We start from the raw sequence: 54132 nt of genomic DNA on the forward strand, positions 1-54132 counted from the left end.
CGTTGACGACCGCATCCGGGTGCTGGGCCTCAAGCACCCCGATACCCTGACCAGCCGCCACAACCTCGCCAGCGCCCTGGCCAGGATGGGCGAGCAAGAAGAGGCGGTACGCCTGCTGCGACAGACCCTCGCTGACCGCGTCCGTGTGCTGGGCGCTGAGCACCCGCACACCGTGCGCACCCTCGACGACCTGGAGACAGCTTCGGCTGCCTGGCGTGCCGCACGACGGCGACAGACCTGGTTGCGCCCCCCGCGACGCTAGTACTCCAGTGCGGTTTCGTGATCTATCCAGCGGGTTCGCTGGCGGTTCGTCGTCGGTAGTGGCTGCGGCGCTGTTGCCTGGTGGCCTCGGCGCCAGGTGGACCAGTGCAGCAGCCTGGCCGCGGTCACGGCTGGTGGGGTAAAGACAGCGACGAGTAGGTGGCGGATCTCCGGGACGGTCAGCGTGATCGGATCGCGGCTGCGGACGAAGTGGCGCGTATCTGCAGGCGGTTTGGGGGCGGCGTCTGCGGCGAGGGCGGTCAGGAAGGCCAGGGCGAGCATGGCGAGCGTGATGTGCCGGTGCCATGGGTCCAGTTGCGGACCTGGTAGTGGTCCAGTCCGACCTGACTCTTGGCGGCCTGGAAGCACTCCTCGACGCTCCAGCGGGCACCGGCGACGCGGACCAGCTCGGACAGGGGCACTTCGGTGGGTGACCAGCACAGGTAGAAGGCGAGTTCGCCGGTGGACCGGTTGCGTCGGATGAGCAGGTGGCGGTGGCTGCCGGCGCCGATATGGATCCAGGCCCAGTCGTAGTACCGCGGTCCTTTCGCGCCGTTTCCGGCGCTCTGGCGGTGCCAGGCCGTGGCGGGCAGGCGGCCGGCGAGGGTATCGGCGCGGGCGGGAGTGCGGCCGTGGTTGATCCTCACCCGCGTCGAGCAGGCGACGGCCAAGACATAGCCGATGCCGCGCGCCTTGAGGGCGGCGTGGAGCTGGTGGTCCTGGCCGTAGGCTTCGTCGCCGGTCACCCAGGAGGCGGTGATCCCGGCGTCCAGCGCGTCTGCGATCATCTGCTCGGCCAGGCGGGGCTTGGTGGCGAACTGCACCATCGCGGGTATCCCGGCCGCGGTGCGGCGTTCGGGATCATTGGACCAGGAGTGCTCAGGAAGATAGAGCCGTCGGTCGATCAGGGCCTGTCCCCGGTTGGTGGCCAGGGCGAGGAACACGCCGACCTGAGCGTTCTCGATGCGTCCCGCGGTGCCGGTGTACTGCCTCTGCACTCCTGCCGATGACCGGCCCTTCTTCAGAAAGCCGGTCTCGTCGACAACGAGAACGCTGCCGTCAGCGCCGAGGTGTTCGGCGGCGTAGGCGCGCAGGTCGTCGCGGACGGCATCGGCGTCCCAGCGGGCGGAGCGCAGGAGACGTTGCATTGGCCCGGGCCGCGTATGGCCCGCCTGTTCGGCCAACTGCCAGCAGTTCTTCCGTTCGACGTTCGACAGCAGCCCGAGCAGGTAGGCGCGGGCCGCGGCCCGGGGCTCAACTCGCCCGAACCGGCCCGCGATCCGGGCCATAACCTGGTCGAACATCGCCCGCCAGCGGGCAGGGTCCACGCTATGGCCTGCGGCCACCGCCCGATCTTCAGGAGTCCACACAACCCTCGATGATCACGCGGTGGCCGTACCGGTTCTCGGTCGGGCCCACCACGAGATCGCGAAGTCAGAACGGAAGGCGCCTGTAGAGACGCTCGAGTGTGCGAGACCGGTCCAGCGCCGTCAGCCGAGGGCGTCGAGCAACTCGCGCTCGCGCTGCGCGCTGAGGCCTGCGCGCCTTTCCCGGTCCAGCCCCTGCTCGCGTTCCCAGCGCAGCGTGTCGGCCAGCATCTCCGCCGGGGGCCGGTGACGCAGCCCCGCGGCACGCGCCGCAGAGCCGTTCCGGGCCGACCATCCTTCCCAGCCCGGCTCGACCAGCCACATCGGCAGCGACTCCGGCCCCATGTACTGGGCCACACCGTTGGCGAGCAGCCACGCCGATTCGGCGGTGACAACCGGACCGGTGTGCCCGCCGGCGGCGCGGGACAGCTCGATCCACTCTTCGAACGGAACGACCGGGCCGACGGCGTTGTATGGGCCGGTGGTTCCCGTCTCCGCGGCCTCGAGCAGCCAGGAGGTGAGGTCCCGCACGTCGACCACCTGGGTGGGTATGGCCGGTGTGTCGGGGACCAGCATCGGGCCTCGCGGATCGCGGGCGGCGCGGGCGACCCAGTAGCCGGAGCGCCCGCTGTGATCGCCCGGGCCGCCGATGAGCCCGGCTCGTGCGATGAGGAGGCGGTCGCCCACAGCGGCCGTCGCCGCCTGTTCGCAGGCTACCTTCGCCTCGCCGTACAACTCGCGGTCGACCTCGCTCCGGTCGGTCGGGGCGAGCAGGGCCGCGGACTCGTCCGCCCCCAGCGTGGCGTGGGAGGCATAGGCGTTGCCGGACGAGACATACACCCAGTGCCCGGCCTTGCTGCCCAGCACGTCGAGTGCTCCACGAACGAAGCCCGGCTGCCATGACACCTCGACGACCGCGTCCCATACGCGGTCGTGCAGGGGCTCGTACGCCGACGGATCGCGCCGGTCGGCGGCGACCAGTGTCGCTCCGGCCGCGACTTCTCCGCTCTCGCCACGCGCGAGGCAGGTCACCCGATGGCCGCGTTGGATCGCCTGCCGCGACAGCTCCCGAGCCACCCATGCCGTTCCGCCCAGAACCAGGATCTCCATACCGACACACAAGCACCGGGTTCACCGCTCGGCCAGGCGGATTCGCTGACAGCAGATGGCCAGCCGCCGAATTGATCTAAACCCTCGGGCAGTGGTGGCCACTTGGTGAGCGCATATCCTTGGAAGGCGCGGACGTGCCCCCGCTACAAGTAGCGGTAGCAGACCCGCGCTGGGGCGCCAGCTCCACGCCGAAGCTGAACTTGGGTTGCGCCGCCCCTCCAGGGCCACGTCGACGTCGATGTCCCGGCGCGCTGGGGTGCCGCCGTCCTCCCGACTACCCACGACCGCACGTCCAGCACGATGCCGTTCGAACCGCGCACCCTCATGGGCGAACGCCCTCGTTGCCCGACTGAAGCCGCCGTTCGGCGAGTTGAAGTCGATGTCAGCTTGTCGCCGCCCCACTCGCTTCCGCTCCCGCCCGGGCGGCCGTCCCCATGACCGATGGCGCGACAGCAGCAGCCGGGCTCGCCGGACCGGCCTCCCACGTGACCCTGGCGGCCCTGGACGCCTCCTACTTCACCCGCATCACACTCGCCTCCCCGCTCACCACGACCGTGATGCCGGGCAGCCCCGCCCGGACCGAGGTCGCCTCCGGCGGCCGTCGTATCGCGCTGCTCACCCACGGCGCCCGCACGGTCCTCGTGAGCGGCCCGCGACGGACGTTCAGCGAGGACAAGCAGCCCTTCACCGAGGACTTCGACCGCACTCTGCCCAACCCCGGCCTTCCCGTGGACAGACGCGTGTACTGGGGTGCATCGCCCGGCGGTGGTGTCTGGGACACCGACGGGCCCGTCACCGCAGACTTCTCGGTGAACCCCGGCCGGGGCGTCATTGCCCTCACCACCGACGGCGTGAGCCGCTACGCGACCCTCAAGGACGACGAGGTCACGGACGTCGACGTGCAGGTGGTGGCAGGCTTCGACAAGGTGCCGACGGGGGACGCCTGCTCGTACGCGTTGGTCTTCGGGTATGCCTCGCCGGACCGGCACCACCGGGCCCGACTCTCCTTCCTCACCACGGGCGCCGTCGAACTCAAGGTGGAGAGGGTGAACGCCGGTCAAGTCGCCCAGCTGGCCCCGACGGTGACCCTCGCCACCGGTGTGCCGGCCGGCAGCGCCTGGGGCATACGGGTGCTCCGCGAAGGATCTGCCGTCCGGGTCAAGGCCTGGCGCGCGTCCAGCGGGCAGCCGGCGGGCTGGAACTTCGAACTGACCGACGCCACCGTCGCCAAGGGCCGCGTAGGTCTGCGGGCCCTCGCCAACCAGGGTTGCGCCAATCTGCCCGTCACGCTGTCCGCGACCGGCTTCAAGGTCACCGGAGCGACGTGGCAGAACCCGCCGAGCGTGACCCACGGCGACTGGGTGCGGGTGTTGCCCGAGCCGTTCGACGGGGCCTGGACCCCGGCCGTGGAGCAGACCGTACGCGGCTGGATCGGTTCCCTGGCCCCCGACGCCCTCGCCTACGCGGCCATGTTCCTGCCCGGCGCCCCCTCGGTGATCGCCGGAGCCGGCCCGGCCGCGGGGAAGCAGGTCCTCGGCGAGGCCGAGTACAGCCCCGCCGACGCCCACGGGTACCGCTTCGTCGGCGCCGACTTCCACGAGTACGCGGGAGTCGACTGGACCTTCCCGGACGGCGCCCGCAAGGCGGCGGACGCCAACTTCAAGGGCATGCTCGACTGCTCCGGCTACACGCGCATGGTGTACGGCTACCACTTGGGTGTGCCGCTGGCCGACTTCCACGACGCCTCGCCTGCCCGGCTGCCGCGCACCTCCGAGCAGATGGCCGACCACGCTTCCGGCGTCCGGCTCGCCCGTACCGACGGCACCGGCCCGGCCCACACCCCGCTGCTCCAGCCCGGCGACCTGGTGCTGTTCAGCGCCGACGGCGACGGGACGGTGGACCACGTCGGCATCCACCTCGGCACCGACACGACGGGCAAGCGCCGCTTCCTGTCCAGCCGTAAGACGGTCAACGGCCCCACCATGGCCGACCTGGGGGGCGCTTCGGTCCTCGACGGCACCGGCACCTACGCCACCACACTCCACACTGTGCACCGCCTCTGAGTAACGGGGGGGGCGTCCGGTGAGCAGCCGCTGGCATCGGGCGATCGCCGAGCTGAGCGCCCAGGGCAACGCGGCCCGGGCCGCCGCGCAGCGCGTGCAGGACGTTCCGAGCGGGCAGCGCACGACCCGACCGCCGCCGCGATCTCCTACGCGTCCTAGACCGACTATCTGCGCAGCGCGAGCACGCTGCTGCGCGCGCACCTCACCGGCCGGTATTCGCCCAGACGGCTGCCCGTCGCCGGCGTCTGGGCAGGCCTGCGCGATGTCTGGAAGGACTGGGCGTTGGACCGGCTCGGGGGGTGTGGCGGGCCGTCCCCCGGGACGCCGCCCTCGCACGGATGCGCAGCGCCTCGTCCGACCCTCTTCTCGTCGCGGTCATCGACCAGGCCGAGGCACTGCAGGCCAGCCTCCGCGGCGACCGGAGGGTGAACCGGCTTGCGTCCCCGTCGGCCCCGGCCGGGCACGGGGGCCACTGACGGCGCGGAGGGCGCGCACCAGCGGTGCGGTGAGCAGGGGCTCGCCGCACCGCTGACTCGTTCGTTCAGTCCTCGATGGTCTCAGCGGACGCCAGACCAGTTCCCGTCGGAGTACCCGCTGTACACCGCGCCCGTGGACGCGACATGCAGGCAACTGTAGTCGCCGTTGCTCTTCTTGATGTTCACGCACAGGTCGCCGCCGCCGCCGGACCGGTAGTCGTAGCGGAAGCGCATGCCCGAGCGCCATTCGCACTTGCTGGTCCAGACGGTGTTGATGTCGCTGATGTTGTCCGTGGCCAGGCACAGGCCGGTGGCCCTGTTCTGCAACTGCACGAATTTCGGGTCCGTGGAATCCGTGCCCCGCCAGTCCCATTGCTGGTATTGGCTGTCGCTGCACGAGGACATGAAAGCCCTGCCGCTGCCGTTGTCGTTAACCCTGCCGCCGGTCAGGCACTGGTTCTCGTGATGGAAGTTGTTCAGGAACTTCCAGTACGTGGAGGCCTGGGGGGCGGCCTGCGCGGAGGTCGGCTGGAGAACTCCGAAACCCGCCGCCATGCCGACGAGCGCGACCGCGGAGCCGGTGAACTTCCTGACCCTGGTGAGATTCATGCGGCCAAAAGGTAGCCCGGAGCCCCGTCCCCCGCCAGGGCCGTTTGACCGGCGCGGGCGGAGGAAAAGGGAAAGAGACGCCGAAAGGGTTGCCCCGGCCCCGAAGATTGAAGATCCGCGTCACCGGGTGTTCACCGGCCGGTGGCAGGCCGTCCGGGAGGCGCGGCCCCATTCAGCAGGCGACCCGCGACGTGGACGCTCCCTCCCCGGTCACGGGGTCGCCGACGCCTCCGGCCCGGCCGGGTGAACAACGCGCCAACCCCCGCCGCACACCTGCTTTACCGTGCCCGCCCCCCAGGGAAAAGGTGGCGCCCGTTCACCACCCCTTGCCCCTTTTTCTCCGGCCGTCCCCGGCATAAGACCCTGGCGTGGCACCGGTTCTCCCGGCTACGTTCTCGGCCATGCTGATCAACAGGTTAAAGAAACGCATGAGCGCCGCGTCCGTGGTCGTCGCACTCGCCGCCGGATTCTCCCTCCTCCAGCCCACGTCGGCGGAAGCGGCCCCGGTCTACTGGACGTTCCGCAACCTCACGGTGGGCAACGACGACCAGTGCTTGACCGGCGGGAAGATCAACGACAGGGGAACGTCCAGCGTATTCCTGACGACGTGCAACGGGAGCAACTACCAGCAGTGGGACTGGCGCGGCACCGACACCGTGGATCCGAGCTACCTCCAGCTCCAGAACAAGGCCACGGGGCTGTGCCTGGCCACCGACAACAAGAGCTTCCACAACAACGCCGTCTGGGCGAGCACCTGCGACTGGCGGGACGGCATGCGGTTCCACTACGAAGCCTCAACGCACCTGAACTTGATCTGCTCGCTGCTGCCCAGCCCCAGCGTCTGCCTCACCGGCCGCGAGAGCGGCGCGGTCTACAGCGACGTCGACACCGACATCTACGCGCAGTGGAGAGGCAGCCACAACTGACCCGGGGCGGCCCCGCCCTGGGTCAGGGCGCGGCGGCCGGTCAGCGGAAGTCGACGTCGGCGGTGAACGCCTCGGGGGCGAAGGTGAGCGCCGGGCCTTCGGGGCCCTTGGAATCGCGCACCGCCACGACCTTGGTGTCGGTCGTCGTGCAGGGGTGGATCTAGCGCTCCGTGTACGCCAGATCCGGATGGTCATCGAAACGCAGAACGATGAACGAGCCGGGCAGGCCAGCGTGAACTCCCGCCGCAAACAGGAGGATTCACGGCTCGGGGTTAGCGGCGATGGGGGCCGCGACCCCGAGGCGGGCCGGGTTGGCCAACCGCCCGGCGGTCGAACACCGTGACAGGGGCAGGCCGTTGCGGTCGGTGAGCAGGTGGATTTTCGATCCGTTCGTGCCGCGATCGGTCGGCGTCGGTCCGGTCAGTGGCCCTCCTAGGGCTGCTGTGGCGCCAGCCAGATCTCCGGCCGATCCACGCGAGATTGCCGCGAAGCCGCGGAAGTTGAGGGTGCTGGCGTGGTCGGGCCCGGATGCTCGCGTGCAGTCCGCTACCAGTCCCGCCAGGGTGGCCACGGCGCCGATCGAGTCTCCGGCCGCGCCTTGCCATCGTGGCGCCGAACCTTGACCGCCTGGCCCGCGAACTGGTGGTGCAGGAGGCAGCCTGGTCCAGTGCTGGAAGCACGGCGGCCGCGCGTTCATTGGCCGATCAGGGCGAGATCCTGCCCGACGACCCTGAGGACCCGATGCGCACCACCATGCGCCAGATGATGGGCGTCTTCGCACAGCTGGACCGCGGCATGACCGTGGCCAAGCTCCGCCGCGGCCGCCGCATCAAGGGGGAGAAGGGCCAGTACGCCTACGGCGCTCCGCCGTACGGATGGCAGGCCCACAAGAAGGAGCTGACCGAGGAGGAGATGGAGCAGGCCGGCCGCGCCCGCGCCCGACAACGCCGGGACGCGACCCGCCTCTTCGACGCCCACGACGCCGGCGCCAGCGAACAGCAGCTGCGCCCGGGACAGAGCTCGCCGTCCAGGCCATCGCCGGTGACGTTCCAGAAGCCCGCATCCGGGCCCTGGTTCCCGCCTATTTGCGGTTCGACCCCTCGGCCGTCGAGCGCATCCGCTGTGCCGCCGACGCGACGGACGGACCGCGGGTCTGCCGGTGCTTCCCGTCGGTGGCAACCCCGGACGCCGGCCGGCCGTAGTCCCCGTGAGACAGCCGGAGACCTCGTGAAAGAGGTCTCCGGCTGTCTGCTGCTCGCGGGCTGCACACGGTCAGCACTGCCACAGGAAGGAACCTTCCCCGCAGGGCGAGCAGGCGAAGGCGTACCCTTGGCCGCCTCCACCGAAGTTCATCGACGTCCGATGGCCGTCTCCCTCTTCCAGCTGAGCCACGAAACCCATCGGGGCGGCACACGAGGGACACGCGGGAGTCTCGTCGCCTTGCAGCCACGACGGAGTTCCGGCCAACTGGCCGAGGACATCCCGCGCAAGTCGGCCGTGAGCCTGGGACCACTGGCTTCGCGCCCCGCCATAGTCGTCCTCGCTCAGCACCGCGCAGTCGATACCGCAGGTCTCGAGAGCGAGGGCCTCGCCATCCGTCGGCACCGCGGCGGCTGCTAGGCCGGATCCATCGAAGAGGAACGCCTCGTTGCCACCGGCGAAGGGATCCCACTCCTCACACGCCCCCGGATCGTTCTGGCACATGAAGACGGACAGGACATGCCGTGCGTCCGCAACAGAACCCGAAGTGTGAGCTCCGGGGCCGTCGACCGGCAACTGCGCGAGAAACATCATCGGTCCGGAGCAGGTCGCGCACAGCGGCCACGTGAAGACGGCGGGCACCAAAGGAATCCCGCCCGTGCGCATCACCGGAGCTCGCTCGTCGACCGGACCGGCGTACGTCATTAGCGTGGTCATGGCAGCAAGCCTAGGTCGTGTCCGCAAAGTCAGGGGAGCAAGAGTCGTAGGCAGGCGAGGGTGACCATGGCTTCGTAGTGGCGGGTGCGTTTGTCGTAGCGGGTGGCCAGGGCTTTGTTGTGCTTGAGCTTGTTGAAGCAGCGCTCGACGAGGTTGCGGCGCCGGTAGGCGGTGCGATCGAGCGTCCATGACCCAACGGCCACGGTGGACTCCACCGCGCACCGTGCACGGTGAAACCACGGTGGCGCGGATCGGGCGGTCCACTCGGTGCGCTTCACCCGGTGGGGGAGTGCGAACATCCCAGCATCCGGTGCGTTCGGTGCGGTGCATCGGGCGCACCGGTGCGTCCGCCGACGATGTGGTGCACTCCCACGAGCCTCCGCCAACTTGAAGTCGCTGGTCAAAAGGCCGGTGTGTTCGGCGCTCGGGGTGCTAACGCTGGTCGTGGGCGGGAGTCTGCGGAGAAGATCGTTCGGCAGGAGTCGGGAGGCCTCGCCAGCGGGGTAAAGCAGTCCGTCCTGAGGCACCCGTGCCGGTACGGTGGCGCGATGGTTCAGGTGCAGGAGATGAATGAGGCCGACATCGAGGCTGTTTCGAGGATCCGAGTCCGAGGATGGCAGGCGGCGTACGCCGGCATCGTTCCTCAGTCGTATTTGGATGCCGTGACGGTGGAAGGTGATGCCGGTCAACGGCGGCAGCGGTTTTCTCAACCCGGGCGAACGTCACGAGACCTTGTGGCGCTCGGTGACCGTGGCCCGGAGTGAGATGCCCGGCCTGGAACGGGTCGGTGAGGTCTACGCCCTGTACATCTCGTCGGTTCTGATCGGCCAGGGCATCTGCCGGACTCTCCTGAGCGAGGCTCATGCTCAGATGAAGGCCCAGGGCTTCGAGGCATCGGCTTTGTGGGTGTCGTGTGACAACCAACGAGCTCGGCACTTCTACGAGCGGGCCGGCTACCAGACTGACGGTGCGGCTCAGGACGATGTCTACGACGGGATCACGCTCACTGAACTCCGCTACCAGCGCGTGCTCTGACATGGGCCGATCTGGCGGTTCCCGCTCACCGCGGGACCGGGCGGCCTTCTACCATCCGGTCCACGTGGATCCCGAGCTGCTGGAACGGATCACCGCGCGTCGCGCGGAACTGGACGGACTCGAAGAACAGTTGGCCAAACAGCTGACGGAAGTGCGCACCGAGCGGGATGAACTCGCCGTCGCCGAACGCGTCCTCGAACGGATGACCGGGCAGCTTGCCGAGGAACGTGCCTCGGCCGCCCCTGTGCCTGGGCAGGTGGCCGGACGAGCAGTGATGCTGATCCCGCATCGCACACCAGGCGTGGAGGAGGACTCGCTCCCGTGGGACTACCAGCGCATCATCGCCGCCGTGCGGCAGGCAGCTGGACCGGTCATAGCCCACGAGGTGGGAGAGGTGGTGGGGGTGGACGTCAGCGTGCGGTCCAAGCTGGAACCGCTGCGCAGCAAGCTGGTCAGACTTGTCGACCGCGGCTGGCTTCGCAAACTGCCCGACGGCCGGTTCACCACCCGTCCGTGACCAGCAGTACCGCCACTCCGAGCGGCTCGGAACGGGCGTAACCGGGGTGTCCCCGGCAGCCGTTGAAATTTGTGACGAATGCCAAAGAGCGCACCGAGGACACCTGCCCGCTTGTCTACCAGTGCCGTCTGCCGCTGTCCACGCGCACCGTCAACCACCTCGCCAACCTGCTACGGCGTCATCTGAAGACGATCCGTTCCCGGTGGCGGATCCTGCCGCCTGGGAAGATCGCGGTGATTGTCCTGGCCGTATTGCACCACGACCAGCGTCTGGCCGATATGGCCGGCGGAAACGACGTGTCCGAGTCCACGGTCCGCCGCTGGCGCGACGAGTTGATCGGACTGCTCGCGGCCCTGGCCCCGCGCCTGGACCGCGTCCTGAAGAAGGTCGCCACGCAGGGCGGGGAGCTGGTTCTGATCGACGGCACCCTCATCCGCACCCAGCGCCGCACTGGCAAGGCTGACCGGCGGAACTACTCCGGCAAACACCGAACTCATGGCCTGCACTTCCTCGCCCTGACCGACGAGAACGGGCGCCTGATCTGGATATTCGCCGCCCGGCCCGGCCGCACCCACGACAACACTGCCGCCCGTCACGACCACATCCTGGCCCACCTGCGCGCCGCCGGCCGGAGCTTTGGCCGACCTCGGCTTCCGCGGCCTGGACAACAACATCCTCGACCCCGTGATCGTCACCGGCTACACCGCCAGCCGCACCCACAAGGTCACCCCGGGCCAGAAGGAAGCCAACCGCGTGCTCGCCGTCGGACGGGCACCGGTCGAGCACGGCTTCGCCCACCTCAAGAACTGGCGGATCCTCACTAAGCTCCGCACCAACCCCGCACGTGCCACCCAACTCCTGTGCGCTCTGCTCGTTCTGACGAACATTGAGGTCAATCGCTGATCAGTGACCAATCACGGGCACATTTGCTTCGCGCCGACGGGCAGACGCCTGCTTCGTATTCCCTCACAAAGAGTGGTTTAAGCATCCTGCTCCACTGTTCTGACGCAGCACCCTCGCCCCCTCCACGATGATCACCCAAGGTAAGTATCCGGATACCTTGAGTTCTTAGGGGAACGTGTGTTTCAGCTGAAGAGGCATCGCCTGGCCGTCGGCGCCACCGCTGCGGCACTGATCGGTGCCGCCACGATCGGTGCCGTGAACATCGCGCAGGCGAACACCAAGGCCGCGGCACCCGTGTCGCAGGTGCAGATCGTCGTCGGCCCGGAGAGCGCGCCTGGGCAGCCGTCCAACGCACAGTGTCCGGACGGCATGGGCGTCCTCAACGGCGGCTTCCAGTCGGTCACCTTCAGCCGCTCGGGCGGCGGAGACCCCTACGACGGTGTCACCGTCAACGCTCCGTTCGCCAACGGCAAGGGGTGGGTGGCACTGCTGATGACCGGGAAGGTCCGCGCCCGCGCGGTGTGCGTACCTGCCGCACAGGCGCCGCAGGCTGTCGTCGGTCCGGTCAGTGCCGAGGAAGGCGACTCTGTCGCGCTTTGCCCCGCGGGCACCAAGGCCATCGCGGGCGGCTACGTCAGGGACAGCTGGTACCGCAACGGCTACGGCGAGTCCACTGACGACGTCATCGCGAACGCCCCCACCCAGGACGGTAGCGGCTGGTACGCCAGGCAGTTCCACGGCAAGACCGTGGCACGCGCCCTCTGCAGCTGACACGCCCCGTCACATCAAGGCCACTGGCACGGAGGGCCGGACGCGACCATGCGTCCGGCCCGCCGCCGTATGGTCGCGACACAGCCGAAGCGCCCGTGGCGACAAGATCATGCGCCTCGGTGCCGCTCAGACGGTCGGCCAGATCGCAGCCGGGTGCGCACACCCTCGGTATCCTGTTGAGTGGTACATACCACTTCCCGACGGGTCGTCCGGTGGTGAGCATGGTGTTGGTGTTGGCTCCGGCTCGAACGCCCACCGTCGGTGGACGGCCCCGATGTCACCATCGGTCAGGGCAGCCACAAGGAAGCGGACGCACCGAATCGAACTCCGTGCCTCCACGCGCTGGCTGACCCAACAGACGATCTACTCCTCATGCATGTATCCACGACCAGCGTGAGCACCCCGAAAGCTGGTCCGCGCTCTGCTCGTCCTGACGAACATTGAAGTGGACCGTTGTCGGATGATCTTCTCAATGGGCTTCCGCCCGCGACCAGCGGCACGCTGAGAACTGGTCACACCAGCCCTTTGACCTGCGTCTTCAAGTTGGCAGAGGCTCACCGCACCGGGCGCACCCACCCGGTGCGGTGGTGCGGTCAGCGGTGCAGAGCCACCACGTTCTCCATCACCGCACGGGCCCGCGCCACCTGTTCATCGCGCAGCGCCCGTAGAGCCGGGACGACGTCCTTCGGTGCGTCTGCGAGGACCTGGCGGACGAAGTGCGCGATGGTGCGGGCGATCCCCGGCGCGGCAGTCGCGGGGGCGTGCGTGGCCCACTCGCGGATCGCCATCAGGTAGATGACGCCGACCTCGTCCAGGACGAAGGAGTCGGCGCAGGGCTCGGTGTCGTCGGACAGCGCGGTCACGGGGAAGACGATGAGACTTCGGACGGCCGCAGAACCAGACACTCCTGGAGGCGATCGGCAATCCCCGCCGCGAAGCCCACGACGCCCGCCAGCAGACCGAGTACGAAGCCCGCGAGCGCGCATACAAGGAGCAGCTGTGCCGCGCGGCCGAGCGGGAGGCCCGCCGTCCCGTGTGCGCCGACTGTGGCACCAGGTTCACCGACGAGCGGTGGAAGGCCATCGAGCCCGCCGGGTGGGATACCCCACGGGAGACCCACCCGCACCTCTGCGACGGCTGCAAGCAGCGCGCCGTCACCGTCGAACGACAGGCTGAGCAGACTCCGCCCGTGCGGCAGGTGCAGGACCAGGCCGTGCCCGAGCGGAAGGCTGGCGCCATCTGGCTCTCGCGCTTCCGCACCTGACCCGGTCAAGCCTCCCCGTCGGCGATGCGGGCAAGCCCAAGGCGTCCCTGGCAAGCCCGCGTTGCCGGTCGTGGGCCGCGATGGGTACCCACGGCGGGCAGCTCGGCGGCCGCGGGCCCGGCAGGAAGATCCGCCGCACGTCCATACCCCGCCCGCGCAGCACGTCCAGCGCGTCGGCGAGCCCGCAGAGCATGCCCTCGAACGCGGCCCGCGCCAGATGCTCGGGCTTCATCGACTCGCGCCTGAGACCGGTATGTACCGCTATGGCGCGTGAGCGGGTGCGGTGGCCCGCCGTGGTGGACCGGGCGCGGGAGATCGTGGAGAGCTACGAGGGCGGGGTCATGCTGCGCCAGGTGTTCTCTGCATGGTTTGAGGGTGTCTCACCGCTCGGGCGAGTGCGAGTCCCGTCAGTCCATCGACGGACGGGACTCCCTTCTCAGGCGGCACCGGCTTTCGCGGCCTCTGCGACGTTGGCCGCCTTGGCGGCGGCCGGTCGCGGCTTGCGGACGAGCGGGACCGTCGCGCACGCGGCGAGCAGGGACGCTGCGGCGACCGCGTACCAACCGTGCTGGAACGCGGCGACAACGTGTCCGGGGACCGGGGTACCGAGGATGCCGACCAGAATCGCGACGCCGAGGACCGCGCCGATCTGGCGGCCCATCGAGGTGATGGCCGAGCCGGTGGCGAAGCGGGCCGGCGGCAGGGCGGCCGCCGACGCCCCGGTTAGGACCGGGAGCGTCATGCCGACGCCGAGGCCGGTCAGCATCATGCCGGGCAGGAGCGAGGCCGCGTAGGCCGAGCCGGTGTCGAGCGTGGCGGCCCACCACAGGATGCCGGCCGCGAACAGGACGGTTCCCGCCAGCGCGATGCGGCCCGCACCGAATCTGGCGACGGCGGGCCCGATCCGCAACGCGACCGGCGGCACCAGCAATGGTCCCGGCGCGATGGCGAGGCCGGTGCGCAGAGCTGAGTAACCCCACACGCCTTGGCACCACAGCACCGCGCCGAGCAGCATTCCGGCGAACGCGACGGTGAACAGCGTCAGGGCTGCCGCGGCGGATGCGAACGCCGGAACCCGGAGCAGCGGCAGTTCGACGATCGGCACGGGGTGGCGGGCCGAGCGCAGGACGAACCAGACGCCGAGCAGCGCCGCGGCAGCCAGGCTGCCGAGGGTCCCGGCGCTCGTCCAACCCCAGTCAGGAGCCTTGACCAGGCCGAGCGCGAGCGTTGCGATCGATCCGGTGAGCAGGGCGGCGCCGAACAGGTCTGGCAGCGGACTCTTCTCCGCCCCAGCGCGACCGGGCGACGGCAGCACCTTGACCCCGAGCGCGAACGCCGCGATCCCCACTGGCACGTTGACGAGGAACACCCAGCGCCATCCGGCCTCGGCCAGCAGCCCGCCTGCCACCGGCCCGAGTCCGGCGGCGATCCCGCCGATCGACGCCCAGGCCCGCACCGCCCCGGCGCGCTTCTCGGGCGCCGTCGTGTCGAGCAGCATCGCAAGCGACGTCGGCATCAGCAGCGCAGCGCCGGCGGCCTGCACCAGCCGTGCCGCTATCAGCGTCCCGACGTCGGTAGCGAGTGCGCAGCCGGCCGAGGCGAGGGTGAACACCGCCAGTCCGGTCAGGAATACCGGCTTGTGGCCGGAGCGGTCGGCGACGCGACCGGCGACTATGAGGAGCGCCGCGAAGACGATCGCGTAGCCGTTGAGGACCCAGGAGAGGGAGCCGAGACCGCTGCCCCCGAACGAGCGGCCGATCGCCGGGAGGGCCACGTTGACGATGAAGAGATCGAGGTTCGACATGAAGACCGCGGCCGTGACCGTCGCGAACACGGCTCGGGACACCCTTTGTGGGTTTGAAATTCCAACTACCATGGCCCGGAGGCTATCCGTGTGGGTTTGAAAACGCAACGGACTCGGGAGAGAATGGGGACGTGACCTCGAACGCGAAGCAGGGCAAGAACTCCGTTCCGCACCCCGAAGTGCCCGGTCGGCCATGCTCCATGGCCGCCGCGCTGCAACTCGTCGGCGAACGCTGGGCCCTCTTGGCGATCCGCGAGATCTTCTACGGCAACAAGCGCTTCGACCAGATCGTCCGCAACACCGGCGCACCCCGCGACCGCCTCGCCGCCAGACTGCGCGCACTGGGAGAGGCGGGCGTAGTCGAGCGCCGCGCCTACAGCGAGCGCCCATTGCGCTTCGAATACCACCTCACCGAGGCCGGCCGCGATCTCGCACCGGTGATGCGCGCACTGCTGGCTTGGGGCGACCGCTGGGCGGTGGACACGCCGCCGGTCGCCTTCCGCCATCGCGGCGGGCCCGGCTCGGAGCACGACACCGAGCACGACCTCGATCTGACGTCGACGTGCCGGACCTGCGGTGAGGAGGTCAGGTCGGGAGGTCTCACGATCGACGTGCGGGCGCCTGGATGGGATCGGGCCGGGCCGATCGAAGGCTCCTGAACCGAGCGGCGATCAGGAGCGTCAGGGGTGGGCCAAGCCTCACCGACTTCTCAGCGACCATTCGGGACTGGCCACCGGTCCTCACACTGGCACCCGCGCCCTCCGCGCCCTGACCGCTTCCCGGGCCGACGCCCGCCGGCCACACCACCAGTGGAAGCAGGTGATGTCCACCTACCAGCGCGCCTACGGCACCGGCCGCCGGACGGTATGGGCCAACGCGCCCCCGCCCGCGTCTGGCACCTGCAACAGGCCCTCGTCGACGCCGACCGCTCCAAGCAGTCCGCCGGGGCCGTGAACGCCCTCTCCGGCATCCTCGCCCATCTCCCACCGACCGCTTCCTACAAGGTGGTGGCCGCCGCGGTCCTCGCTGAGTCGATCCTCCTGGTCGGCGCCTTCATCCCGACCCCCACCTTGCTTCTGACCGCCGGGGCGCTCGCCCGCACCGGCCACATCAGCCTGCCGCTGGTCATCGCGACCGCAGCCGGCGCTGTCGTGGCCGGTGACCTCCTCGCCCACCGCGCCGGCAGGTTCCTCGGCGACCGGCTCCGCACGGGACCGGCGGGCCGCCGCGTCCCGGACGCTGCCTGGCACCAGGCCGAGACACTGATGCTTCGCCACGGCGGCCGGGCTGTCCTCCTTCCTGCCCGTGGTCCGCACACTCGCCCCCCACTTCGCAGGCGCCACGCGACTGCCCTACCACCGCATCGCTCCCTACAGCGCAACCGCAGCCTGCCTGTGGGCCAGAGCCGAAGCCGGCGTGGGGTACGCCGCCGCAACGTCTCTTCAGCGGGTCGGCCCTGCCGTTGCCCTGGCCGCTCTGATCACCAGCGGGGTATCACCATCGGGGTCACACTTCTGTGGCGTCGTTCCCGCCACTCAGCACGACAGGCCGACGCGGCCTCGACAGACCGACCTGCCTGGCATGGCCGTGTACACGTTCTTTCAGTGTCCGTTTCCTCTACTTGGCGACAGTACAGAGCCCTGGCAGACCAACGCTGCGACAGAACACCGGAGTTGTGTGATAGGGGACAGTGGGGCTGCTGCTGCGGGTAGCCCCGCGCGCTCCAAGCCGCCGTGGCCGCGTGAGCCGCGCGCGGGATGGCGGGAGGGGAGACCATGCGGGGCCGGGAGCGCCCCGGCCGGCCCGCGTCGCCCGGCTGGACGAACAAGAGGCCCGCCGAGTTCGACCGCTCATGGCGGAGCTGCGCGAGGCCACCGCCACAGGGCGGGGCGCGCCCCCGCTCGAGAGGGCCCAGACCATGGCGCTCCCCGTCCGCACCTATTGAGGTGTACGCGCGGCGGCCCACCGCGTAACAGTCCGCACGATCTGTTCGGGGAACGGGGGCGTCGTGCCCGACGGCCGGCGGGGAGATCTGACACATCATGAGTGGACCGGCTGGCGCCCGTGCTGCCCTGCAGCGGCCGACCAGGCGGTCGGTGGAGCGACCACCGCATGGTGGTCAGCGGGATCCTCTACAGATTGCGGACGGGCGTCCCCTGGCGGGATCTCCCCCCTCATCACGGGCTGTGGAAGACCGTCTACGAACGGCATCGACGCTGGTCAGCAGACGGCACCTGAGACAAGATCCTCCGCTCCCTTCTGGCCCATGCCGACGCTGAAGGGCGCATCGACTGGACCTGGGTCAGCGTTGACTCGACTTCCTGCCGAGCCCACCAGCACGCGGCAGGAGCACGCACAGCCCCGCCACGCATCCCAGGGCGCCGTGCCGTTCGCCGCCAGCACCGCCGCGACGAAGGACTCGGGCGATCCCGGGGCGGCCTGACGAGCAAGATTCATCTGGTCGGTGAGGGTGGGCGCCGACCTTCTGGCATCACTGATCACCCCGGGCCAGTGGGGCGATGCCCCGCAGCTGATTCCCGTCCTGGAACGCCTCAGCGTCCCCCGGCTCGCAGTCGGCCGCCCCCGCACCCGACCAGACCATCTCAGCGGCGACAAGGCATACAGCTCCCGCCGTAACCGCCGTTACCCGCGCAGGCGCCAGATCAAGCACACCATCCCCGAACCGAGCAGCCAACGCGCCAACCGGCAGCGGCGCGGATCAACGGAGGACGCCCGTCGGCTTCGACAAGGCGATCTACAAGCGTCGCAACGAAGTCGAACGCACCATCAACCGACTCAAGGATTTCCGGGCCGTGGCCACGCGGTACGACAAACGTGCCTACGTCTTCCACGGCACCGTCACCGTTGCCACGATCCGTTTATGGCTCCAACCTTGAGAGGACAACCGCGCCGCAGCTACGAGGCGCGCACCAGGTGCAGGCGGTGGTGCCAGTCACTTCCCATACGTGCCGCCAGGCGCTTACGGCATCAGGTGGGCTGCAGAGCGGGCCCGCTCCCACATGCCGGGGACCTGCTCGCTCGGCCGCTGCTGCTCGCCGTGCAGGGCGTTGAGCACCACCAGGCATCCGGTCAGGGCCGGCACCGCCCACTGCGCCAGGTGCAGCTGCCGCCGCGCCTTCTCCAAGTCCACCGGGTGCTTGGCCGCCTTCTCGGCGTCATCCGGGTCGGCGGAGGAGGCCAGCTCGACCTTCTTGCCCAGGACGCGAGCGTAGGCGGTGGCGGCCAGAGCCGCGGCGGTGACGACGGTCTTGGCCGTGGTGGAGGCGGCCACGCCCTGCTGGGTGGCGACACGGTGCGCGTTCACGGCGAGCAGCCCGCCACCGCCGAACAGGTGCGCGCCGATCGCGGCGGCGTTGACCGGCACCCACTTGGCCCATCCTGACGAGGAGATCCGGTCCCGGGTCGCCTCCGTGCCGCCCTCGTCCTCGGCCGCACCGTTGAGGCCGACCGCCCCCATCAGCGAGCCACCGAACCAGGCCGCCAGACCCAGATCGTGCAGGCTGCGGATGACGGTGTTGCGTTCAGACATGGCGGAGCTCCTTCAAGGCGGGGGGAGAGGGCTTGACCGACGCAGACAGCACTTCCCACCCTCGCCATCTGTCGAAGGCCCCGCCATTACAGCGGATCAGATGGGTGAACAGAGGAGCCGGCAGCAAGGCCCGACCTGGCCAGCGTCCACGCCCTCCCCTACGTCACGGCCCGGCCCCCGAGACCCACGCCAGCAGCCTGGTGCGGACGCGCTCCCCTCGGTGCCCGCTTCGCGTCGACCTCTCCGCTGGGTGCCCACCCGATGCGGAGCTGTCAGGCTCGTTTCACCAGATGGTCCTCCACGATGGACGCGTCGTGGATCGGCACGAAGGACTCGCTGGTGCCGAACATGCCGATCTTGACGCTGACCCACTAGGGGCTGTCCTGGCGATCACGAGCGGAGCCAGATGACGAGTGCGGCTGCGGTGACGGTGCCGAGGTAGACGTAGCCGCGCTTGTCGAACCTGGTCGCAACCGCGCGGAAGGTCTTCAGCCTGTTGATCGCCCGTTCAACGGTGTTGCGCTTCTTGCAGCGGTCCCTGTCGAAACCGGGCGGCCGACCCCCGGCGCTGCCGCGGCGGACCCGGTTGGCGGCCTGGTCGGCCTTCTCCGGGATGACGTGCCGGATTCCTCGTCTGCGCAGGTAACGGCGGGTTCGGCGGTTGCTGTAACCCTTGTCGGCGCTGACACTGTCCGGCTTGGTGCGCGGCCTGCCGCAGGTCAGCCGCGGCACGCGGATCCTGTCCATGACCGACTCGAACTGGGTGCAGTCGGCGTATTGCCCGGGTGTGATGACCAGCGAGAGCACCCGGCAGCGGCCGTCCGCACTCAGGTGGATCTTGGTAGTGAACCCGCCACGCGAGCGGCCGAGCGCCTCACCTCCCGCGCCACCTCCGCCACCCGGTCGATCAGTTCCGACCGAATCTGAGCGACTTTGACCGTCTGGACAGAGCCCCCTTTGAAGGATGGCGGCGGAGCATGCCGGGCGCCGGCGGCGTGGTGGTGCGCGCGCACGGACGTCGAGTCGACCGAGACGTCCCAGTCGATCTCGCCGGCCGCGTCCGTCTCGGCCTGGATCCGCCGCAGGAGCATCTCCCACGTTCCGTCCACCGACCACCGGCGATGGCGCTCGTGCACCGTCTTCCACGGTCCGTACCGCTCCGGCAGATCGCGCCACTGCACGCCCGTGCGTATCCGGTACAGCACCCCGTTCACGACCTGACGATGGTCCCGCCACCTGCCGCAACGCCCGTTGCTCACCGGCAGAAGCGGCACCAGCCGCTCCCACTGGGCATCTGTCAGATCACTCCTGCTCTCCATAGTCGTCTCAACGACTGACTGATCGTCGGAACGTCGTCCAGCCCCCAGCGATGCTCGGTCCTGACCGCTGAATACGGTGGAGGGGCCCGGTTGAATGAGAGGACGCTAAGACGTGGATGTGTATGAGGCCGTCGACAGCCGCCGGGCCGTACGGGCGTTCAGTGATGAGCCGGTGCCCAAGGGGGTACTCGAACGAGTGCTGACCGCAGCAACGCGGGCTCCGTCCAGCGGGAACCTCCAGCCGTGGCACATGTATGTCGTGAGCGGCGAGCCCTTGGCCGAACTGAAGAGGCGCGCCACGGCCAGGGCGCAGGCGGGAGACCCGGGTGATGAGCGGGAGTATCCGATGTACCCGGACGATCTGACCTCGCCGTATCTGGACCGCTTCTCCGCTGCGGCGGCTCAGCGATACGAGGCGCTGGGGATTGAGCGCGACGACCCCGACCGGCCCCGGAAGATCGCTACCTTGAACTCGGAAGGGTTCGGAGCGCCGGTCGTCTTGTTCTGCTACCTCGACCGGACGATGGGGCCCGGCCAGTGGGGTGATGCGGGGATGTACTTACAGACGCTCATGCTGTTGCTGAGGGCGGAAGGGTTGCACAGCTGCCCCCAGGTGATGTGGACCATGTACCGCAAGACCGTCAGTCGAACAGTCGGAGCCGATGACGAGCTTGTGCTGTACTGCGGCATCTCAGTGGGATTTGAGAAGGAAGGCGTGCCAAGGCTGCGTACCGGGCGGGCGGACATGACGGAAACGGTGAGCTTCATCGGAGTGTGACCGCTGACGGCCGAGATCGACAGGACAGGGCCCAGCTAGGACTGGCCGTTGGCGTCGTCGAGGAAAACGTGCTTGGCATCGCCGATCTTGTTGCCGTCCGTGTCGAAGACCGGGTGGTCGAGCGCAGTCGGGCTCTGCTCGTGGGTAATCCCCGTCTGCTCACCCTCTCTCTTCTCGCGTGCGGCTCGCTTCATGTCCGGCTCACCACCACAAAGGTGTGAAACCAGCACAAGCATGTTGAATCGGGAAGCGACAAGTGCGTCCCGGAGGCTGCTCTCACTTCGGGCCGGACCAGGTGGCGTCCATCTCGCCAAGCTCGTATGCGCGTTTGGTGATGGGTGGCGGGGTTACTCGCAGCTGCAAGCCTGCGTCGCAGCGAGGAACAGCGCCGACGGGACCGCGCAAAGACAGATGGCAAGGGGTTGGTCGCGATGACCGTCGCGACACAGCAGGGCGGCGGGGGCGGCTCCAGCGGCCTCTACGACGTTCTGGAACTCATTCTCGACCGCGGGCTGGTGATCGACGCCTACGTGCGGGTCTCCCTGATCGGTATCGAGCTACTCACGATCGACATACGCATCGTGGTCGCCAGCGTCGACACCTACCTTCGCTTCGCCGAGGCGTGCAACCGCCTCGACCTGGAAGCAGGCCCGCGCAAGCCGGCCGGGCTTACCGAGCTCACGGGGCAAGCGACTGAGTCCGGCGCGCGCGGCAAGACCAAGGGAGCCCTGTCCGGCGCCGCCGAGACAATCTCCGACGCCTTCCAGCAGACACGCGACGACGGCCGGGAACGTCAGGCCGAGCGGCCCGCCGCGCGCGGCAGAGCGGGATGAGAGATGAGCACCTACGTCTCCGGGATCATCCGCGCCTCCCACCCCTCCCTCCGGAGGATCTGGACGGCATCGGCGACCCTCCGCGGCCGGTACGCGTGCAGCGCCAGGGCGAGCTAGCCGCGGTCGTCAGCGACGCTCCCGACAAGCTGCGGCCCAAGCGCCGTGATCTGCTCGCCCACCAGCGGTACTGGCCGAAGCCGGAGCAGGCGGCGTCGTACTGCGCATGCGGTTCGGCAGCGCCGCTGCGGACGACGACACGGTGACCGCGGTGCTGGCCGAGCGTGCAGAGCACTTCCTCGAGCGGCTGCGGGCACTGGAGGGCACAGCGGAGTACAACAAGGTGGCCGTCGCCAAGTACGCCTGGTCAGGCCGCGAGCGACTGGGTCTGCTGCGGGTGCGGGAGGATGCGATCGTGCTGCACTCGATGCGCTGGCCCGACGAGATCCGCGACCCCTCTGAGCTGCTCCCACCGCCGGTCGAGGTGGCGGAAGAGGAGATCGAGGGCGCGCTCGCCCTGATGGACACGATGAGTCGCGACGACCTCGAAGGCGAAGAGTTCCAGGACGCCTACACCGACGCCATCGCCAACCTCATCGAGGCCAAGCGCGAAGACAAGCCCATGCCCCAGGCGCCCGAGCGGGAGCAGCCGAGCCAGGTCCTCGACCTCATGGCCGCCTTCCAGCAGTCCGTCGCCCAGGTGAAGGCCTCCCGCGGCGAGGACGCCGACGTGCACGAGTTGCCGGAACGGAAGAAGGCCCCGGCGAAGACGGCGGCCGCGAAGAAGCAGCCGGCCAAGAAGGCCGCGAAGAAGACGGCCGCCCGCAAGCCGCGCAGCGCCTGACGTCATCTGTCCAGGAAGCCGAGCTCGGTGTCCGGCCGGCAGTGCCCGCACGCGGGAAAACCCTCGGCGAGCCACCGCAGCGCCTCCTCCCGGGCGACGCCGCGCGGCCGCTGGTCCGCCATGTGGCCGCCACCGACGTGCACCTGCACCGGATGCCGGCCACCGAGGCTCAGCTCCAGCAGCCAGTCCGGGCCGGCGGGCGGGCCTCGATGCCGCACCGCCACTCGGCCGCCTTCCGCTCTTCTTCGGCGATCCAGTCGTCGACCTGCGTGATCTGGTGCTGGAGGAATGCGCGGACGATGCGGAGCCTCTCCAGGTAGGTCGGCGGGCGCGACTGCTGACCGAGCTGCGCCTGCGGATGGAAGACCAGGCCGTGTTCATCCCACTGCTGGAGCTGGCTGCGCGAAGGAGTCCCCTTCGGCCGGCTGCACGCCTGGCGCACGCCGAGGTCCGCCAAGGGCTCCGCCACCCGGCCCGGCACAGCTTTGGCGGTCCGCCCCTCCCGCTCGGTGAGCGCGGTATCAACCACCGACAGTTGCCATTTGACAACTATGCTCACAGGGCAACAAAGTAGCCCTGTCAGATTTGTGCGGAGAGGATCTGGAAGTGTTCCGGTGGGCCGGGCCATGCCGTGCATCGAGCCCGTGGCGCCGGGGCGGGGTGAGGAGTCGGTATCGCGCAGATCCGCTCAGGCGGACCGGCTGTCGGGCTGCTCGGCCTCGTCGTGCATCTGTGTCGCAGCTACTTGACAGAAGGCTTCCAGCCCTTCCAGCAGCGCGGCCCGCTTGGCGGCGGGCATCTGGGCGAGGACCGCTTGCAGCACCTTCTCCCGCCTCGCGCGCAGGTCGGCCAGGAAGGCGTGCCCCCGGCTGCTGAGGTAGAGGCGCACTTCGCGCCTGTCGGCCGGACTGATGTCGCGCTCGACGAAGCCGGCGGCCTGCAGGCGGTCGCACAGGCGGCTGGTCGACGGAGGGGTGGAGGCGAGGCGGTCGGCGAGAGTGCGCAGGTTGATGCCCTCGTTGTGCTCGAGGACGAGCAGTACACGCAGTTGGGACGCGGAGGCGGGTGCGGTCGCGGCCTGACCCCACAGCACTTCCAGCAACTCCCCGGCCGTGGACGTCACACGGGCGATCTCACGTGGCTCTGGGCGGGGGCTGAAGGAAGTCACAGTCACACTCTCGCAGGCACCGGGATGCCCGTCAGCGTACTAGGTGCCCGAGCCGGTAATCAGGTGGGTGGGCGGACCGACTTTGTCGACAGAATCCGCACTGCGTGCGGGACATGTCAGCATCCGGTGAAAGATTGGTGATTTACCATCGTGAACAGATTCGTGGCCGTTGAGCGTGCCCTGCGCACAGCGGCGCCCCATGAGTTGCTCGACGCCGTTCGTCGCGCGCTCCGCGAGCAGTACGCGGCGTCAGCGGTCGAGCTGTTCATGGCCGACTACGGCCTGACGGTGCTGCAGCCGGTGTCCGTGCTCCCGCACACCCTGGAGCCGGTGTCGGTGCACAACAGCCCGGCCGGCCGGGCCTTCGGGTCCCAGCAACCCTTCGTGGAGCGTCTCGCCGGCCGCGAGGCGCGAGTGCATCTGCCCGTCAGTGTGCGCGGAGACCGCCTCGGCGTGCTCTCAGTCACGTTGCCGAGCGCGGAGAGCGCCGACGGCTGTGTGACGGCGCTGGCCGAGGTCGCCGAGGTTCTGGGGCACGAGGTGGCCGTGGCCGAGCGGGACACGGACCTGTACCTGCAAGCGCGACGCAAGGACCGCCTCACCCTGGCCGCGGAGATGCAGTGGCAGCTGCTCCCGGGCCGCGCCTGCGCCCGCCCTGAGTATGAGCTGGGCGCCCAGCTGGAGCCCGCGTACGCGATCTTCGGCGACAACTTCGACTGGTCCGCTACCGCTGACCGGCTCATGCTGTACGTCACCAACGGCATGGGCGAGGGCATCGAGGCCTCCCTGCTGACGAACCTGGCCATCAACGCCCTGCGCAACGCGCGGCGGGCCGACATCCCGCTCGCCGACCAGGCGGCCCTGGCCGACCAGGCCGTCTACGCCCACTACCAGGGCCGCTGCTACCTGTCCGTCCTCATGTTCGACTTCGATCTGGCCACCGGGCACGCCCGGGTGGTGGACGCCGGCTCCCCGCAGACGCTGCGGCTGCGGGGCGGTGCGGTGGAGCGGATCACCTTCGACGCCCAGCTGCCGCTGGGCATGTTCGAGGAGACCGACTACGTGACGCAGGAGTTCAAGGTCGAACCCGGAGACCGGCTCATCTTCGTCAGCGACGGCGTCCACGCCGTCGCCTCTCCGCTCGGAGAAGCCTACGGGGAGGCCGCGCTTGCCCGGGCGATCATGTCGACCCGGCTGCTGCCCGCCGCGGAGGTCCCGCGCGCCATCCTGCGCGAGCTGACAGGCCACCGCGGCCAACAGCTCCCCGCCGACGACGCCGTCGTCGTCTGCCTGGACTGGATCGGCCGGTAACCGGACCGGGGTGGGGTGTTCACGCCGCCCGGACAACATTCACCGATCACGTGTTGTTTGCTCAGAGCCGCCAGCGCTAATGTTTGTCGCAGGGCAACAATTGGCGACCGGATGTCGACCGGTGGCCACACGGCCCTGAAACAAAGGGGCAGCATGCAGGTGAGTCACGAAGCGGCCGGCGACTCCGCAGCACTACGGGTGAGCGCCTTTTTGGACCGGCGCCGAGAGCAGGTGGCCCAACGGTGGGCGGACGCCGCGCTGTTCCGCACCGTGTTCACCGTCTCCCGCGATGAGGCGGTGGAGGCATGCAAGGCGGTGGTGGACGCCCTGTCCGCGGTGGCCGCCTCCGGCCGGCTGGAGTACATCGCGGCACCCGGCTTCGGGTCGGTGCGCGAGCAGCTGGGGCGGATGGCCGCCTCCCGCGGCCGCAGCGGTTTCACTCCAGCCCAGGTCGCAGACGAGGTCTCCGCCCTGCGCCCACCCGTGACCGAGCTGCTGCGCGGCGAGTTCTCCGACCCCGCCGCAGAGCAGGCACAGGACTGTGTTCTGGCCCTGACGGTGTTGATGGGCACGCTGCGCACGGTGGTGATGGAGACGACGCTCAACGCGGGCGAAGAACTGATGCAGCGCCAGCACCAGCAGCTCCTCGAGAGTGCCACTCCGGTGATCAAGCTGTGGGACGGTGTTGTCGCCGTCCCTTTGATCGGCACTCTGGACAGTGCTCGCAGCCAGGTCGTCATGGAGAGTCTGCTGGACGCCGTCGTCGCGGAACGTGCCCGATACGCCATCCTCGACATCACCGGCGTGCCCACGGTCGACACGCTGGTGGCCCAGCATTTGATGAAGACGGTGGCCGCTGCTCGGCTGATGGGCGCCGAATGCCTCGTCTCCGGAATCCGCCCCGCGATCGCGCAGACCATCGTCCACCTCGGCATCGAGCTCGGGTCCGTGCGCACCCATGCCGCTCTGGCCGACGCTCTTGCTTACGCCCTGGGACAGCAGGGTGCCGAGATCTCCGCCCGGGCACCGGCCAGCTCGGCCATGCGATGACCATCTCGGCTCTCGGCCGTGCGACGCCGGTGCCGGTCCTGGTACTGGGGGACGTCCTGCTGGTCACCCTGCAGGGCGAGTTGCACGATGCCACGGCGGAACAGCTGCGTCACGACATCGCCGCACACGTCGTGGGTGGGACCGCCGGCGGTGTGGTGATCGACATTTCCGGGCTCGACATCGTCGACTCGTATCTGGGCCGGGTCCTGGCGGAGATCGCCGCTACATCCCGGCTGCTGGCCGCACGGACGGTGGTGGCCGGGATGAGACCTGCGGTGGCGATCACTCTGATTGAGCTGGGGCTCACCCTGCCCGGGCTGGTCACGGCCCTTGACGTCGACCTTGCGATGGGTTTGCTCAAATCGGCCACCTCAGCGGAGGGCACCTGATGCAGGCCTTCCCCGACGCCGTCACCAGGACCCTGCCGATCGCCTCGGACGTGGACCTGGGGTGGACCAGGCACGAGGTGCGGCAGATCGCCGCGGAACTCGGGTTCAGTCTCGTGCAACAGACCAAGCTGGTCACCGCGGCGAGCGAGCTGGCCCGCAACACCCTCGTCCACGGCGAGGGCGGGCATATGGAGATCACGGTCCTGGGCAGCGGGCCGACCGCCGGGTTGAGGCTGTCCTTCGTCGACGCCGGCCCGGGCATTTGCGACATCGAGCGAGCGATGACCGACGGCTACACCACCGGCAACGGCATGGGCCTCGGGCTGAGCGGGGCGAAACGGCTGGTGCACGAATTCGCCATAGACAGCCGTCCGGGCCGAGGCACGACCGTGACCGTCGTCGCCTGGGTGTCGGGTGTGCCCTCGCCTCGCGCGGAACCGGCATGAGCAGGCTCTGGCGCGTCCCGGTGCACGACTCGACCCGGGTCCGGGATGTCAACGCGTCCATATGGGAGGCCGAACGACCCACGCCGACCCACGCCGGGCTCGACCCGCACCGCACAGCCGTCGCCGCTTTGGCGGCCACGCCACCGGCGACCAAACTCCTCGAACACGCCGACGGCGGACGCATCCTGATCAATCTCGTCGGCCCCAGCGACGGCACCGGACCATCGGTGCAGCTCACTGCCACGGACACCGGACCGGACATCGGCGACATCGCCATGGGCCCTGCGCGACGGCCACACCACTGCCGACGCGCCCTGAGCACGCTCAGCACGACGCAACCGAAACACGATCTCGACGGCCGCGCCGAGGCACTGCTCGTGCCCTTGCTTCACGGATCGGAACGGGACGACGCCTGCCTCCTGCCGCGCCATACGGGCCGCACAGCTTCCAGTACAGGCGCCCCCACGAACGCCGACGCTGATCCCGCCAAGCATCCCAACAACGAGCGACAGCGCGATAGCGTGGAAGCCGCAAGGGGAGAGGGTGGACGCCGTGAGCATCACTGAACCGCCGGTCCCGTCAGCGGAGAGCCAGCTACGCGCCGCCCCACCCCACGCGCTCGTCGCCACCGCGTACCGCATCCTGGCCGACCGCTTCGCCGCCCAGGAGATGACCCTGCTCCTGGCCGACTACGCACTGAGCGTCCTGCAACCGGTCACCCACCTGCCGCACACCGGCGAACCGGTCCCCGCCAATGACGGGCCCGCAGGCCAGGCCTTCGTCACCCAGAGCCCGGTCATCGAAGTCACCGGCCCACTGACGACGACCCAACCGGTGCACCTGCCCATCACCGTCCGCGGCGACCGGCTCGGTGTACTGACCGTCCACATGCCCGGCAGCGCGATCGACCCCGACGCCGTGCTCCAGCTCGCCGAGTTCGCCACCGCCCTCGGCCACGAGGTCGCCACCGCCGGCCGCGACACCGACCTGTACCTGCAAGCACGGCGTACCCGGCGCCTCACCCTCGCCGCCGAGATGCAATGGCAACTCCTGCCGGGCCGCGGCTGCGCCCGCACCGAGTACGTCATCGGCGCTCACCTGGAACCCGCCTACACCATCGGCGGCGACAACTTCGACTGGTCGACGAGCACCGACCACCTCACTCTCACCGTCACCGACGGCATGGGCCAGGGCATCGACGCCTCCCTCCTGACCAACCTCGCCGTCGGCGCCCTGCGCAACGCACGGCGCGCCGGCATCGGCCTCGCCGACCAGGCCTGCCTCGCCGACCAGGCCCTCTACGCCCAATACGGCGGCAAGGCATACGCCTCAACCCTGCTGCTCAGTTTCGACCTCGACACCGGCACCGTGCACGCCGTCGATGCGGGTTCCCCCCAGCTCTACCGCCGACGCGGCGACACGCTCGAGCTGATCGACCTGGAAGCGCAACTCCCGCTCGGGATGTTCGAAGAGACCCCCTACGAAGAGCAGATTTTCCAGGTCGAACCAGGCGACCGGCTCATCGCGGTCAGCACCGGAGTCCACGGCACCCGCTCCTCCGACGGAGGACTCTTCGGTGAACGCGCACTGCGCCAGACCCTGAGCGCGACCAGCCCCATGCCCCCGCACGAGACTGCCCGCGCCGTCGTCGCCGCCCTGATCGAACACTTCGGCAGCAAGGACCTCACCGCCGACGCCGCCGTCGTCTGCCTGGACTGGAAGGGCCGCACCGTCGACGCCGCACAAGCAGCACGCCCACGCTGACACTCGCCGCTATCGGCGGCCGGGCCCCCCATCCCGCGGCAACCCATCATCCCGAGCGGCGAGAAAGGCCTTCATACCGCGCCTGAGCTGCGCCCGACCCGCCGCGTCCATGGACCGCAGCGCCTCGGCGAGAGCCCGCGTGCGCCGCTCCGCCACGTCACCGAGCACACGCCGACCGTGCGCGGTGAGACGCAACTGCACCTCCCGCCTCTTGTGCGGGTGCAGCCCGCGCTCGAGCAGGCCGGCTGCTTCCAACCGGTCACACAGCCGGCTCGCCGTGGGCATTCCTGTGTCCAGCCGTTCCGCCAGAGCCGTGAGGTTCAACTCCGGTGTGGTCTCCAACGTACGCAGCGCCCGAAGCTGGTGAAGGGACAACCGCAAGGAGGTCTCCTGTACGGCGAGCGACCACAGCTCCGTCAGAATCTCCACGGCATCAGCGATCTCCGAGGCGACGGCCTCCGCGCCATCGCCGGCTCCCCTGGCCTGGCCATCGCCTGAGCTACCTTGGTCGGTCACCAACACATCACTTTCAGTAAACCCAAGGCCAGTCGGATATCGCGCCCATTCCAACGCAGTACCCGAAGAACCGCTGCACAAGCAGCAGGCGCATGTGCCTGCACCGTTGTGCGCGACACCCGGGCGAAGCCGAGCGCGGTCAGCTCCTCGGCCTCGGCCTGCGCCGCTCGGACAGCATGTGCCGCTCGGGGTCGTACTGCTCGCGCACCACCCCGCCGCTATCCGGCCCGCCGGGCAGACCGCATTCGACTTCCCTCACGTGCCGCTGCTAGGCCAGCGCCTTCTCCCGCGCCGCGGCCGGAGCAGTCTCGAACAACTCCCACCGCGGCACCGCCTGAGGCTGCTCCACTTCCGCCTGCGCTCCCAGCACGGCGAAGCCCGAATCGGCGAAGAGAGACCCCGCCAGCACCGTCTTGCGGGCCGGGCGGCCGTCGCCGACAACGGTCCGGCGCAGGTAGTAGCGGTGCATCTGGTGTGCATCAGGGCCGACCCGAGCGCGCCTCATAGTGACGGAAGCGCGCGGCGACCAGACCGCCGGGCGGCCGCACCCGGTAGACGCCGTCCTGCCGTACCGGATCACCACGACCTCGTCCTCGATCCACTCCAGCACCCGCTCGATCACCCGCTCGTGCGCGGCCTCGATCAGCCGCCGGGTCTCCTCATCCCCCAGCGCCCACTGGAGGTAGATCGTCGACTGGACGAGACAGCGCCCCCGCATGTGACATCTCCGAACATCCGAGTTCGGGGAGACGTGGATCACACGCGTCAGTGTCACAGGGCGTCGGGCTGTCTCGTCCCAGGGGATGTAGCCACCGACGAGCACGCAGGAGCACACCATGGACGCGCGACTGAACTACTTCGCCAGCCCGACCGCCGCAAAAGCCCTCAAGCACCTCATGTCGGCGGGCAAGACGCTCAAGGACTCGCCGCTGGCGGCCGCGACACAGGAACTCGTGGCCCTGCGCGTGAGCCAGATCAACGGCTGCGCCGTCTGTATCGACATGCACACCAAGGAGGCCGCCGCGGCCGGCGAGAACTCGGTGCGGCTGAACCTGGTGACGGCGTGGCGAGAGGCCACGGTTTTCACAGAGGCCGAGCGTGCCGCGCTGGAGCTGGCGGAGCAGGGGACCCGGGTTGCGGACGCGGCCGGCGGGGTCAGCGACGAGGTCTGGGCGCGTGCCGCGAAGTACTTCGACGAGGAGCAGCTCACCGCCCTGGTAGTCCTGGTCTCTTTCATGAACACGGCGAACCGGCTGAACATCATCGCCCAGCAGCCGGCCGGCGACTACAAGGTCGGGCAGTTCCACTGATTTGGCCATCCATGAGCCGCCCGGGGCACTGTCACCCCGGGCGCGGGGGCGTTGCACAGCCCGGCTGACGGATCGCAAGGTCACCAGAACTGTCCCGAGCCGGGAGATACGGCCGGGCGGGAAGACCTCAAGGGGGATGCGGCGTGAACAAGGTCGACGAGTTCGAGGAGCTGCGGCCACTGCTGTTCTCGATCTCTTACCGGATTCTGGGCAGCGTGAGCGAGGCCGAGGACGCGGTGCAGGAGACATGGCTGCGCTTCGATGGCTCGACGACCCTTCCCACGTCGGTCAAGGCGTTTCTGTCCGCCACGGTGACGCGGATCTCGATCGACGTGCTGCGCTCCGCGCGGGTGCGGCGGGAGGAGTACGTGGGCCCGTGGTTCCCCGAGCCACTGCTGAGTGATCCGTATCAGGATCCGGCGCGCTCGGCGGAGCTGGCAGACTCGGTGTCGATGGCGGCGCTGCTGCTTCTGGAGCGGCTGAGCCCGCTGGAGCGGTCGGTGTTCGTGCTGCGGGAGGTGTTCGGTTTCGGATTCGACGACGTCGCCTCGGCAGTGGGGCGTTCGGAGGCGGCGTGCCGGCAGCTGCTGGTACGGGCGCGGCGGCACATGGAGGCCGGGCGGCCGCGGTTCGAAGCGGACCGTCAGGAGCGGCAGGAGCTGGCGACGCGGTTCTTCGACGCCCTCCGCGAAGGCGATGTCGCCGGCCTGCGGGATCTGCTGGCCGCCGACGTGCAGATGGTCGGGGACGGCGGTGGCAAGGCCCCGCAGCTGGCCAGGGCCGTCATCGGCGCCGATAACGTGGCCCGGCTGCTGGCCTCCGTTGTCCCGCTGCTGGCACGTATCGAAGTGACGTTCGAGCCACACGAGGTCAACGGCCAGCCCGGCGCCATTTTCCGAGACAGGGACGGCAAGGTCCTCCATGCCCTGGCCCTCGACGTGCTCGACGGGCAGATCCAGACCATCCGCTCGGTGATCAACCCCGACAAGCTCGGCCACCTCGGACCGGTTGCCGACGCCTGGGCCATCGACGGCGAGGTGAAACAAGCCCGCCGGCGGATGAAGTGACCCGGTGGGTGGACCAAGGCGTTCACCGATCCCCGGCTCTGCACGGCTATTGTCGACCGGCTCACCTTCAATGGCACGATCATCGAAACCGGCACCGACTCCTACCGCCTCGCCCACAGCCGGGCCAAGGCCGAACAGGCTGCCGCAACCTGAGCTGGTTCTCACGTGCCGGGATAACCCGTTGCTTGATCCACAAGCGGTTCGGCAGCATGGCGCCCATGCAACGCCATACCTACACCGGTCCCATGGCGCTGCGCGCCATGCAGGATCTGGCCAGCCGAGTATTCCCGGCGACCGGCTACCGTCACATCGGCGACCTCGCCTGGAACTGGTGCCTCGCCCTCGACCAAGCTGACGAACACAACACGGCGGTCTGGACCCACAAGGACCAGACCCTTGCCTGGGGCTGGCTCGAACTGCCCGACATCCTCATGCTCCAGGTCGACCCGAGCCACCCCCAGCTGACCGACGAAGTACTCGACTGGGCTGAGCAGGCAGCCCTCGGAGCCTTAAGCGTCGAGGTCGCTGAGACGGAACCGCACCTGGCCAACACACTGGAGCAGCGCGGCTACACGCGCGCCGCGGACGGTCCGTTCATGTCCGTGATGCGCCGACCCCTCACCCACCTGCCGGACATGCCATCTCTGCCCGACGGCTACCTGATCCGGGCCCAGCAGGACCACATCGATATCGCTGGACGAGCGGCGGTGCACCGCGCCGCGTTCGGCTCGACCCGGATCACCACCGAGCGCCATGCCCGGATGAGGAGCACGTGGCCCTACCGTCCTGAGCTCGATCTCATCGTCGTCTCTCCCGCCGGTGACGCCGTGGCCTACTGCCAAGGCTGGTACGACGAGGCCAACGGCATCGGCGAGTTCGAACCGGTCGGCACCCACCCCGAGCACCGCCGCCTGGGCCTGGCGCGCGCCGTCTGCACTGCCGTGCTCCATGCCTTCGCCGACGCCGGCGGGCACCGCGCCGCCGTCTACTGCCGCGGAGATGCCGCCTACCCTGCCCCACAGCAGCTCTACGAGTCCATGGGCTTCACTCCCTGCACCCGAACCCACACCTACATCACAAAGACGTGAACCGAGCCACAAGGCCAGCGGCTTCACAGCGTTGCTAAAACTCACCGACATTCCGACAGCTGAGTAGCCCCACTCGTTCCCAGAACTCGCCCTCACGTGTTGCTGGCGGCCGGGCTGATCTTCTGCAGGGTCAACGTCGACTCCACCATCTGCCGGGCACACCAGCATGCTGCCGGTGCCCGCGACGCGGTGCTGTGCAGAAGGAACCGCCGGGCGGAGTGAGCGCCGAACCTGAAGACCATGGACTGGGCAGGTCGCGAGGCGGGTTCACCACGAAGACTCATCTGGCGTGTGAGCAGGGACAGAAGCCGTTGTCCCCGCTGATCACCGCCGGGCAGCGCGGTGACAGTCCGCAGTTCGAGCCGGTCCTGAACGCGATCGGTGTGCCCCGGCTTGGTGTCGGCCGGCCGAGAAGCCGCCCGCTGCGGGTGCGAGGCGATAAGGCGTACTCTTCACGCGCGAATCGCGCCTACCTGCGCAGACGTGGCATCAGGTGCACGATTCCTGAGCCGGTCGGTCAGGTCCGCAACCGCAGGCGCCGCGGCCGTGGCGGTGGCCGTCCGCCCGTCTTCGACCGCGAGGACTACAAGGCCCGGCATGCGGTCGAATGCGGGATCAGCCGTCTCAAGCAGTACCGGGCCGTGGCGACCCGGTTCGACAAACTTGCGGTTCGGTTCGAGGCGACGGTTCAGGTCGCGGCGATTCATCAGTGGCTGTGAACCTCAATCTGCCGTCGTGCGGATGCCCCAGCAGGAAAGGACGGGCCTGCGGTCATTACGGAGGAACAGCGCGTTTCCTGGCATTGGCGCGGGGCGGTGTGTATGGGGTTGCACCTTCCGTAGCGGCATGTGGTCCGGTGGACTTACGTCCCGCTCCCTTGAGGAAAGGTCCTTGCTCATGCATTCGCCCTTCATGCCACCTCGCCAGGTCAAGATCGGTGACGCGGCGGCCTTCGCCGGCACCACGCCGCGGGCGATTCGCCATTACCACGAGATCGGCCTGCTCCCCGAGCCTGAGCGGGGCGGCGATGACCGCCGCCGCTACGGGTACGAGGACATGATCCGCCTGCTGTGGATCCGCAAGATGGCCGACGCCGGGATCGCCCTGGACGACATCCGTGACGCCTTTACCACCGGCCCGGCTTCCGCCGGTGCGGACAGCGGAGACGGTATCGCGGGCATCCTGGAGCGGCTGGAGGAAACCCTCGCCGAGCAGGAGGCGGAATTGCGGCGGCAGCGGACCGCCGTGCAGCGGATGCGCACCGAAGGCAGCCGGATGGGCCTGCTCTCCGACTTCGTTACCGAGCGCCTCAAGAGCCTGCCTGAGGGCTCCCTGCGTCAGGCGGACCTGGACAGTCTGCTGGTCACTGAGCGGATCTTCGGCCCGCTCGGCGCGGCCATCCAGGCCACCCGCTTCGTCGTCCTGGCCACGCATCCCACTCTGCGGGAGGATTCCGACCGCATCGATGACGCCGAAGAGGCACTCGATGACAGCGTCGCCGTCGACGATCCACGGGTGGCTCAAGTGGCCGTCGAGCGGCACGCCTTCGAAAGCGCCCTGCAGGCCGTCATCGAGGAGTCCGGCCTAGGGAAAGACGACGATGCCCTCTTCGACGCCTGGGACACTTTGCACCCTGCTACCGCCGATGACGGCGAGGACGAGGCCGACCTCAGCTCTGGCAGGCGGGAGGCTGACTCCATGAGCGTGCTCGAAGCCACCGGCAAGATGCCCTACGACTTCTCCCCAGCCCGCCTGCGCTGTATGGAACTGGCCGAAGAACTATCCCCCCAAGAGCCACCCGCTACCTGAAACACGGCCTAGCCAGCCCTCGGCGTACGCGTCCGAGGACAGCCGGAAGAGGTTGTGCAGGCCGGTCTTGTTCACGGCCCACATCGTCTTGTGGGTGTAACCACAGGAACCGGAGACATGGTCGCCGCCCGCAGCGCTCCGAGGCGGGCTCCTAGCGCAGGTCCGGGAAGCGTCGCCATCGCGATGTGGGCCGGCCTTCCCGGCGGGTCGCCGGCCGGGGCGGGGACCGGAAATGCCCGCTGTGCAACCGCCCGCGGAAACCTTCCCGGTGCGTCGGGCGTTGTGCACACATCGCAGGAACTGTTCGGTAGCGGTCGCACGGGAGGTACCAGTCGGCATGTCCGAGGCCAGGCCGTTATCGCCCGTGACCGTGGCACTGATCGACGACCACCCCGTGGTGCTCGCCGGCATCGAATCCTGGTTCGCCGCATCGGAGGACCCGATCGTCACCGTGGCCAAGGGGCCGGACGTGTCCCTCGCCTTCCGCGGCCCGGGAGCCACCGCGGACGTGGTGGTCCTCGATCTGCAACTGTCCCAAGGCACTCCCGTGTACCGCGAGCTGAGACAGCTCGTCGCGCTGGAGCGGCAGGTGATCGTCTACACCATGCGCGACAGCCAGGAGGACGCCCTGACCTGCCTGGACCTGGGCGCGTTCACCTACCTGACGAAGGCGGAGGGCGAGAACCACCTGGTGGCCGCCACCCTCGCCGCGGCCGCTTGCCGCCCCTACACGCCGCCGATGCTCGCGGGCGCCTTCGGCAGCGATCTCAGCAGCGGGCGCCCCGCGCTCGCGCCGCGCGAGGTCGAGGTGCTCCTGGAGTGGTTTCAGTCGGAGTCCAAGGCCATGGTCGGTGAGAGCCTGGGCATCTCGGTGCGCACGGTCAACACCTATCTGGACCGGATACGCATCAAGTACGCGAACGTCGGCCGGCCCGCGCCGACGAAGGCCAATCTGGTGGCCAGGGCCGTTCAGGACGGCTGGGTCTCGCTCGATGAACTGTGAGCGTCCAGGCGGTAGGCCGCCTCCGTCCACAGCCGCCCGTCGCGGCGCAGAGTCCGGACCTCGACGCCGTGCCCCCCTTGCTGCGGAATGTGCGTCCCCGGCGCGTCGGTGACGACACTGACCCGGACCACCCCACCGACACGCACTACGGTCGCGCGCGCACTTCGCTCGGCCGAGACCAGGGCGGCGAGGGCGGGCTCGGTCAGGGCCCGGCACAGCCGGCGGGGCACCGGGACGAAGGTACCGCGCACGGCGAACTGCACGTCCACTCCGCCCCGTTCGGCGACGTCGATGCACGCCCGGAGTGTGTGCACCAACAGGTCGGCCGCATGGTCACGCTCCGCGAACAGCCGCCGCAGCCGGGCCGCCTCGATGGCACTGCGGCGGCGCACCACTTCGTCGGCGGGGTCCAGTGAGCCGTCCGCCAGTCCCGCGAGCAGCGGCAGTACCGACTCCCGCAACTCCCGGTAGCGGGTTCGCCGGTCTGCCTGGACGCGTACGGACACCTCGCCGTCTGTACGGACCCTCTCCTGCTCGCGGGCCCCGGCGGCCGCCGTCGCGGCCACACCGCGCAGCAAACCGGCCATCACGGCCGTCGCCACCTGGAAGGTGCAGACGGCCAGCGCGCTGACGGCCATGCCAGCCACGACCGGCCGGGACGGGAAGCCGGTGAGCGACAGCAGCCCCAGCATGGCCATGACATGGCAGCCGATGAACAGCAGTGTGTGCCAGAGCGGACGTCCCAGCAGGAGCAGCACCCCGAACCAGCCGAGCTCCAGAAAGGTCCAGTGCGGGGTGGCGAAGAAATGTGCTGACGGCAGCTGGGAGCTGGCGGCGATCGCCGCGGCGAGCGAGACGGCGAGCCCCGTGACGGTCCAGCCGACGGAGCCGTTGGTGTCCGTGCGACCCAGCACCGTGTAGGCCACGATGACCATGGTGAGCAGAACGAAGGCCGTGAGCTGGGTCCACGGATGGCGGTACTGGTCCAGGCCGGCCAGCAGGCTCGGAAGGGCGAGTCCGGTATGGATCAAGGTAAGGACGACCAGGCCGGCGCGACGCAGCCCGCGATGCAGGTCCTGCGCGATGGTCTCGGCGTCTTCGCTGACTTCCCAGGGGTGGTCCCCCGCGGCTCTCTCGCCGTCCCGGGCCCCCTCTGCGTACGGCGGCTCGGACGCGCGCCGATCCCGCGGCAGTGTGTGCGGCGGCTGCCCGGGCGATGTCGCTGCGGTCGTCTCTCTGCGCGGTGTCCCGGTCCTCGGCTCCTCAGACACGTGGCCACTCCAGCCGAATCCTGGTGCCCGCGCCCGGCCGGGAGTCGACGGTCGCCGTGCCGCCGACCGCGGCCATGCGCTCAACGATCGAGCGTTCCACGCCCCGGCAGTGTTCCGGCACGCCGTCCGGGTCGAACCCCACGCCCTCGTCGCTGACGGTCACCAGCACGCGGTCTCCCTCCCTGCTCGCCGTCACGGTGGCGCGGTCCACGCCCGCGTGACGCTCCACGTTGCGCAGTGCCTCGCCGAGGCTGCCCTGCAGCGCCACGACGGCGGGATGCCACGCGGTGCCCAACTCGCCACTGAAGTCGGTGCGTACGGTCAGCGGCCGGCCGGCTGCCTCCGCACGCAGCGCGTCCGCCACATCCGTTTCACCCGTGATGCTGTTCTCGGTCGCCGCCGCGAGTCGCCGTAGATCCTCGGCGGCCTGGGCGCGCAGCACCGCCGGGTCGATGATCTGCCCGCGCAACGACACCATGAGCAGGGTGGCGCATGCCGTGTCGTGCAGGGTGGCGAGGTATTCGCGCTCGGCTGCCTGCTGGGCCCGGGCAACCTCGTACCGCCGGCGCTCCCGCGCGGCAGCCGCGCCCGCCGCATCGGCGGACCGGGCCCTGCGCAGCACGAGCCGGTGGAGCGCCTGCGCGAGTGCGGCCTGAACCAGCAGCCAGCTCGCGTTGGGCAGCGCGTAGGTCCAGCCCTCGGGGCGGTCGAGCGCGGCTCCCGCCAGGTCCGCCGCAGCCAGCAGCACCGCTACGGACAGCGCGGGCACCGGCGGGTACGTCAGTTGGTGAGCGGTCATCACCATGCTGACCGTCACCAGCACCCAGGTGTTGCCGTGCTGGGTCTGCTCGGCCGGAACGGTGAGCCCCTGGCTGAGGCACAGCGCGGCCATCACGGCCGTGTCGGCGGCGAGCAGGAGCCCGGATCCGCGGCCTGAGTGGGACAGGCGGTATTCGACGAGACTCCAGACCAGCACACCGAGTGCCACGGTTGCGGGCAGTGGGCCCACGGGCATGGCGGCGGCGCCGAGCACGGCACACAGCGAGACCGCAACCAGGCGGATACGGCTCGCGTACCGCCGGGCGAAGCCGGTGTACTCACGCTCCGCGGGCCCGGACTCCTCGTCCGTGCCGGCGGCGGAGGCTGGCGCCGGGGCCGCGTCGCCCACCGGTTCGCGCTCCTCGGCCTCCCGGCCGCGCTTGCTGCGCCCGGTGCTGCGGCCATGCTCGCCGTCCCCGGCGTCCAGGCCCCGACCACACCCCTCGGCCATGCCGGGGACCGGAGCCTTCCCCTCGCCCACCACCTGTCTCCCGTCCCCGTCACCCTGCGAAGCCTGGTCGCCGCAACTGCGGTGCCGTGCACCCCAGTTCGCCCTCCGCCCGTGGTTTCTCCGGTGTGTGGGTCGAATGACCGTCACATGCCCGGGGCTCCCGGCATTAGCGTTGCACCCGTCGACCGCCGCGCGCGACCGGTGTGGCGGATTCCGACGGTCGCTACGCCCCACGGGGGAGGGCGTGGCAACCCGACCATGTGCCCTGCGCCACAGGGCCCACCGGGTGGACGGAGACGCCGACGCCGCCCGGTCCCGACCGGATCCCGGCGCGGACGTGCCGTTCACGGCCGGACGGGACCATGAGCGGCGTTCCCCCGGAAGTGTCCGGAGTACGCGCACCGCACGGGATGTGCCGTCGAGGCGACGGGTTCGTGCCCATGGGGATGGGCGGACCGCGTCGATTCCGTGCTGTGGCGGGCGCAGTCGAAACGGGGGATCGCGTTGTTTTCTCGGATGTTGATCGAACTCGAGAATCGTACCGACGGACGAGCCGGTGGTGCCGTCCGTGCGCAGGTCGCGGAGTGTGCCTTATCAGCGGTGACCATGGTGGAGCCCGGGGCGAGCGGGCCCGGAGAACCGGACCGTGAAGCCCCCGGAGCGCCTGTCCACTGTCGGCGCTGTGCCCTGCGCCGACAGATCGACGCTTTCATACAACGACGCCTCGGAGACCCGGACCTGACGCCGGCCACCATCGCCGAGGCGCATCACATTTCGGTCCGCTATCTCTACCAGATCTTCGACACCCACCAGATGACCGTGGCCGCGTGGATCCGGCACTGCCGCCTGGAACACTGCCACCGCGATCTGGCGGATCCGCGGCTGCGTTCACATTCGATCCGGGTCATCGCAAATCGGTGGGGCTTCTCGGACGCGGCACACTTCAGCCGGGCGTTCCGGGCCGCGTACGGGATCTCGCCGCGCGACCACCGCAATCGGGGCCTGCTGCACGGCTGATGCGCCCGATCGGACAGGGCGGTCGGAGGTCAGGTGCTGGACGCCGTCGCCTCGGGCGGGCGGCCCACGGCGAGCAGGTACAGTGCCTGGCTCCCCCCTGTGGCCGGAAGGCCGAGCACGCCGTTGACGGTGTCGTCGACGAAGCCGGTCACCCCGCAGGCCCGCAGCCGCCGCGCCGCTGCCACGAGCTGGAGGTTCTGGGCGATGTGCCCGGCCTCCATCAGCGCTATCCGGTAGCCCCGCTCGAGGTATTTGGCCTGGGTCCGTCCGAAGGCCCCGGCGAGCACCACGACCACGGCGGCGTCGTCGAGCACGTGACGGTGCGCCGAGTGAGCCGACAGCTGCTCGCCCGCGTCGGCCGGACGGCCGGTGGCGACGAGGCCGTGGGTGAGCGGGTCGTAGCGGTAGAGACCCCGGGGCACCCGCTCGACCCTGCGCACATAGGCGTACGCGTCGATGGGGTACAACGCCCCGCCGGAGGGCGTGGCCCGCAGCGGCACACGGCCCCCGTCGGTCGTGGCGCCCCATCCGGTGACGCCCGAGGAGTAGTGGAGCAGCGCGGACAGTTCGTCCGCCGCGAGGGGAGCGGGCCCGAACCTGCGCCGGGAACGGCGCCGGGCGATCGCCTCCTCCAGGGGAAGCGAGCGGACGTCCCGTACGTCGGGCAGGGGCAGTACGAGATTCGGCTCCGCGGACGGTCCACGGGCGGTGTCGGTCCCGGTCGACGCGTCGGCCGGGGTCCCGTACGCGCTGTTGATCGCGTCCCGCTCTCTGAAGTGCTCGCGCAGCTTGCTGTTCTCGTGCAGGATCCGCGAGAGCCGGGGCAGGGCCGCGGCCCCGTCGTCGGCGTGCGCCCTGCACCACCGGCAGTCGGGATCCCTGGGCGCGCGCCACGACTGCCTGACCAGGCGCCGGTCCTCCAGAGCGCGCAGGGTGAGCACCCTGCCCCACAGTGACCGGTCGGGGCTGCCCCACAGCCCGTTCCGCAGCGCTCGGGAGACTTCTTCCAGTGCGAAGGCGACCAGGCCGTCGGGCTTGACCGGGGGGTCTGTGGGTTCTGGCCCGTCCGCCGCCGGCACCGCGTCGAGCCGGAAGCCGTCGACGGCGGGCAACAGGTCCGGGGCAAAGCAGCCCAGACAGGGCGTCGAATCGGGCCTGACCCAGGGGCCGACGCGTACGGTCCAGGGATCCGTCACGAAGCAGGGCACCAGCAGGGAACCCGTCGCGAGCACAACCGAGTTGAGTGCTTCACGCAGCCGCACCGCCTGGGGCGCGCAGTCCGCGTCCAGGACTGCGACGACGCAGCCACGGCGGCCCGCCGCCGCGGGCTCGGCGAGGTGATCGGCCACGGCGTCGACCGTCCTCGCGACCGGGCTGCCGTTGCCCGCGAAGGGGCCGCTCCGCAGGGCCGCCGCGTCGGCGAGGCCCAGCGGATCGAAGCCGACGAGGGTGTACGCGGCGGTGGTCATACGGCCTCCCAGGCTGTGCGGTGGACTCGCCGGGTGTACGCGTCGAGGAAGTCGTCGCGATACCGCGCGAGGTCGTCGGTGGTGCAGTCGAGTACCGGCCGGGCGAGGTCGGTGGGCCGTGCGCTGAAGTCGTTGAGCCGAGCGAGCACCGGGAGCCACGCCCTACGAGGCGGGAAGTCGAGTACGGCGACGAGGTCGTCGAGCACGGCGAGGCAGCCTTCGTCCCGTACGGTCCGCAGCTCGGCGGTCCCGAGGCCTGCCACGATCTCGGCGAGGCGGGGGCCGAGAGTGGCCGAGAAGGCCGCGGGCCCCGTCGCCGGTTGGGTCACGCAGGCGACGAAGGTGCGGCGGCGCCACGGGAAGTCGAACAGTTTCAGGCTGTAGACCGGCCGCGGTCCCTCCCGCAGTCTGCGGAACAGCGGTGAGCGGTAGGCGGACAGCCCGGCGAGAAAGACGGAGGCAGGGCTGCAGTACTGGTCCAACGGGCCGCCGTCCATGAAGAGTTCGGGCTCCCTGCCGCCGAGCCGGCGACGCACGGCCGCCAGGGCGTCGGCGTACTCCTGTCGCTCGTCCGCCGCCCCGTCGACCCACCGCCCGCTCGCCGACCCGCGGCCACCGGCCGCCTCCGCGGCCTCGGTGACCAGGCCGTCCATCCACGGCGCCGGACTGCCGGGGTCGAGCAGCGCCCTCATCCGTCCCGAGACGAAGGGCTCTCGATCCAGCCGCAGCCGGGGCGTGGTCCGTCGCCACGCATCCCGGAACTGTTCGAGCCCGGCGGGGAGCCGTCCCGTGCTGCGCAGCGACGCCGGAAGGATCGCGTCCTCCGCGGCGAGCACGCGGAGTTCCTGCTCGAAGTCGGCCGACGTCGTGTCCCGCAGTTCGAGGAGGCGCGGGAGATCGAGTGCGCTGCGCCCGGTCCTGGAGACGAGGAAACGCACGGTGATGACGTCCTGGCGCAGATGGCCGGTCAGGGCGCTCAGACCCGCGAGTCGGCCGAGCTCCCGGCCGAGCAGGTGTTCGGCGAGGTGGGCGACGGGGAAGACGCGAAGCCAGTCGGGGTGCTGCGGGGTGTCGATGGTCAGGGTCGTGCGTTCAAGGTCGCCCAGCTCCGCGAGGTCCACCACGCTCACCCGTGCCCCGCTGTGGCGGGTGTCGCCGCCGTGTCCGCAGGGCGCGCCGCTTCCAGCAGGGCGAGGGCCGCCATCATGGTGCTGTGCCGGGCCTGGCGTTCGTCGATGCGCGGATGGCGCCAGTCGCCCTCCGGCCGCTGCAGGTGGTGCAGCGTTGCGAGGAGCCGGTGGAAGTCCTCGTCGCGCTCTCCGCACAGGGACAGGCACAGCGCCGTCTCGGCGCACAGGTCCGCCCATCCGAACCGCTCAAAGGTGCGGGCGTGTCGGCGGAGGAAGGCCAGGCTGTCGGCCAACGGCGCCGGATCCGCCTCGGGGCGGCGGAAGGTGCCGAAGGCGAACAGCACCAGATGGGTGTGGAAGTAGGCCTGCGTCAGCAGGCGTTCGGCTCCGGTGAGTCCGGTCGCCGCCTCCGTCGCGTCGCGGGGGGGACGCAGGGCGCGCGCCAGGGCGTGCTCGTCGAGCTCGCCCAGGTTGTGGGCCAGGCACAGAGCGTGCAGCGGCGCCAGACCGGTCACCGGTGGTGCGGGTGGGCCGAACGACATCAGGGTGCGCGCGACGAAGCGCTCCGCGGCGGGCTCTCCGGGGTGCCGGATCCGCAGCAGATGGGCGAGCATCGCGGCACCGAGGAGTTCCTCACCGCGGGCATACGGGTCCGCCGGGTGCCGATCGTGCAGGGCGGCCGCCGGATCCTGCCCCCGTGCCTGGTCCAGTAGCGCGTCGAGGGCGCTCTGCCACTGCGGTACGTCGTCCGGGCACTGCGCGAAGTGGCGTTCCAGGAGCATCGCGTAGAACCACGCCTCGTCAGCGAGCGGGAGCAGAGGGCGCCTGGCGGGAGCGGGGCGGGGGTCGTGCCGCAGCCGGTGCAGCGCCGCGGCGGCTGCGGTACGGGCGCGCTCGCCCCCGGCCGTCGTGGTCGCGGCCGCCTCGTGTGCGGACCTGGTCATGCCGTCGCCCCGCGGGGGCCGTCGAGTGGCGAGATGCGGACGATGCCGTTGACGAGCATGCGGTCCTCGGCATCGGTGGCCCCGATGACCCACTCGCCCGGCAACAGCTCGGGATTGTTCTCCAGCAGGAGGTCGGAGACGACCATGGGGTCGGTGGGCGTGGCCTCGAAGTGGCGTACGTGCTGGATGCCGAGGGTGTTGTAGCCGACCTTCACCAGGGTGCAGTCGGTCAGTTCCTCCAGGCCCAGGACGAGCCGCAGCACCCGGCGGCCCTGTTCGTCCACCGCCTCGCCCAGTTCGGCCTTGCCCAGAGACACGGGAGAGGTGAACTTGTCGGGAATCACGGGGACGTAGGGGCGTACGTCGCCGCGCCGGTTGTAGGTGAGCACCGAGGAGTGGAGCATGTAGCCCTCGTCGTCGTGCACGGCGACGTTCACGTAGCTCTTCGCGCCGTCCTTGAGCGCGACCAGGACCTCGCTGGTGCCGCTGGGCGTCTCCGGGTGGAGTACGAGCCCCGACTCCCGTACCTCGTCGAGGAGCGGGAAGGTGTACGTGTGCTTGAGGGCGAACGGCTCGGTGAGACCGTCCACGCGGGTCGTACACCGCAGTTCCACCACGCCCGGCGCGGCAAGCCGGCCCGAGTGGCTGCAGTGCACCCCGGCGGTGCGCGAGGCCAGGGTGGGGCTGATGACATAGCGCGCCATGGCCTCCTCCAGCGACCGGCCGGAGAACTCCTCCTTGCGCATCAGCCCCGCGACCAGGGAGGTGGTGGCATGCCTCATCGTGACTCCTTTCGATGCCCGGAGGATTCCGGTTGTGAGGGCCCGGTCGGCTCCGGTTGCACGGGGACCGCCCTCAGCCGCGTTCCGGCGCTGGGGCGCAGAATGATGTCGACGGCGACCTCGGGCAGCTCGCCGACGGGTTCGAGGCAGAAGCCCTGCAGCACTCGCGTGAGCACCACACCGGCGGTGACCTGGGCCAGTTGCCTGCCGGGGCAGGACCTGCGGCCGCCGCCGAAGGGGAAGTACGTGTACTTCGATTCGCCGCTCCCGCCCGCCTCGAGCCAGCGGTCGGGAAGGAAGGTGTCAGGCCGGCGGAACCAGCGGCCTGAGCGCTGGACGGCGTACGGGGAGGCGAGTAGCACCGCGCCTGCCGGGATCCGCACGCCGAGCAGCTCACAGGCCCGGCCGGTCGCTCGCATGATGGTCCACGCCGGCGGGTACAGCCGCAGCGCCTCCAGGAACACGGCCTGCAGAAGGGACATCTCGGCCAGGTCCGCGGTGCTCGGGGGGCGGTTCCCCACGGTCGTGTCGATCTCCGCCCGCACCCTCCGCGTCACGTCCGGAGCGCGGCTGAGCAGCAGCAGTGCCCAGGCCAAGGAGGTGGCCGTGGACTCGTGACCGGCGATGAGATGGGCGAGCACCTCGTCGCACACCTGCTCCGGGGTGAGTGGATCGGCGGCACGCTCAGGCCCGCCCGGCTCCGCGGCGCCGCTGACCGGCGACGCGGTGAGGAGGCCGATCAGATCGTCGCCGCCGCCCGGATGACGGGCCACCAGATCCACCACCGCGGCCCTGAGTTCACCAGCCGCACGGGAGAAGCGGCTCTCCACGGCGGCATCGGGTGGCGAGCCGGGAGGGGCGGACTCCAGCGTGTGGATGCTCTCCATCACGGTCCGCAGACGGTCTCCGAAGCCGTGCAGGTCGAAGCGTTCGTCGGTGCCGCACAAATGGCGCAGGGTCGCGGCGAGGGTGAGTGTCCGCATCTCCTCGTGGATGTCCAGGGCGTCCGTACCCGTCCAGTGGCGCAGGCTCTCATCGGCGGCCTCGGCGACGATCCGGGCGGCACGTCGTACGTACCGTGCCCCGGTGATCCGCACACTCCTGCGCCGCGAGCGGGCCCAGTCCGCTCCCTCGCTGGTCAGCACGTTCTCCCCGAGGACCTGCTTCCACAGGTCCATCTTCGGCTTGAAGAAGGTGGCGTCGCGGTCGGTTAGCACGGCCTCGATGGCCGTGGGGTCGTTCAGGACGAGGCAGGCGCCGGGACCGGTGTCCAGGCGGGCCAGTCCGTGCGCGCCCTCCTCGGCCGAGCGCCGCAGCAGGGCGAGAGGTGAGGTGCGCAGCTCGCGTAGGTGGTGGCCGGGCGGTGCGTCCTCGGGCGGTGCGGTGGCCGGCCCGGGGATGTGGACCGGGCACCGTCCTGCCTCCGGTCCCGCGCCGCTCAGCAGGGGAACGGTCTTCCAGTTCATCGGTGCACCTCGGGGCTCGGTCCGGGACGGGATCACGCTTGGGTGGGAAGCCGTGACTCAGGGAAGCGGATGCGGGTACGGGTGGGGGTCCGGCTCACTGCCGGTCAGCGCACCCACGGCCGCAGCGCGCGCGGGGTCTCCGTTTCGGAAGCGGTGAGCCCCTTCGAGGCTGTACAGGCCCGGCACGACGACCCGGGTGACGGCGCAGCCGTCGGCGCGCAAAGCCTCGGTGCTCATGTCGACCGCGTAGGCCCGGTGGCCGTGGTCACGGAGCGCGATCAGCGTCTCGTCGAGGGTCAGGGGCGTCTCGTCCGGGCGGTCCTCGACGACGACACTGTTGCCGCGTACGTTGAGGAACTGCGGGCGAGCTGTGAGACAGGCCCGCAACTGGTCGGGGAACAGGGAGTAGAAGGCCGCGCTGCGTTCGAAGGAACGCACCTCCGCGAAGTCGCCGCCGTAGGACCAGTCCGCCATCGTGGCGCACAGGTGGCGCACGTAGGGCACGCCTTGCAGGGCCTCGAGGAAGGCCTTGCGCAGGGCGGCGCCGAGGGTGCCTCGGGCGGCCGAGCCCGCAGCGAGGATCGGGCCCTTGGAGCCGCGCACCCGCACGATCACCATGCAGGCGGGCACGCCGAGGTCGGAGGTGATGTCGAAGGCGTCGACGGCGTAGCGGTCGTCGAGTCGCGCGGCCTGCGCCAGTTCACGGCAGAGCCCGGTCCCGGCGTCGATCCTGCGTACCGGCAGCTGCCAGTGCCAGGCGAGCACCAAGGCGTCGCGTTCGACGACCTCCCACAGTGCCGAGCGGGCGGCCATGCGTGGACCGAGTCCGAAGGCCAGGCCGGTGGTGACGCCCGGCAGGACTCGTTCCTCGGCTTTGGTCCTGAGGTAGGGGAAGCATACGGCGGGGCCGGGCAGCCAGACCTCCTCGCCGGTCAGCAGCTCCTGGCCCGGGTACCACCTGAGGTCGGTTTCGGTGGTCATCGGCCGGAAGGGGAAGTCGGGTTCGGCGTACTGCGCGGGGGAGTAGGGTGACCACTCCCTGGGGTGCACCGAGTCATCGGGATGATCGCTCCAGCGTCCTCTGCGGTACGGCGCCGTCCTGCTGTAGGTGATCGCGTAGTAGCGCTCCAGCCCTTCGGCCGCCGCCGCGATCCAGCTGTCGGCCGGCAGGAAGCCGGCGCCTCCGCACTTGGTGTACTGCCCGAAGCGCCCGAGAGCGTGGACCGCCGGCCCTGGGAGGCAGGTGTGGCTGTACACCGCCGGGTCGCCGTCGACGACCCTGACCCGGGGGACCGCGGAGAACACCTGCTCGCGGCGGATGATCCGGTCGAGCAGGGGGTGCGCCTCGGGCAGCGGTGAGGTGGTCGCGCCGCCCGAGGCGCCTTCCGCGCCCTGCGGAGCCTGCCGACGGGGGGCGCGTTGTCCGAGTCCGGGCGATGAGCTCCCCGTCATGAAGGACTCCTGTTCATGGGTGCGGTGGGTTCCGTGGCACTGCTCAGGACCTACGGGGCACCGCCGCGCAGAGGCGGCAGAACCCGCGGATCACGCCTCGTCGGAGGCGATGTCCAGGTCGTCCTCTTCCATCTCGAGGGAGCAGCAGGTGGATCCGATGATGAATCCGACCTCGATGTCGACTTCCTCGATCTCGGCGGTCATGTTCTCGGGCATTTCTCTCTCCATCCTCCGGTCCTCATGGACCGGTGATTTCGGCAGCCGGGCCCTTTGCCCGACCGGCCGTGATTTCCTCGAAAAGCGCCCGGTCGAGTTCACCGGACAGCATTTCCGAGATCGCCCTGTCCATCCGCTGAACCAGGTCCGCGGGCAGGAATTGCCCATGGTCGCTGTCCAGCCGGACGGCCGGGGCCCGCCAGTGGTCCGAGGCAAGGAGCCGGGCCTTGAGCCGCTCCAGGAAGACCGCGGACCATGACGGAGCTTGGATGCCGAACGAGAGCGAGACGGACGGCGCGTGCTGGTGGGCCTCGGTCCCGTGCCAGTGGCCGCGCGGCAGGAACAGGGCGTCCCCGGGCCGAAGGTCGACGGGGTCGCACTGCTCGGGCACCTCGGTGCCCGGGGTGCCGGGCCGGTAGTAGGAGGCCAGTTCCTTGGAGACGTAGCGGCTGCCCGCCGCGTAATTGGCGGTGGGGTGGCGCAGGCCCGTGTTGTCGGCGAGCCGCCAGCGCTTGACGCCGCTGACCTGGAAGACCACGACGTCCTTGGCGTCGAAGTGCAGTGGCAGCCCGCTGCCGACGGGCGAGACGAAGGCGGAGCAGCCGCAGAACGGGCGCGGGATCCCGAGACCCGCGGCGATCGCGTCGAGCCATGCGCCGGCCACGGGGGAGACCCGGTCGAACTCCTCGAGGTTGACCGACACCCCGTCGTCGAAGAACGCGGCGCCCTGGCTGCCGTCGACGACGATGTCCGCCCGGTAACGCTCCGGGGAACGCGTCAGGTGCAGCCGTACTCCGTACGGATGGCTCCGGACCAGGGTCCGTGCGTCGTCGAAAGGTGCGGAATCCTGAATTCCTTTCAGGGATTCCGGCGAGCCGGTGTCGGTGACCCGCTTGCCCGCCTGTACGGCCTTTCTCAGTTCCCGCGCCCCGATGTGGGGAAAGAGATTTCCGAGTACTTCGTCACTGCCCGGCTGCCGCGTCATGTCCACCGCCCCGTTTCGCTGCCCGCCTGTGTTTCTCGGCGTCTGTTGAGAAGATTGCCGCAGGGGGAATGGGAAGTCGTTGACGGCGCGTGCATAACAGTTGTCGATTTCTGCACGTCGACCCGAATGTGACGAGGAGCGCGGCTGCTCCCCGTTGTGGACGGATGACCTGCCGTCGAGTCAAGACGGCTCAGGCACGCCCGCAGGCATAGCCACACAAGCCCGTCAACCCATCTCCTGTACGAGCAGGGAGAGGAGGGCTTCGTGAACAACGACCAGATCAGCGTGCGCATAGTAGTGCTGTTGTTGGTGGGCGCGTTAACCGTTGTCGTCGCCCCCTATCACCCAGCGCTGGGAGCGGCGATCGGGGTCGGCGTCGTCGTGGTGCGGACCGTGCCTGGCTTCATCAAGGGCCCTTGACGTGCCAGGAGATGGCCGCGGCGTTCGGCATGGATGTGGTGCCGGCTCGGGTGGAGGCACTGCGGTCGAAGGCGAAGCGCCTGGTCGCGGGGGCTGGCTGGCCGAGCGGCAGCCGGGCCCGTTTTGCAGTGGTCGGATCGCTGACATCCCCGTTGCGGCTGTTCTGCCCATGTTCCTTGGCTGGAGGGAAGGAGGAAGGGACGGGCGGGATGGGCGGCGCGGCCGGGCCGGGGATCGGGGCGCGCTCAGCCGGTTGCGCGTCGGCCCGGGCCGACGCGCTCCGCCGCCGTCAAGCCCGGCGGCGACCCCGGGCAGGCACCGATGCACGGGGTTGGTCGGGCATGGTTTCGGCCACTGCATCTGATTGCCCGGCGGGTCCAGGACAGCTGCGGGTACGCCGCCGCCCCCTTGTCCGGGTGCGGCCGGACGCACGCGAGACGGACCAGGGCGCCCCGGAGGACGTCCCGTAACGGCCCTCGCCGTACGGCAAGTTTCGGCCTGATGTGGGGGAGTCCCGCCCACCTGCCGCTCGGTCGGGGCGAGTTCGTGTTGCCCGAATTGGGTCGCATTTCCCACACTTCTTGATCGAAATGGGACCGCCGGGTGGGACACCCCGCGGGAGACCCACCCGCACCTGTGCGACGACTGCAAGCAGCGTGCGATCACCGCCGAACGCCAAGCCGAGCACACCGAGCACCGGCACCAGGAGCATGACCAGGCCGTGCCCGAGCAGAAGGCCGGCGGCACCTGGATCTCGCGCTTCCGCGACTGATGCGACCGGACCTCGCTGTCGGTGGCGGCTGCAAGGCTGACCGGATGGACCGTGGTGATGAGCAACTGCTGCGCCGCTGGGTTTACGGCGCCGACTATGTCCACCCGAGCCTGCGGCTGGACGGCACTACGCCGAACTGGGACTGGGCGAGGTGTAGGGCAATCGCGGCCTGCGGCGGCAGATTGCTGTCTGGTGAGCGCGCGGTGTGGGATGTCGGGGTGGCTGGGGTCCGGTGGTGTGGAGGCGCAGGTTCCGCTGCTTCACCGGGCCCCAGCTGTGAGGCCCGGTTCCCGGGAAGGTGGTAGCTACACCGTTTGCCCGGAGAGATGTCCTGATCCGAGACATGCCTGTGGGCCCCGGATACATCCGGGGCCCACAAACGTGCTGCTGCTTGGCGGGTTACCAGCGATACCAGCGTCCCTTGCGGCCACCTGTGTCCGCGGAGCGCATGACGAAGCCGAGCAGCCAGACGACCAGCACGATGACGGCGATCCACCACAGTGCCTTCACCGCGAAGCCCGCGCCGAAGAGGATCAGGGCCAACAGAAGAACGAGTAGCAGGGGAACCATAGTTATCAACCTCCGTCGCTCCTCGTGCCCGGCGAATGCATGAACACACGGTCGATTTTCCTGGTTTCTCCACTGCTCTTGTGGGCACTGAACGCACTTCCTCCACGGCGTTCACCTCACCGCCCGGATGGTGGGGCACTGGCACGGTCGGCCCCGGGGCGTGTTCTTCCTGCCGTGTTACAGGGCTGCGCGGGGCGGTGCCGTAGTCATCCCCGGGTCGGCTGCGGCACCCCTCTTGGCTGCCTGTCCTCGCCTGTACGGCCCGTGAGGGTGTGAGGTGGACGCGGTGGCCACTCGGCTGGACAAGGGTCGGGTCTACAGCCCTTGGGGGCTCTTTGCCGCTGGGGGCGGCGAAGAGTCATTCCTCTTGTGCCGATCTTCACACCCCGGTGGGGGTGTGAAGATGTCAAGGTTGCGGGGCAGGCGTACAGGGATGCCTTGCCCTGTATGGAGACCAGTATGACGACATCCCGCGTGCCGCGGCCCGCGCCCGACGGGACACGTGCCGACGCCACGAACGCCCGTCTGGAGCAGGAGAACGCGCAGCTGCGGCAAGCCGTCAACTCGCACGCGACGGTGGACCAGGCCATCGGTGTTCTTACCGCGATCCACCGGCTTGCGCCGGCTGCCGGGTTCGAGGTGCTGCGTGAGGTGTCCCAGCGCACCAACATCAAGCTGCACACGGTGGCCGAGTCGGTGATCGCCTGGGCACTGGGGCAGCCGCTGCCGGAGCCGGTGGGGCGGGAGCTGGACGCGGCTGTGCACCGGCGGTCACGCCAGCATGAGACCTCGGACGGGGAAGCCGGCTAGAACGCCGCGGCCGGGCACGGCGCGGGTCACGCGGTCAGGGCCTGCTCGACGGTGGAGTGGCAGCCGATGGCCTGGTCCAGGCCGACGATCTGAAGGAGCCGCAGCACTGACTCCTGGGCGCCGGCCATACGCAGCCACCCCTGAGCGTCGCTCATGCTCTTGTGGGCGGCGACGAAGACGTTGATGCCGCTGGAGTCCATGAAGGTCACGCCGCTGAGGTCCACCACGGTCCGTGGCGTCGCGCCGTCAAAGGACAGCAGGGCCTCGCTGAGCACATCCTTGACATCGTGGTCGATCTCGCCGCGCACGGTGAGCACCCGGATGCCGTCGACGGCGCTGTGGTCGATCGACAGGCCGGACCGGGCCGCTCCGTGGGTGTCTGTCACCGTGTCCTCGGCTGCGCTCGCTGATGGGGGACTCAAGGCTCCGACGATAGTGCGCCGATAACCCGCCTCGATGCTACGGCGAACGCGTGTGCGGCCCGTTACACGGTCCTCACGGGACATGTGCGGCATAGTGCGGGGTACGCGCGGCGTGTGAACGGGGGAAGCAAGGGTGGACCCGGCGAGAGCAGTTCCCGATGGCGAGGGCGGCGTGATGTCTGACGCCGATCCGATACAGGACACCGTCGCTCTGGACGGTGACGGATCCTGCATTGCCGAGGCGCGTCACCGCGCGGTGGACTTCCTTGCCCGCGTCCAGGCTGAGTACGGCCTGCCCGTGTCCGCGCGTGCCATGGACCTGACGCAGCTGGTGGTCAGCGAGCTCGTCACCAATGCCCGCAAGTACGCGCCCGGACCGGTGCTGATGGAGCTGCGCATCGTCGGTGACCTGGTGGAAGTGGTCGTGTGGGACAGCGCTCCGGTCCTCCCGGTGGCCCGGGCCGCCGATGCGGGCAGGGTCGGCCAGCACGGACTGGAGATCGTCATGGCCGTCGCCCAGAGCTACGAGGTCCACCGGGAGCCGGTCGGCAAACGCATCACCGCCCGCATCGCCCTGCCCGACGACCCGGGCGGTGACATCACCGGACGCCGCCCCCAGTAGCAGCCTGGCGGGCCTGCTTTGCAGCGGCGGGCTACACGGGGGCGACCACGGCCTGCTGGCACTGGGGCGGTGACGGTCCCTGACGGCCTGCACTCGGTCGGGTGAAGACGCAGCAGCGGCGGAACTTACCCAGGGACGCCGGGCGTAGTGCCGTACATGGACCCGATCCACGAGACACACGTGAGCGAGCCGGGCCTGCTTGTCGTCGACGTCAAGGCCGCCGACGACGCCACCGCGCTCGCCTTTGTTGGACGAGGTCGATCTCTACCGGCTCTGCTGGTCCGACAGCATGCTGGTGACGAAGGACACCGTGCCCGCGAACCGGCCCTGACTTCCGCGTCATGCCCGAGCGGTGGCTGATCGAGAAGTACTTACGGCTTCGCACCCGCTTTCGACGCTGAACCGTCCAACGGCCAACACTCCATCGTCGTTCTTGCGATAGCAGAGGGAGACCTTCGTGGTCGTCACCTACTTCGTGGTCACCCTCCTCACCTCGGCCGTAAACTGCTTGCCGCCATAGCCAACCTCATCGGCCACGATTACCCCATGAGCCAGGCGGACAAGTTGCGCGTGCCCCGGTCCTGGATGCGTCTGCTGGGCGCACCGCTGGCGGCGGGCGCGCTGGGGCTGCTGGCCGGGTTTGCCGTTCCCTCATCTACAAGTAGGCAGGCATGAAGGTATTTCGTGGGTGCGCGATGGCCGCGGCCGTCCCCGTACTGCTTCTCGGCGGCCTGTTCGCTCTCGACAGCTGCGAAGCGGGCAAGGCGGGCGAACTGAGTTCGGCGCAGGTCGACGGGGTCTGGAAGGGCTCCGGCGGCGGCCGGGTCGAGTTCGACGACGATGGCAGGTTCGAGATGTCGGGCATTCCGCGTAATGCCATCGAGTTTGGCTTCACCGATCCCCCGCCCGGAAACGGGAGACTCTCCGGGCGGGGCGAGTGGAGCCTCGTCGGCGATGACGACCGCAGCAGCACCATCGAGCTGCGCTTCGACGCCGCAGGCTCCTTCTCGGAGGACTCCGAATACACGCTTCTCCAGGTCGAGGAGGCGGGCGACCACCCGACGCTGTACTTCGACACGGACGCGGACAAGTGGTACGGATACGAGGTGCGGCGCGAGACAACGTCCGAATAAGGCTTGGCCAGGTCGGTCGCAGTAGGCCGACCGGGGGATACCACCGCCCGCGACGCGAACGCCGGTCGGATACGCGCTGGAGGTGGGCATGCGGGCGGACCGGCTCGCGCGGGAGATCGCCGCGCGCTTCCCCTCGGAGAACTGAACCCGCCGCCTCGCCCCGGGCGGGGGAGAGGGGCGGCGGGGCGCGGCGGCGCCGTCTCCGGCAGGTGGGCGCGGGGTCCGGCTGTTACCCACTTTTGGGTGACGGCTCCGGCCCGGGCGAAGTGGCGTTCCGTGGCGATGAGGATGCGCCGCTCCTGGCCCGGCCGGTGCCCTTTACCGATGGCTCGTCATCGGGACGGGCGGACACGTACTCGGCATGCGGCGCCTCCTCCCGGTAATCCGCCGTCGATCCGAGTAGGGCACCCACGATCACAGGCCCACAGACGAGCTGTTGGCGCTCCTTGAAAACGGACAGCCCCGCTCTTCCTCCTCACTTGCTTGCGGGCACGACCAGAGGTGGGTCCGCCTGATAGTCAGCGGGTCTCGAGACTGGCGCGGCTTGGCTGAGGGTGACCGTCACTCGCCGGCCAGCGCCGCGCGTACGATCGCCGCGGCCGCTGTGCCCGCCGCGAGCACCGGAGCGGTGCTGCGCGCCGCACGGCCGAGCATGAAGGCCCCCTCGAGCAGTGCGATCACTGAGCTGGCCGTCTCACGCGCGGCCGGCTGTGGGATGCCGCCTGCCGCGTAGTAGGCGGCGAGGCCGTCGATCCAGCTGTCGAAGATCTCCGAAGTGGCGATCCGCAGCCGCTCGTTGGTGCTGGCCACCTCGAGTGCGACGGTGGCGATCGGGCAAGGGTCGGCGAAGTCGAGCTCGCTCAGGGTGTCGGCTGCGGCGGTGAAGAAGTCTCTGGTGGCGGCGGCTCTGTCCTCGTGCGGATCCAGGAGCTCGGCGACAAGGCCGAGATAGACGGCTCCTGAGGTGCGGATTACCTCCTCGCCCAGTTGCGCCTTGCCCCCTGGGAAGAAGTGGTAGATCGACCCGAACGGCGCGTCGGCGGCCTCGGCGATCTGCTTTATGCCCGTCCCGGTGTAGCCCCTGCGCCGGAACAGTTCGGTGCCGGCGGTGACGATGCGCTGCTTGGTGTCTCGTGGGGTGGTGTCCTTGCTGTCGCTCATGGGTGGAGCCTCCGGGTGGCGGCCGTTGTCGGTGTACATCTATTCTCTCACTAGAACGATCTATCAAGAACCGTGCGACCGAGCCGGAGGCAACGCCATGCCCGAGATCGAGCTGAGCGCAGGGACGATCGACTACGAGGACACGGGTGGCGACGGCCCCGTCGTGGTCCTGGTCCACGGCCTCGGCTTCGACGAGTCGGTCTGGAGCGAGGTCGTCTCCCATCTACGGCCCGACTTCCGTGTGCTGGTCCCCGTCCTGCCGCTCGGCAGCCACCGGCGTCCGATGCGGCCGGACGCCGACCTGTCCGCGCATGGCATCGCGGCGCTCCTGGCCGAGTTTATGGACTACCTGGACCTCCACGATGTCACCCTCGTCCAGAACGACACCGGAACGGCTCAACTCCTTATTGGCGTACGAGAGGATCGCATCGCCCGGCTCGTCCTCACCTCCTGCGAGGCGCTGGACAACTACCCACCGGGTATTCAGGGCAGAACGCTCCACCGAGCCAGCAGGATTCCCGGCGGCCTCTTCCTCCTCCTCCAGTCCTTCCGTTTCCCGCCCTTGGCGCGCATGCAGACGTCACTCGGCGGGATGGCGAAGAAGCGGCTTCCGAAAGAGCTGATCGCCCGCTGGTACGGTCCGCTGCTGGGCAGCCGCGACATCCGGCGCGACTTCGCCAAGTTCTGCCGCAGCGCGGACCCGGACTGCTATCTGAAGGCCGCTGCGAATCTGCCTTCCTTCACTCGCCCCGCACTGGTCGCCTGGGGCGCCGAGGACCGTATGATGCCGCTCGCCACGGGGCGCCGCCTCGCGGAGCTGCTGCCGAACGCGCGCTACGTGGAGATACCCGACGCCCGCACCCTCGTCCCCTTCGACAACCCAGCCGGCCTCACCGCAGAGCTCCGCCGCTTCGTCAAGGAACACCCGCTGCCGGGGGAGAGCTGAGCGGGCCGA

The 54132-nt window shown here is 69.7% G+C and carries 59 protein-coding genes and 9 pseudogenes; 35 read left to right on the plus strand and 33 right to left on the minus strand.

The annotated features are described in order from the left end of the window. A partial coding sequence (locus ACIOC0_RS06095) for a tetratricopeptide repeat protein (RefSeq protein WP_402152873.1) occupies positions 1–262 on the plus strand: 262 nt, incomplete at its 5' end. A 239-nt stretch (positions 263–501) separates the two neighbouring features. Here the strand turns inward: ACIOC0_RS06095 and ACIOC0_RS06100 are convergent. Together ACIOC0_RS06100 and ACIOC0_RS06105 are read right to left on the minus strand one after the other, a co-directional pair. Continuing rightward, positions 502–1631, minus strand: a pseudogene (locus ACIOC0_RS06100) (IS701 family transposase); the annotation flags it as partial. A 120-nt stretch (positions 1632–1751) separates the two neighbouring features. Next, positions 1752–2738, minus strand: a complete 987-nt coding sequence (locus ACIOC0_RS06105; RefSeq protein WP_402152875.1) for an NAD-dependent epimerase/dehydratase family protein — start codon at positions 2736–2738, stop codon at positions 1752–1754. A 434-nt stretch (positions 2739–3172) separates the two neighbouring features. Between ACIOC0_RS06105 and ACIOC0_RS06110 the strand changes: the two genes are divergently transcribed. Further along, a complete protein-coding gene (locus ACIOC0_RS06110; RefSeq protein ID WP_402152877.1) occupies positions 3173–4801 on the plus strand; it encodes an NlpC/P60 family protein in 1629 nt (542 codons plus the stop codon). A 557-nt stretch (positions 4802–5358) separates the two neighbouring features. Here ACIOC0_RS06110 and ACIOC0_RS06115 read toward each other — a convergent pair. Continuing rightward, positions 5359–5886, minus strand: a complete 528-nt coding sequence (locus tag ACIOC0_RS06115) for an RICIN domain-containing protein (protein WP_402152879.1) — start codon at positions 5884–5886, stop codon at positions 5359–5361. 428 nt (positions 5887–6314) lie between these two features. Here ACIOC0_RS06115 and ACIOC0_RS06120 point away from each other — a divergent pair, with 428 nt between their 5' ends. Beyond that, the gene (locus tag ACIOC0_RS06120) at positions 6315–6812 is read left to right on the plus strand and encodes a hypothetical protein (RefSeq protein ID WP_402152881.1); all 498 of its coding nucleotides are present in this window, start codon (positions 6315–6317) and stop codon (positions 6810–6812) included. A gap of 40 nt (positions 6813–6852) precedes the next feature. On the opposite strand, the gene ACIOC0_RS06125 is transcribed toward ACIOC0_RS06120, so the two are convergent. From ACIOC0_RS06125 to ACIOC0_RS06140, 4 genes and pseudogenes are all read right to left on the minus strand, one after another. Next, on the minus strand, positions 6853–6939 hold the full coding sequence (locus ACIOC0_RS06125; protein ID WP_402153250.1) for a DUF397 domain-containing protein: 87 nt from the start codon (positions 6937–6939) through the stop codon (positions 6853–6855). A 213-nt stretch (positions 6940–7152) separates the two neighbouring features. Continuing rightward, a pseudogene (locus ACIOC0_RS06130) lies at positions 7153–7254 on the minus strand (IS5/IS1182 family transposase); the annotation flags it as partial. 830 nt (positions 7255–8084) lie between these two features. Next, positions 8085–8729, minus strand: a complete 645-nt coding sequence (locus ACIOC0_RS06135; RefSeq protein ID WP_402152883.1) for a hypothetical protein — start codon at positions 8727–8729, stop codon at positions 8085–8087. A 29-nt stretch (positions 8730–8758) separates the two neighbouring features. Next, a pseudogene (locus tag ACIOC0_RS06140) lies at positions 8759–8911 on the minus strand (IS5/IS1182 family transposase); the annotation flags it as partial. 496 nt (positions 8912–9407) lie between these two features. On the opposite strand from ACIOC0_RS06140, the gene ACIOC0_RS06145 reads away from it, so the two are divergent. From ACIOC0_RS06145 to ACIOC0_RS06165, 5 genes and pseudogenes are all read left to right on the plus strand, one after another. Next, on the plus strand, positions 9408–9764 hold the full coding sequence (locus ACIOC0_RS06145) for a GNAT family N-acetyltransferase (protein WP_402152885.1): 357 nt from the start codon (positions 9408–9410) through the stop codon (positions 9762–9764). A 64-nt stretch (positions 9765–9828) separates the two neighbouring features. Next, a complete protein-coding gene (locus ACIOC0_RS06150; RefSeq protein WP_402152887.1) occupies positions 9829–10281 on the plus strand; it encodes a hypothetical protein in 453 nt (150 codons plus the stop codon). A gap of 278 nt (positions 10282–10559) precedes the next feature. Continuing rightward, positions 10560–10844: pseudogene (locus tag ACIOC0_RS06155) on the plus strand (transposase family protein); the annotation flags it as partial. 73 nt (positions 10845–10917) lie between these two features. Next, entirely contained in the window at positions 10918–11184 is a 267-nt protein-coding gene (locus ACIOC0_RS06160; protein ID WP_402152889.1) for a transposase family protein, read from the plus strand. Positions 11185–11439: 255 nt separating this feature from the next. Next, positions 11440–11955 (plus strand): hypothetical protein, encoded by a 516-nt coding sequence (locus ACIOC0_RS06165; protein ID WP_402152891.1) that lies wholly within the window; start codon positions 11440–11442, stop codon positions 11953–11955. A gap of 593 nt (positions 11956–12548) precedes the next feature. On the opposite strand, the gene ACIOC0_RS06170 is transcribed toward ACIOC0_RS06165, so the two are convergent. Next, complete coding sequence (locus ACIOC0_RS06170) at positions 12549–12818, minus strand: hypothetical protein (RefSeq protein ID WP_402152893.1); 270 nt, start codon at positions 12816–12818, stop codon at positions 12549–12551. A gap of 170 nt (positions 12819–12988) precedes the next feature. On the opposite strand from ACIOC0_RS06170, the gene ACIOC0_RS06175 reads away from it, so the two are divergent. Continuing rightward, positions 12989–13219, plus strand: a complete 231-nt coding sequence (locus tag ACIOC0_RS06175; RefSeq protein WP_402152895.1) for a hypothetical protein — start codon at positions 12989–12991, stop codon at positions 13217–13219. A gap of 89 nt (positions 13220–13308) precedes the next feature. Here the strand turns inward: ACIOC0_RS06175 and ACIOC0_RS06180 are convergent. Beyond that, positions 13309–13469, minus strand: a pseudogene (locus ACIOC0_RS06180) (sugar kinase); the annotation flags it as partial. A 186-nt stretch (positions 13470–13655) separates the two neighbouring features. After that, positions 13656–15053 carry an MFS transporter gene (locus ACIOC0_RS06185; RefSeq protein ID WP_402152897.1) on the minus strand — a complete coding sequence of 466 codons (1398 nt, stop codon included), beginning with the start codon at positions 15051–15053 and terminating at the stop codon, positions 13656–13658. Between the two features lie 170 nt (positions 15054–15223). On the opposite strand from ACIOC0_RS06185, the gene ACIOC0_RS06190 reads away from it, so the two are divergent. After that, positions 15224–15682 carry a winged helix-turn-helix transcriptional regulator gene (locus ACIOC0_RS06190; RefSeq protein WP_402153252.1) on the plus strand — a complete coding sequence of 153 codons (459 nt, stop codon included), beginning with the start codon at positions 15224–15226 and terminating at the stop codon, positions 15680–15682. Positions 15683–15865: 183 nt separating this feature from the next. Here ACIOC0_RS06190 and ACIOC0_RS06195 read toward each other — a convergent pair whose 3' ends face one another. Continuing rightward, the gene (locus ACIOC0_RS06195; protein ID WP_402152898.1) at positions 15866–16300 is read right to left on the minus strand and encodes a hypothetical protein; all 435 of its coding nucleotides are present in this window, start codon (positions 16298–16300) and stop codon (positions 15866–15868) included. 731 nt (positions 16301–17031) lie between these two features. On the opposite strand from ACIOC0_RS06195, the pseudogene ACIOC0_RS06200 reads away from it, so the two are divergent. Further along, positions 17032–17920, plus strand: a pseudogene (locus ACIOC0_RS06200) (IS5 family transposase). Between the two features lie 83 nt (positions 17921–18003). Here the strand turns inward: ACIOC0_RS06200 and ACIOC0_RS06205 are convergent. From ACIOC0_RS06205 to ACIOC0_RS06215, 3 genes and pseudogenes are all read right to left on the minus strand, one after another. Beyond that, positions 18004–18573, minus strand: coding sequence for a hypothetical protein (locus tag ACIOC0_RS06205; protein WP_356687524.1), 570 nt, complete (start codon positions 18571–18573; stop codon positions 18004–18006). A 287-nt stretch (positions 18574–18860) separates the two neighbouring features. Beyond that, positions 18861–18944, minus strand: a pseudogene (locus ACIOC0_RS06210) (photosystem reaction center subunit H); the annotation flags it as partial. Between the two features lie 19 nt (positions 18945–18963). Further along, positions 18964–19892, minus strand: a protein-coding gene (locus tag ACIOC0_RS06215) for an IS5 family transposase (protein WP_402152900.1) whose coding sequence is annotated in 2 segments (ribosomal slippage) — positions 18964–19542 and positions 19545–19892 — 927 coding nt in all. Because the reading frame shifts where the segments join, the coding sequence is not laid out codon by codon here. Positions 19893–20004: 112 nt separating this feature from the next. Between ACIOC0_RS06215 and ACIOC0_RS06220 the strand changes: the two genes are divergently transcribed. Next, positions 20005–20670 (plus strand): nitroreductase, encoded by a 666-nt coding sequence (locus tag ACIOC0_RS06220; RefSeq protein WP_402152902.1) that lies wholly within the window; start codon positions 20005–20007, stop codon positions 20668–20670. A 35-nt stretch (positions 20671–20705) separates the two neighbouring features. Here ACIOC0_RS06220 and ACIOC0_RS06225 read toward each other — a convergent pair whose 3' ends face one another. Continuing rightward, the gene (locus tag ACIOC0_RS06225) at positions 20706–20864 is read right to left on the minus strand and encodes a hypothetical protein (protein ID WP_402153274.1); all 159 of its coding nucleotides are present in this window, start codon (positions 20862–20864) and stop codon (positions 20706–20708) included. Positions 20865–21101: 237 nt separating this feature from the next. Between ACIOC0_RS06225 and ACIOC0_RS06230 the strand changes: the two genes are divergently transcribed. Then, on the plus strand, positions 21102–21503 hold the full coding sequence (locus ACIOC0_RS06230) for a gas vesicle structural protein GvpA (protein ID WP_402152904.1): 402 nt from the start codon (positions 21102–21104) through the stop codon (positions 21501–21503). Positions 21504–21506: 3 nt separating this feature from the next. Then, positions 21507–22344, plus strand: a pseudogene (locus tag ACIOC0_RS06235) (GvpL/GvpF family gas vesicle protein). Positions 22345–22346: 2 nt separating this feature from the next. Here ACIOC0_RS06235 and ACIOC0_RS06240 read toward each other — a convergent pair. The 3 genes from ACIOC0_RS06240 to ACIOC0_RS06250 form a co-directional block, all read right to left on the minus strand. After that, positions 22347–22568: a DUF6233 domain-containing protein gene (locus tag ACIOC0_RS06240; RefSeq protein ID WP_402152906.1), complete on the minus strand. Its 222-nt coding sequence runs from the start codon at positions 22566–22568 to the stop codon at positions 22347–22349. After that, on the minus strand, positions 22514–22903 hold the full coding sequence (locus ACIOC0_RS06245) for a hypothetical protein (RefSeq protein WP_402152908.1): 390 nt from the start codon (positions 22901–22903) through the stop codon (positions 22514–22516). The genes ACIOC0_RS06240 and ACIOC0_RS06245 overlap by 55 nt, the downstream gene beginning before the upstream one ends. 129 nt (positions 22904–23032) lie before the next feature. Further along, positions 23033–23518 carry a MarR family winged helix-turn-helix transcriptional regulator gene (locus ACIOC0_RS06250; RefSeq protein ID WP_402152910.1) on the minus strand — a complete coding sequence of 162 codons (486 nt, stop codon included), beginning with the start codon at positions 23516–23518 and terminating at the stop codon, positions 23033–23035. Between the two features lie 144 nt (positions 23519–23662). Here ACIOC0_RS06250 and ACIOC0_RS06255 point away from each other — a divergent pair, with 144 nt between their 5' ends. The 6 genes from ACIOC0_RS06255 to ACIOC0_RS06280 all read left to right on the plus strand — a co-directional run bounded on the left by ACIOC0_RS06255 (position 23663) and on the right by ACIOC0_RS06280 (position 28472). Further along, positions 23663–24823, plus strand: coding sequence for a PP2C family protein-serine/threonine phosphatase (locus ACIOC0_RS06255; protein ID WP_402152912.1), 1161 nt, complete (start codon positions 23663–23665; stop codon positions 24821–24823). 153 nt (positions 24824–24976) lie between these two features. Then, positions 24977–25873: an STAS domain-containing protein gene (locus ACIOC0_RS06260; RefSeq protein ID WP_402152914.1), complete on the plus strand. Its 897-nt coding sequence runs from the start codon at positions 24977–24979 to the stop codon at positions 25871–25873. Next, a complete protein-coding gene (locus ACIOC0_RS06265; protein WP_402152916.1) occupies positions 25870–26262 on the plus strand; it encodes an STAS domain-containing protein in 393 nt (130 codons plus the stop codon). The genes ACIOC0_RS06260 and ACIOC0_RS06265 overlap by 4 nt, the downstream gene beginning before the upstream one ends. After that, positions 26262–26708 (plus strand): anti-sigma regulatory factor, encoded by a 447-nt coding sequence (locus tag ACIOC0_RS06270; protein WP_402152918.1) that lies wholly within the window; start codon positions 26262–26264, stop codon positions 26706–26708. The genes ACIOC0_RS06265 and ACIOC0_RS06270 overlap by 1 nt, the downstream gene beginning before the upstream one ends. Next, positions 26705–27274, plus strand: coding sequence for a hypothetical protein (locus ACIOC0_RS06275; RefSeq protein WP_402152919.1), 570 nt, complete (start codon positions 26705–26707; stop codon positions 27272–27274). The genes ACIOC0_RS06270 and ACIOC0_RS06275 overlap by 4 nt, the downstream gene beginning before the upstream one ends. Beyond that, entirely contained in the window at positions 27261–28472 is a 1212-nt protein-coding gene (locus ACIOC0_RS06280; RefSeq protein WP_402152921.1) for a PP2C family protein-serine/threonine phosphatase, read from the plus strand. The genes ACIOC0_RS06275 and ACIOC0_RS06280 overlap by 14 nt, the downstream gene beginning before the upstream one ends. Before the next feature lie 9 nt (positions 28473–28481). On the opposite strand, the gene ACIOC0_RS06285 is transcribed toward ACIOC0_RS06280, so the two are convergent. Next, on the minus strand, positions 28482–28988 hold the full coding sequence (locus tag ACIOC0_RS06285) for a MarR family winged helix-turn-helix transcriptional regulator (protein ID WP_402153254.1): 507 nt from the start codon (positions 28986–28988) through the stop codon (positions 28482–28484). A gap of 268 nt (positions 28989–29256) precedes the next feature. Further along, positions 29257–29706, minus strand: coding sequence for a relaxase domain-containing protein (locus ACIOC0_RS06290; protein WP_402152923.1), 450 nt, complete (start codon positions 29704–29706; stop codon positions 29257–29259). Between the two features lie 118 nt (positions 29707–29824). On the opposite strand from ACIOC0_RS06290, the gene ACIOC0_RS06295 reads away from it, so the two are divergent. From ACIOC0_RS06295 to ACIOC0_RS06325, 7 genes and pseudogenes are all read left to right on the plus strand, one after another. Beyond that, entirely contained in the window at positions 29825–30298 is a 474-nt protein-coding gene (locus ACIOC0_RS06295) for a carboxymuconolactone decarboxylase family protein (RefSeq protein WP_402152925.1), read from the plus strand. A 143-nt stretch (positions 30299–30441) separates the two neighbouring features. Next, positions 30442–31365, plus strand: coding sequence for an RNA polymerase sigma-70 factor (locus ACIOC0_RS06300; protein WP_402152926.1), 924 nt, complete (start codon positions 30442–30444; stop codon positions 31363–31365). Positions 31366–31371: 6 nt separating this feature from the next. Next, a pseudogene (locus tag ACIOC0_RS06305) lies at positions 31372–31518 on the plus strand (ATP-binding protein); the annotation flags it as partial. Between the two features lie 32 nt (positions 31519–31550). Next, positions 31551–32453, plus strand: a complete 903-nt coding sequence (locus tag ACIOC0_RS06310; RefSeq protein WP_402152928.1) for a GNAT family N-acetyltransferase — start codon at positions 31551–31553, stop codon at positions 32451–32453. Between the two features lie 218 nt (positions 32454–32671). Further along, the gene (locus ACIOC0_RS06315; RefSeq protein WP_402152930.1) at positions 32672–33172 is read left to right on the plus strand and encodes an IS5 family transposase; all 501 of its coding nucleotides are present in this window, start codon (positions 32672–32674) and stop codon (positions 33170–33172) included. A gap of 178 nt (positions 33173–33350) precedes the next feature. Continuing rightward, on the plus strand, positions 33351–34262 hold the full coding sequence (locus ACIOC0_RS06320) for a MerR family transcriptional regulator (RefSeq protein WP_402152932.1): 912 nt from the start codon (positions 33351–33353) through the stop codon (positions 34260–34262). A gap of 337 nt (positions 34263–34599) precedes the next feature. Then, positions 34600–35265, plus strand: a complete 666-nt coding sequence (locus ACIOC0_RS06325; protein ID WP_402152934.1) for a DNA-binding response regulator — start codon at positions 34600–34602, stop codon at positions 35263–35265. On the opposite strand, the gene ACIOC0_RS06330 is transcribed toward ACIOC0_RS06325, so the two are convergent. Next, the gene (locus ACIOC0_RS06330; protein WP_402152936.1) at positions 35232–36296 is read right to left on the minus strand and encodes a hypothetical protein; all 1065 of its coding nucleotides are present in this window, start codon (positions 36294–36296) and stop codon (positions 35232–35234) included. The genes ACIOC0_RS06325 and ACIOC0_RS06330 overlap by 34 nt on opposite strands. A 232-nt stretch (positions 36297–36528) precedes the next feature. Then, a complete protein-coding gene (locus tag ACIOC0_RS06335; protein WP_402152938.1) occupies positions 36529–37836 on the minus strand; it encodes a sensor histidine kinase in 1308 nt (435 codons plus the stop codon). A gap of 576 nt (positions 37837–38412) precedes the next feature. Here ACIOC0_RS06335 and ACIOC0_RS06340 point away from each other — a divergent pair. Next, a complete protein-coding gene (locus tag ACIOC0_RS06340; protein ID WP_402153256.1) occupies positions 38413–38823 on the plus strand; it encodes a helix-turn-helix domain-containing protein in 411 nt (136 codons plus the stop codon). Between the two features lie 29 nt (positions 38824–38852). On the opposite strand, the gene ACIOC0_RS06345 is transcribed toward ACIOC0_RS06340, so the two are convergent. The 8 genes from ACIOC0_RS06345 to ACIOC0_RS06380 form a co-directional block, all read right to left on the minus strand. After that, positions 38853–40292 carry a SagB family peptide dehydrogenase gene (locus ACIOC0_RS06345; RefSeq protein ID WP_402152940.1) on the minus strand — a complete coding sequence of 480 codons (1440 nt, stop codon included), beginning with the start codon at positions 40290–40292 and terminating at the stop codon, positions 38853–38855. Then, positions 40289–41422: a hypothetical protein gene (locus tag ACIOC0_RS06350; RefSeq protein WP_402152942.1), complete on the minus strand. Its 1134-nt coding sequence runs from the start codon at positions 41420–41422 to the stop codon at positions 40289–40291. The genes ACIOC0_RS06345 and ACIOC0_RS06350 overlap by 4 nt, the downstream gene beginning before the upstream one ends. Next, positions 41419–42366, minus strand: coding sequence for a hypothetical protein (locus ACIOC0_RS06355; protein ID WP_402152944.1), 948 nt, complete (start codon positions 42364–42366; stop codon positions 41419–41421). Before ACIOC0_RS06355 ends, ACIOC0_RS06350 begins: the two co-directional genes overlap by 4 nt. Continuing rightward, positions 42363–43148: a DUF5944 family protein gene (locus ACIOC0_RS06360; protein WP_402152946.1), complete on the minus strand. Its 786-nt coding sequence runs from the start codon at positions 43146–43148 to the stop codon at positions 42363–42365. The genes ACIOC0_RS06355 and ACIOC0_RS06360 overlap by 4 nt, the downstream gene beginning before the upstream one ends. Then, positions 43145–44614, minus strand: coding sequence for a cytochrome P450 (locus ACIOC0_RS06365; RefSeq protein WP_402152948.1), 1470 nt, complete (start codon positions 44612–44614; stop codon positions 43145–43147). The genes ACIOC0_RS06360 and ACIOC0_RS06365 overlap by 4 nt, the downstream gene beginning before the upstream one ends. 57 nt (positions 44615–44671) lie before the next feature. After that, positions 44672–46066 (minus strand): YcaO-like family protein, encoded by a 1395-nt coding sequence (locus ACIOC0_RS06370; RefSeq protein WP_402152950.1) that lies wholly within the window; start codon positions 46064–46066, stop codon positions 44672–44674. A gap of 90 nt (positions 46067–46156) precedes the next feature. After that, entirely contained in the window at positions 46157–46282 is a 126-nt protein-coding gene (locus ACIOC0_RS06375; protein WP_402152952.1) for a YM-216391 family RiPP peptide, read from the minus strand. Between the two features lie 22 nt (positions 46283–46304). Beyond that, positions 46305–47267: a JmjC domain-containing protein gene (locus ACIOC0_RS06380; RefSeq protein WP_402152954.1), complete on the minus strand. Its 963-nt coding sequence runs from the start codon at positions 47265–47267 to the stop codon at positions 46305–46307. A 264-nt stretch (positions 47268–47531) separates the two neighbouring features. On the opposite strand from ACIOC0_RS06380, the gene ACIOC0_RS06385 reads away from it, so the two are divergent. Next, positions 47532–47687 (plus strand): hypothetical protein, encoded by a 156-nt coding sequence (locus ACIOC0_RS06385; protein WP_402152955.1) that lies wholly within the window; start codon positions 47532–47534, stop codon positions 47685–47687. A 1171-nt stretch (positions 47688–48858) separates the two neighbouring features. Here ACIOC0_RS06385 and ACIOC0_RS06390 read toward each other — a convergent pair. Continuing rightward, positions 48859–49029 carry a DUF5670 family protein gene (locus ACIOC0_RS06390; RefSeq protein WP_279542766.1) on the minus strand — a complete coding sequence of 57 codons (171 nt, stop codon included), beginning with the start codon at positions 49027–49029 and terminating at the stop codon, positions 48859–48861. Positions 49030–49488: 459 nt separating this feature from the next. On the opposite strand from ACIOC0_RS06390, the gene ACIOC0_RS06395 reads away from it, so the two are divergent. Beyond that, a complete protein-coding gene (locus ACIOC0_RS06395) occupies positions 49489–49839 on the plus strand; it encodes an ANTAR domain-containing protein (protein WP_402152957.1) in 351 nt (116 codons plus the stop codon). 26 nt (positions 49840–49865) lie between these two features. Here ACIOC0_RS06395 and ACIOC0_RS06400 read toward each other — a convergent pair whose 3' ends face one another. After that, positions 49866–50261 (minus strand): STAS domain-containing protein, encoded by a 396-nt coding sequence (locus ACIOC0_RS06400; RefSeq protein ID WP_402152959.1) that lies wholly within the window; start codon positions 50259–50261, stop codon positions 49866–49868. A gap of 175 nt (positions 50262–50436) precedes the next feature. On the opposite strand from ACIOC0_RS06400, the gene ACIOC0_RS06405 reads away from it, so the two are divergent. The 4 genes from ACIOC0_RS06405 (at position 50437) to ACIOC0_RS06420 (ending at position 52016) form a co-directional block, all read left to right on the plus strand. Beyond that, complete coding sequence (locus ACIOC0_RS06405) at positions 50437–50883, plus strand: ATP-binding protein (protein ID WP_402152961.1); 447 nt, start codon at positions 50437–50439, stop codon at positions 50881–50883. A gap of 156 nt (positions 50884–51039) precedes the next feature. Further along, a complete protein-coding gene (locus tag ACIOC0_RS06410) occupies positions 51040–51243 on the plus strand; it encodes a DUF6207 family protein (RefSeq protein WP_402152963.1) in 204 nt (67 codons plus the stop codon). A 186-nt stretch (positions 51244–51429) separates the two neighbouring features. Continuing rightward, a complete protein-coding gene (locus tag ACIOC0_RS06415; RefSeq protein ID WP_402152965.1) occupies positions 51430–51558 on the plus strand; it encodes a hypothetical protein in 129 nt (42 codons plus the stop codon). A gap of 20 nt (positions 51559–51578) precedes the next feature. Continuing rightward, the gene (locus ACIOC0_RS06420; RefSeq protein WP_402152967.1) at positions 51579–52016 is read left to right on the plus strand and encodes a hypothetical protein; all 438 of its coding nucleotides are present in this window, start codon (positions 51579–51581) and stop codon (positions 52014–52016) included. Positions 52017–52577: 561 nt separating this feature from the next. Here the strand turns inward: ACIOC0_RS06420 and ACIOC0_RS06425 are convergent. Beyond that, entirely contained in the window at positions 52578–53177 is a 600-nt protein-coding gene (locus ACIOC0_RS06425) for a TetR/AcrR family transcriptional regulator (RefSeq protein WP_402152969.1), read from the minus strand. Between the two features lie 97 nt (positions 53178–53274). Here ACIOC0_RS06425 and ACIOC0_RS06430 point away from each other — a divergent pair, with 97 nt between their 5' ends. Continuing rightward, positions 53275–54123, plus strand: a complete 849-nt coding sequence (locus ACIOC0_RS06430) for an alpha/beta fold hydrolase (RefSeq protein WP_402152971.1) — start codon at positions 53275–53277, stop codon at positions 54121–54123. The last annotated feature ends 9 nt before the right edge of the window (positions 54124–54132 follow it).

It is taken from the genome of Streptomyces sp. NPDC088254, assembly GCF_044740925.1.
Taxonomy (GTDB): domain Bacteria; phylum Actinomycetota; class Actinomycetes; order Streptomycetales; family Streptomycetaceae; genus Streptomyces.

Coding starts and splice junctions, on each gene's coding strand:
- ACIOC0_RS06105 (WP_402152875.1), bottom strand. CDS start 2,738: ATGGAGATCCTGGTTCTGGGCGGAACGGCATGGGTGGCTCGGGAGCTG.
- ACIOC0_RS06110 (WP_402152877.1), top strand. CDS start 3,173: ATGACCGATGGCGCGACAGCAGCAGCCGGGCTCGCCGGACCGGCCTCC.
- ACIOC0_RS06115 (WP_402152879.1), bottom strand. CDS start 5,886: ATGAATCTCACCAGGGTCAGGAAGTTCACCGGCTCCGCGGTCGCGCTC.
- ACIOC0_RS06120 (WP_402152881.1), top strand. CDS start 6,315: ATGAGCGCCGCGTCCGTGGTCGTCGCACTCGCCGCCGGATTCTCCCTC.
- ACIOC0_RS06135 (WP_402152883.1), bottom strand. CDS start 8,729: ATGACCACGCTAATGACGTACGCCGGTCCGGTCGACGAGCGAGCTCCG.
- ACIOC0_RS06145 (WP_402152885.1), top strand. CDS start 9,408: ATGCCGGTCAACGGCGGCAGCGGTTTTCTCAACCCGGGCGAACGTCAC.
- ACIOC0_RS06190 (WP_402153252.1), top strand. CDS start 15,224: ATGGCCGCCGCGCTGCAACTCGTCGGCGAACGCTGGGCCCTCTTGGCG.
- ACIOC0_RS06205 (WP_356687524.1), bottom strand. CDS start 18,573: ATGTCTGAACGCAACACCGTCATCCGCAGCCTGCACGATCTGGGTCTG.
- ACIOC0_RS06225 (WP_402153274.1), bottom strand. CDS start 20,864: ATGAAGCGAGCCGCACGCGAGAAGAGAGAGGGTGAGCAGACGGGGATT.
- ACIOC0_RS06230 (WP_402152904.1), top strand. CDS start 21,102: ATGACCGTCGCGACACAGCAGGGCGGCGGGGGCGGCTCCAGCGGCCTC.
- ACIOC0_RS06260 (WP_402152914.1), top strand. CDS start 24,977: ATGCAGGTGAGTCACGAAGCGGCCGGCGACTCCGCAGCACTACGGGTG.
- ACIOC0_RS06265 (WP_402152916.1), top strand. CDS start 25,870: ATGACCATCTCGGCTCTCGGCCGTGCGACGCCGGTGCCGGTCCTGGTA.
- ACIOC0_RS06270 (WP_402152918.1), top strand. CDS start 26,262: ATGCAGGCCTTCCCCGACGCCGTCACCAGGACCCTGCCGATCGCCTCG.
- ACIOC0_RS06275 (WP_402152919.1), top strand. CDS start 26,705: ATGAGCAGGCTCTGGCGCGTCCCGGTGCACGACTCGACCCGGGTCCGG.
- ACIOC0_RS06290 (WP_402152923.1), bottom strand. CDS start 29,706: ATGCGGGGGCGCTGTCTCGTCCAGTCGACGATCTACCTCCAGTGGGCG.
- ACIOC0_RS06295 (WP_402152925.1), top strand. CDS start 29,825: ATGGACGCGCGACTGAACTACTTCGCCAGCCCGACCGCCGCAAAAGCC.
- ACIOC0_RS06320 (WP_402152932.1), top strand. CDS start 33,351: ATGCATTCGCCCTTCATGCCACCTCGCCAGGTCAAGATCGGTGACGCG.
- ACIOC0_RS06325 (WP_402152934.1), top strand. CDS start 34,600: ATGTCCGAGGCCAGGCCGTTATCGCCCGTGACCGTGGCACTGATCGAC.
- ACIOC0_RS06340 (WP_402153256.1), top strand. CDS start 38,413: ATGGTGGAGCCCGGGGCGAGCGGGCCCGGAGAACCGGACCGTGAAGCC.
- ACIOC0_RS06345 (WP_402152940.1), bottom strand. CDS start 40,292: ATGACCACCGCCGCGTACACCCTCGTCGGCTTCGATCCGCTGGGCCTC.
- ACIOC0_RS06355 (WP_402152944.1), bottom strand. CDS start 42,366: ATGACCAGGTCCGCACACGAGGCGGCCGCGACCACGACGGCCGGGGGC.
- ACIOC0_RS06360 (WP_402152946.1), bottom strand. CDS start 43,148: ATGAGGCATGCCACCACCTCCCTGGTCGCGGGGCTGATGCGCAAGGAG.
- ACIOC0_RS06365 (WP_402152948.1), bottom strand. CDS start 44,614: ATGAACTGGAAGACCGTTCCCCTGCTGAGCGGCGCGGGACCGGAGGCA.
- ACIOC0_RS06370 (WP_402152950.1), bottom strand. CDS start 46,066: ATGACGGGGAGCTCATCGCCCGGACTCGGACAACGCGCCCCCCGTCGG.
- ACIOC0_RS06375 (WP_402152952.1), bottom strand. CDS start 46,282: ATGCCCGAGAACATGACCGCCGAGATCGAGGAAGTCGACATCGAGGTC.
- ACIOC0_RS06380 (WP_402152954.1), bottom strand. CDS start 47,267: ATGACGCGGCAGCCGGGCAGTGACGAAGTACTCGGAAATCTCTTTCCC.
- ACIOC0_RS06390 (WP_279542766.1), bottom strand. CDS start 49,029: ATGGTTCCCCTGCTACTCGTTCTTCTGTTGGCCCTGATCCTCTTCGGC.
- ACIOC0_RS06395 (WP_402152957.1), top strand. CDS start 49,489: ATGACGACATCCCGCGTGCCGCGGCCCGCGCCCGACGGGACACGTGCC.
- ACIOC0_RS06405 (WP_402152961.1), top strand. CDS start 50,437: ATGTCTGACGCCGATCCGATACAGGACACCGTCGCTCTGGACGGTGAC.
- ACIOC0_RS06410 (WP_402152963.1), top strand. CDS start 51,040: ATGGACCCGATCCACGAGACACACGTGAGCGAGCCGGGCCTGCTTGTC.
- ACIOC0_RS06415 (WP_402152965.1), top strand. CDS start 51,430: ATGAGCCAGGCGGACAAGTTGCGCGTGCCCCGGTCCTGGATGCGTCTG.
- ACIOC0_RS06420 (WP_402152967.1), top strand. CDS start 51,579: ATGGCCGCGGCCGTCCCCGTACTGCTTCTCGGCGGCCTGTTCGCTCTC.
- ACIOC0_RS06425 (WP_402152969.1), bottom strand. CDS start 53,177: ATGAGCGACAGCAAGGACACCACCCCACGAGACACCAAGCAGCGCATC.
- ACIOC0_RS06430 (WP_402152971.1), top strand. CDS start 53,275: ATGCCCGAGATCGAGCTGAGCGCAGGGACGATCGACTACGAGGACACG.